The sequence below is a fragment of the Ligilactobacillus equi DSM 15833 = JCM 10991 genome (assembly GCF_000615765.1).
GTDB classification, from domain to species: domain Bacteria; phylum Bacillota; class Bacilli; order Lactobacillales; family Lactobacillaceae; genus Ligilactobacillus; species Ligilactobacillus equi.
On record NZ_BAMI01000004.1, the window covers coordinates 1 to 57,671 of the forward strand.

Annotated in this window: 48 protein-coding genes and 6 pseudogenes (1 of these 54 running past the window's edge); 40 read left to right on the top strand and 14 right to left on the bottom strand. The window is 38.8% G+C overall.

The features are described 5' to 3' along the window. Nucleotides 1–159: 159 nt before the first annotated feature. Nucleotides 160–891: an AarF/ABC1/UbiB kinase family protein gene (locus JCM10991_RS15600; protein ID WP_225349899.1), complete on the bottom strand. Its 732-nt coding sequence runs from the start codon at nucleotides 889–891 to the stop codon at nucleotides 160–162. After that, nucleotides 855–1,846, bottom strand: a pseudogene (locus JCM10991_RS15605) (ABC1 kinase family protein). Before JCM10991_RS15605 ends, JCM10991_RS15600 begins: the two are co-directional and overlap by 37 nt. A gap of 261 nt (nucleotides 1,847–2,107) precedes the next feature. On the opposite strand from JCM10991_RS15605, the gene JCM10991_RS14265 reads away from it, so the two are divergent. The 12 genes from JCM10991_RS14265 to JCM10991_RS01860 all read left to right on the top strand — a co-directional run bounded on the left by JCM10991_RS14265 (nucleotide 2,108) and on the right by JCM10991_RS01860 (nucleotide 18,427). Further along, nucleotides 2,108–2,623, top strand: coding sequence for a DUF7679 family protein (locus tag JCM10991_RS14265; RefSeq protein ID WP_025020386.1), 516 nt, complete (start codon nucleotides 2,108–2,110; stop codon nucleotides 2,621–2,623). Nucleotides 2,624–2,932: 309 nt separating this feature from the next. After that, entirely contained in the window at nucleotides 2,933–4,153 is a 1,221-nt protein-coding gene (gene secY2 / locus JCM10991_RS01810; RefSeq protein ID WP_155889550.1) for an accessory Sec system protein translocase subunit SecY2, read from the top strand. A 5-nt stretch (nucleotides 4,154–4,158) separates the two neighbouring features. Then, a complete protein-coding gene (gene asp1, locus JCM10991_RS01815; protein WP_023860336.1) occupies nucleotides 4,159–5,760 on the top strand; it encodes an accessory Sec system protein Asp1 in 1,602 nt (533 codons plus the stop codon). Beyond that, on the top strand, nucleotides 5,744–7,294 hold the full coding sequence (gene asp2, locus JCM10991_RS12160) for an accessory Sec system protein Asp2 (RefSeq protein ID WP_025020388.1): 1,551 nt from the start codon (nucleotides 5,744–5,746) through the stop codon (nucleotides 7,292–7,294). The genes asp1 and asp2 overlap by 17 nt, the downstream gene beginning before the upstream one ends. Further along, entirely contained in the window at nucleotides 7,291–8,238 is a 948-nt protein-coding gene (gene asp3, locus JCM10991_RS14270) for an accessory Sec system protein Asp3 (protein WP_025020389.1), read from the top strand. The genes asp2 and asp3 overlap by 4 nt, the downstream gene beginning before the upstream one ends. Further along, on the top strand, nucleotides 8,231–10,621 hold the full coding sequence (secA2, locus tag JCM10991_RS01830; protein WP_035187800.1) for an accessory Sec system translocase SecA2: 2,391 nt from the start codon (nucleotides 8,231–8,233) through the stop codon (nucleotides 10,619–10,621). Before asp3 ends, secA2 begins: the two co-directional genes overlap by 8 nt. Before the next feature lie 13 nt (nucleotides 10,622–10,634). Beyond that, a complete protein-coding gene (locus JCM10991_RS15080; protein ID WP_155889551.1) occupies nucleotides 10,635–10,802 on the top strand; it encodes a hypothetical protein in 168 nt (55 codons plus the stop codon). Nucleotides 10,803–10,812: 10 nt separating this feature from the next. Next, nucleotides 10,813–12,321 (top strand): accessory Sec system glycosyltransferase GtfA, encoded by a 1,509-nt coding sequence (gene gtfA, locus JCM10991_RS01840; protein ID WP_025020391.1) that lies wholly within the window; start codon nucleotides 10,813–10,815, stop codon nucleotides 12,319–12,321. A gap of 2 nt (nucleotides 12,322–12,323) precedes the next feature. Next, nucleotides 12,324–13,655: an accessory Sec system glycosylation chaperone GtfB gene (gene gtfB, locus JCM10991_RS01845; protein WP_025020392.1), complete on the top strand. Its 1,332-nt coding sequence runs from the start codon at nucleotides 12,324–12,326 to the stop codon at nucleotides 13,653–13,655. 9 nt (nucleotides 13,656–13,664) lie between these two features. Next, complete coding sequence (locus tag JCM10991_RS01850; RefSeq protein ID WP_023860342.1) at nucleotides 13,665–15,752, top strand: PilZ domain-containing protein; 2,088 nt, start codon at nucleotides 13,665–13,667, stop codon at nucleotides 15,750–15,752. A 74-nt stretch (nucleotides 15,753–15,826) separates the two neighbouring features. Beyond that, nucleotides 15,827–17,296, top strand: a complete 1,470-nt coding sequence (locus tag JCM10991_RS01855) for an amidase family protein (protein WP_025020393.1) — start codon at nucleotides 15,827–15,829, stop codon at nucleotides 17,294–17,296. Between the two features lie 18 nt (nucleotides 17,297–17,314). Continuing rightward, on the top strand, nucleotides 17,315–18,427 hold the full coding sequence (locus tag JCM10991_RS01860; protein ID WP_025020394.1) for an aminotransferase: 1,113 nt from the start codon (nucleotides 17,315–17,317) through the stop codon (nucleotides 18,425–18,427). 23 nt (nucleotides 18,428–18,450) lie between these two features. On the opposite strand, the gene JCM10991_RS01865 is transcribed toward JCM10991_RS01860, so the two are convergent. Continuing rightward, on the bottom strand, nucleotides 18,451–18,669 hold the full coding sequence (locus JCM10991_RS01865; protein ID WP_025020395.1) for a hypothetical protein: 219 nt from the start codon (nucleotides 18,667–18,669) through the stop codon (nucleotides 18,451–18,453). A gap of 116 nt (nucleotides 18,670–18,785) precedes the next feature. Between JCM10991_RS01865 and JCM10991_RS12170 the strand changes: the two are divergent. Together JCM10991_RS12170 and JCM10991_RS01875 are read left to right on the top strand one after the other, a co-directional pair. Beyond that, a pseudogene (locus JCM10991_RS12170) lies at nucleotides 18,786–20,874 on the top strand (putative ornithine decarboxylase). A 73-nt stretch (nucleotides 20,875–20,947) separates the two neighbouring features. Beyond that, entirely contained in the window at nucleotides 20,948–21,445 is a 498-nt protein-coding gene (locus JCM10991_RS01875) for a hypothetical protein (RefSeq protein WP_023860347.1), read from the top strand. A 104-nt stretch (nucleotides 21,446–21,549) separates the two neighbouring features. Here JCM10991_RS01875 and JCM10991_RS01880 read toward each other — a convergent pair whose 3' ends face one another. Further along, nucleotides 21,550–22,542: a WxL protein peptidoglycan domain-containing protein gene (locus tag JCM10991_RS01880; protein ID WP_025020396.1), complete on the bottom strand. Its 993-nt coding sequence runs from the start codon at nucleotides 22,540–22,542 to the stop codon at nucleotides 21,550–21,552. A gap of 165 nt (nucleotides 22,543–22,707) precedes the next feature. On the opposite strand from JCM10991_RS01880, the gene JCM10991_RS01885 reads away from it, so the two are divergent. The 10 genes and pseudogenes from JCM10991_RS01885 to JCM10991_RS01930 all read left to right on the top strand — a co-directional run bounded on the left by JCM10991_RS01885 (nucleotide 22,708) and on the right by JCM10991_RS01930 (nucleotide 32,618). Next, entirely contained in the window at nucleotides 22,708–25,461 is a 2,754-nt protein-coding gene (locus JCM10991_RS01885) for a sigma-54-dependent transcriptional regulator (RefSeq protein WP_025020397.1), read from the top strand. Nucleotides 25,462–25,614: 153 nt separating this feature from the next. Beyond that, nucleotides 25,615–25,998: a PTS sugar transporter subunit IIA gene (locus JCM10991_RS01890; RefSeq protein WP_023860350.1), complete on the top strand. Its 384-nt coding sequence runs from the start codon at nucleotides 25,615–25,617 to the stop codon at nucleotides 25,996–25,998. A gap of 2 nt (nucleotides 25,999–26,000) precedes the next feature. Next, nucleotides 26,001–26,498: a PTS sugar transporter subunit IIB gene (locus JCM10991_RS01895; RefSeq protein ID WP_023860351.1), complete on the top strand. Its 498-nt coding sequence runs from the start codon at nucleotides 26,001–26,003 to the stop codon at nucleotides 26,496–26,498. A gap of 41 nt (nucleotides 26,499–26,539) precedes the next feature. After that, nucleotides 26,540–27,525: pseudogene (locus JCM10991_RS12175) on the top strand (PTS sugar transporter subunit IIB). A 15-nt stretch (nucleotides 27,526–27,540) separates the two neighbouring features. Further along, nucleotides 27,541–28,350 (top strand): PTS mannose/fructose/sorbose transporter subunit IIC, encoded by an 810-nt coding sequence (locus tag JCM10991_RS01905; protein ID WP_025020398.1) that lies wholly within the window; start codon nucleotides 27,541–27,543, stop codon nucleotides 28,348–28,350. Between the two features lie 20 nt (nucleotides 28,351–28,370). Further along, entirely contained in the window at nucleotides 28,371–29,285 is a 915-nt protein-coding gene (locus tag JCM10991_RS01910) for a PTS system mannose/fructose/sorbose family transporter subunit IID (RefSeq protein ID WP_023860354.1), read from the top strand. 23 nt (nucleotides 29,286–29,308) lie between these two features. Then, nucleotides 29,309–29,698: a DUF956 family protein gene (locus JCM10991_RS01915; protein ID WP_025020399.1), complete on the top strand. Its 390-nt coding sequence runs from the start codon at nucleotides 29,309–29,311 to the stop codon at nucleotides 29,696–29,698. A 362-nt stretch (nucleotides 29,699–30,060) separates the two neighbouring features. Then, on the top strand, nucleotides 30,061–31,182 hold the full coding sequence (locus JCM10991_RS01920) for a PTS sugar transporter subunit IIC (protein WP_023860356.1): 1,122 nt from the start codon (nucleotides 30,061–30,063) through the stop codon (nucleotides 31,180–31,182). Between the two features lie 171 nt (nucleotides 31,183–31,353). Continuing rightward, nucleotides 31,354–32,049 (top strand): DUF475 domain-containing protein, encoded by a 696-nt coding sequence (locus JCM10991_RS12180; protein ID WP_035187803.1) that lies wholly within the window; start codon nucleotides 31,354–31,356, stop codon nucleotides 32,047–32,049. A gap of 47 nt (nucleotides 32,050–32,096) precedes the next feature. Then, nucleotides 32,097–32,618 (top strand): GNAT family N-acetyltransferase, encoded by a 522-nt coding sequence (locus tag JCM10991_RS01930; protein ID WP_162149484.1) that lies wholly within the window; start codon nucleotides 32,097–32,099, stop codon nucleotides 32,616–32,618. A gap of 39 nt (nucleotides 32,619–32,657) precedes the next feature. Here JCM10991_RS01930 and JCM10991_RS01935 read toward each other — a convergent pair whose 3' ends face one another. Together JCM10991_RS01935 and JCM10991_RS01940 are read right to left on the bottom strand one after the other, a co-directional pair. Continuing rightward, nucleotides 32,658–33,305, bottom strand: coding sequence for an HD domain-containing protein (locus JCM10991_RS01935; RefSeq protein ID WP_035187809.1), 648 nt, complete (start codon nucleotides 33,303–33,305; stop codon nucleotides 32,658–32,660). 5 nt (nucleotides 33,306–33,310) lie between these two features. Continuing rightward, on the bottom strand, nucleotides 33,311–35,224 hold the full coding sequence (locus JCM10991_RS01940) for a M13 family metallopeptidase (protein WP_025020402.1): 1,914 nt from the start codon (nucleotides 35,222–35,224) through the stop codon (nucleotides 33,311–33,313). Nucleotides 35,225–35,358: 134 nt separating this feature from the next. Between JCM10991_RS01940 and jag the strand changes: the two genes are divergently transcribed. The 6 genes from jag (at nucleotide 35,359) to JCM10991_RS01970 (ending at nucleotide 40,056) form a co-directional block, all read left to right on the top strand. Next, nucleotides 35,359–36,132, top strand: coding sequence for an RNA-binding cell elongation regulator Jag/EloR (gene jag / locus JCM10991_RS01945; RefSeq protein WP_081708811.1), 774 nt, complete (start codon nucleotides 35,359–35,361; stop codon nucleotides 36,130–36,132). A 147-nt stretch (nucleotides 36,133–36,279) separates the two neighbouring features. Then, complete coding sequence (locus JCM10991_RS01950; protein ID WP_025020404.1) at nucleotides 36,280–36,597, top strand: PadR family transcriptional regulator; 318 nt, start codon at nucleotides 36,280–36,282, stop codon at nucleotides 36,595–36,597. Further along, on the top strand, nucleotides 36,594–37,205 hold the full coding sequence (locus tag JCM10991_RS01955; protein WP_023860363.1) for a DUF1700 domain-containing protein: 612 nt from the start codon (nucleotides 36,594–36,596) through the stop codon (nucleotides 37,203–37,205). The genes JCM10991_RS01950 and JCM10991_RS01955 overlap by 4 nt, the downstream gene beginning before the upstream one ends. A 1-nt stretch (nucleotide 37,206) precedes the next feature. Beyond that, on the top strand, nucleotides 37,207–38,226 hold the full coding sequence (locus JCM10991_RS14275) for a DUF4097 family beta strand repeat-containing protein (RefSeq protein ID WP_025020405.1): 1,020 nt from the start codon (nucleotides 37,207–37,209) through the stop codon (nucleotides 38,224–38,226). A gap of 19 nt (nucleotides 38,227–38,245) precedes the next feature. Beyond that, nucleotides 38,246–38,506: a PspC domain-containing protein gene (locus JCM10991_RS01965; protein WP_025020406.1), complete on the top strand. Its 261-nt coding sequence runs from the start codon at nucleotides 38,246–38,248 to the stop codon at nucleotides 38,504–38,506. A gap of 134 nt (nucleotides 38,507–38,640) precedes the next feature. Further along, complete coding sequence (locus JCM10991_RS01970) at nucleotides 38,641–40,056, top strand: basic amino acid/polyamine antiporter (protein ID WP_025020407.1); 1,416 nt, start codon at nucleotides 38,641–38,643, stop codon at nucleotides 40,054–40,056. Nucleotides 40,057–40,153: 97 nt separating this feature from the next. Here JCM10991_RS01970 and JCM10991_RS01975 read toward each other — a convergent pair whose 3' ends face one another. The 7 genes from JCM10991_RS01975 to JCM10991_RS02005 all read right to left on the bottom strand — a co-directional run bounded on the left by JCM10991_RS01975 (nucleotide 40,154) and on the right by JCM10991_RS02005 (nucleotide 46,876). After that, nucleotides 40,154–40,513 carry a hypothetical protein gene (locus tag JCM10991_RS01975; protein ID WP_025020408.1) on the bottom strand — a complete coding sequence of 120 codons (360 nt, stop codon included), beginning with the start codon at nucleotides 40,511–40,513 and terminating at the stop codon, nucleotides 40,154–40,156. After that, entirely contained in the window at nucleotides 40,501–40,839 is a 339-nt protein-coding gene (locus JCM10991_RS01980) for a DUF805 domain-containing protein (protein WP_025020409.1), read from the bottom strand. The genes JCM10991_RS01975 and JCM10991_RS01980 overlap by 13 nt, the downstream gene beginning before the upstream one ends. Then, nucleotides 40,829–41,206 carry a hypothetical protein gene (locus JCM10991_RS01985; RefSeq protein WP_025020410.1) on the bottom strand — a complete coding sequence of 126 codons (378 nt, stop codon included), beginning with the start codon at nucleotides 41,204–41,206 and terminating at the stop codon, nucleotides 40,829–40,831. The genes JCM10991_RS01980 and JCM10991_RS01985 overlap by 11 nt, the downstream gene beginning before the upstream one ends. Nucleotides 41,207–41,308: 102 nt before the next feature. Further along, nucleotides 41,309–42,439, bottom strand: coding sequence for a mannitol-1-phosphate 5-dehydrogenase (locus tag JCM10991_RS01990; protein WP_025020411.1), 1,131 nt, complete (start codon nucleotides 42,437–42,439; stop codon nucleotides 41,309–41,311). Between the two features lie 2 nt (nucleotides 42,440–42,441). Beyond that, nucleotides 42,442–42,885 carry a PTS mannitol transporter subunit IIA gene (locus JCM10991_RS01995; protein ID WP_023860368.1) on the bottom strand — a complete coding sequence of 148 codons (444 nt, stop codon included), beginning with the start codon at nucleotides 42,883–42,885 and terminating at the stop codon, nucleotides 42,442–42,444. A gap of 17 nt (nucleotides 42,886–42,902) precedes the next feature. Beyond that, nucleotides 42,903–44,696: a PTS mannitol transporter subunit IICBA gene (locus tag JCM10991_RS02000; RefSeq protein WP_023860369.1), complete on the bottom strand. Its 1,794-nt coding sequence runs from the start codon at nucleotides 44,694–44,696 to the stop codon at nucleotides 42,903–42,905. Between the two features lie 125 nt (nucleotides 44,697–44,821). After that, entirely contained in the window at nucleotides 44,822–46,876 is a 2,055-nt protein-coding gene (locus tag JCM10991_RS02005; protein WP_025020412.1) for a BglG family transcription antiterminator, read from the bottom strand. A gap of 313 nt (nucleotides 46,877–47,189) precedes the next feature. On the opposite strand from JCM10991_RS02005, the pseudogene adhE reads away from it, so the two are divergent. The 4 genes and pseudogenes from adhE to JCM10991_RS15545 all read left to right on the top strand — a co-directional run bounded on the left by adhE (nucleotide 47,190) and on the right by JCM10991_RS15545 (nucleotide 52,259). Beyond that, nucleotides 47,190–49,861: pseudogene (gene adhE / locus JCM10991_RS12190) on the top strand (bifunctional acetaldehyde-CoA/alcohol dehydrogenase). A gap of 225 nt (nucleotides 49,862–50,086) precedes the next feature. Beyond that, nucleotides 50,087–51,906, top strand: a pseudogene (gene glmS / locus JCM10991_RS12195) (glutamine--fructose-6-phosphate transaminase (isomerizing)). A gap of 51 nt (nucleotides 51,907–51,957) precedes the next feature. Continuing rightward, entirely contained in the window at nucleotides 51,958–52,080 is a 123-nt protein-coding gene (locus JCM10991_RS16010; RefSeq protein WP_263640275.1) for a hypothetical protein, read from the top strand. Between the two features lie 41 nt (nucleotides 52,081–52,121). Then, complete coding sequence (locus tag JCM10991_RS15545; RefSeq protein ID WP_164478243.1) at nucleotides 52,122–52,259, top strand: hypothetical protein; 138 nt, start codon at nucleotides 52,122–52,124, stop codon at nucleotides 52,257–52,259. A gap of 196 nt (nucleotides 52,260–52,455) precedes the next feature. Here the strand turns inward: JCM10991_RS15545 and JCM10991_RS14280 are convergent, their stop codons facing one another. Continuing rightward, nucleotides 52,456–53,160: a hypothetical protein gene (locus JCM10991_RS14280; protein WP_023860373.1), complete on the bottom strand. Its 705-nt coding sequence runs from the start codon at nucleotides 53,158–53,160 to the stop codon at nucleotides 52,456–52,458. 284 nt (nucleotides 53,161–53,444) lie between these two features. Between JCM10991_RS14280 and rsmG the strand changes: the two genes are divergently transcribed. The 6 genes and pseudogenes from rsmG to JCM10991_RS02055 form a co-directional block, all read left to right on the top strand. Continuing rightward, entirely contained in the window at nucleotides 53,445–54,182 is a 738-nt protein-coding gene (gene rsmG / locus JCM10991_RS02030) for a 16S rRNA (guanine(527)-N(7))-methyltransferase RsmG (RefSeq protein ID WP_023860374.1), read from the top strand. Nucleotides 54,183–54,199: 17 nt separating this feature from the next. Next, a complete protein-coding gene (locus JCM10991_RS02035) occupies nucleotides 54,200–54,988 on the top strand; it encodes a ParB/RepB/Spo0J family partition protein (RefSeq protein ID WP_025020413.1) in 789 nt (262 codons plus the stop codon). Nucleotides 54,989–54,993: 5 nt separating this feature from the next. Further along, nucleotides 54,994–55,182 carry a DUF951 domain-containing protein gene (locus tag JCM10991_RS02040; RefSeq protein ID WP_025020414.1) on the top strand — a complete coding sequence of 63 codons (189 nt, stop codon included), beginning with the start codon at nucleotides 54,994–54,996 and terminating at the stop codon, nucleotides 55,180–55,182. A gap of 21 nt (nucleotides 55,183–55,203) precedes the next feature. Continuing rightward, nucleotides 55,204–56,303, top strand: a pseudogene (ychF, locus tag JCM10991_RS12205) (redox-regulated ATPase YchF). 11 nt (nucleotides 56,304–56,314) lie between these two features. Beyond that, complete coding sequence (locus JCM10991_RS02050) at nucleotides 56,315–57,049, top strand: DUF1129 family protein (RefSeq protein WP_023860378.1); 735 nt, start codon at nucleotides 56,315–56,317, stop codon at nucleotides 57,047–57,049. A gap of 92 nt (nucleotides 57,050–57,141) precedes the next feature. Continuing rightward, nucleotides 57,142–57,671 carry the 5' portion of a DJ-1 family glyoxalase III gene (locus JCM10991_RS02055; RefSeq protein WP_025020416.1) on the top strand. The gene runs 55 nt beyond the window's last position, so 530 of the gene's 585 nt are visible here — the first part of the coding sequence; the start codon lies at nucleotides 57,142–57,144; the stop codon falls past the right edge of the window.

A 57,671-nucleotide genomic window follows, 5' to 3' on the forward strand; every position in this document is an offset into this window, starting at 1 on the left:
CGCAACCAAGGTCGAAGGCAGATGTTTTCGGCTTTTTTATTTCGATATAAAATGGTAGTAGAAAAAGCCTTAAGGAATTAACGTTTTTGAAAATGTAAAAACGTAATTTCTTAAGGCTTTTAATTTTAATTCACAAAGTTTTTTCGCAATATCTTCTTACTACTTACGGCGTTTCCATTTACGCCAACGTCGAATCAGGCTGTCGAGAACTAGAATGCCAATTAAAATAAAGGTGAAGAAGTAACCAAAAACCCCTATTCGATAAATAGTCGGGTGATTAACACTCCCCTCGATTAGAAGAGAGGAACCAATAAAAATGGCAGCTAATACTAAAGCGACAATAATGCGATTAACAATATGATCAAGACGGTCAAAAATTTGATTTTGTCCTTTAAGTTGAATATTGAGTCTTAGTTGGCCTTGATTAATAACATCTAAACTTCTTTGGGCTTTGATACCTAAATAGGGTAGATTTTTTATTAAACGTCCCCATGCTAACCCATTTTCAGCTAAAAAGTCCCGAATTTTAAATTTATCTTGGAAATAACGGGTTGTAAATTCTTGGGCAACATCTAGCATAGAAATAGTTGGGTCCAATTGGGCAACAATCCCTTCTAAAGATCCGAAAGCTTTAACTAACATGGTAATTTCTGATTTCATCTGAAGATTATTTTTTTTGCAGAGATTAATAATGCTGTAAAGCATCGCTGGAAAATCGATTTGTTGTAAACCCATATTCAAAAGAGGAGTCAAGAAGATATTAAGGTCACTATAGAAATCATCGGTATCTAATGGTCCTGTTTGCTTGCAGACAGCAAGAATCGCATTTCCTATTTCATATATATCTTTTGTATTTAGAGCAATGATGATGCGCGCGATTCCTGCGACCATATCTGGCTAAGTCGCCCCATCATACCAAAATCAAGATAGACTAGACGGTAGTTGGAGAGGAGCTCTTCCTTTTTAAATTCAAACTCATGTTTCCCAACTTGTTTATTTAAAATTGGTCGGGTAAACTTTTTTTGATAATGAGGATTATCAGGTTTAAGTTCGTAAAATAAGATGTTTCCCGGATGGGGATCAGCATGATAGAAATTATCAAAAAAACCTGTTTGAGATAATTAGTAATTAAGGTGTGGGCCAAATAATGGCGTAATTGCTGTTGCTCTTCCGCAATTTTAGGATTTTTAGATAATGGCTGCTTAATGAGATGACTGATACTTTGTCCAGGCATAGCACTATTAACCAGGATTTTTTGTGTAGAGAGTTTCCGATAAACTTTAGGAACTTCGATAATTCCATCACCATGATTATTATGATAAAATTCTTCCCCATTTTCAATTTCAATCCGAGTATCCATTTCGTTTAAAAGTGAAGTACGGACTTCATTAAAAATTTCTTGTGGGTTAACAGCGCCGATTTCTGGTACAAAACGCAAAATTTTAAGTGCCATCCGAAAAAGTGCAAAATCCGTATGTACGAGCTGATCGACGTCAGGATGTTGTATTTTAACAACTACAGCGGTGCCATCTTGAAGGGTTGCATGGTGAGTTTGACCAATAGAACCGGAAGCAAAAGGTTCTTTTTCAAAATTGGCGAAAACTTGTGAAATACTTTTTCCCGTTTGTTCCTCAAAGGTTTGGGCCACGACGTGATAATCATCAACGGCGACTTGATCTTGGAGTTGAGCAAAAGTGGTGAGGTAAGCGGGAGAAACTAAATCGGGTCGCGTAGAAAGCAACTGCCCGACTTTAATAAAAGTTGGACCGAGTTCTTCAAAGGCTTGTTTAACCTGATTAGGATTTTTTTGATGCATAAAATTGCCTAAGACGTCATAACTTCGCATCACGCGCACAATTTGAAGCAGTCGTGTACGTCGATGAAGTTTTTCTGGTTTAGAAGTCACAGTCAATCCCCCCCGTATGAATTACTTTCTTTTAATTGTATCATTTTTAAGTGGAGAAGAAAGGCTTTGATATAATCAAAATTGAATCAGTAGCAAGTAATAAATTGAGCTGTAACCAACATAATGATAAAATAGGTATTATTAATTAATCTGAATTGTTCACAATATATGTAAATAAGTATTTGAAAAGAGGTGGTAGGTATGGCGCAAAGACAGACTTATCTTGTATGGGTACGTTTAATTAACGGTCGTACCGAGGTTTATCAATTACCTAAAGATGTAGCGACAGCAGTTAATCAATATCGAAAAGAAAATAAAAATCAGCCTTGGGCGTTCTTTTTTAAAGGAGGATTAGTTAACGTACCACTTGGACCATATATTAACTATCGAAATTTTTCTATGCAGCCTCCAATTGTTACGGGAAGAATCGAAAAAATTAAGGCATACCGGTGGTTAAAAAAACATCACCAGATTCCAAGAACTCGGAGTCAATTTATTCAAGCTACAGATTGGTATTATTATAGTCAACGTCAATTATTTTCGTTTTTAAGTCATGATTTTTCACGCATGAGTCAAAAAGAAATTTTACGCGATATTAAATTTTGGCAAGGCCATACCTATCCTAAATCTTTTTTATGGTCAACTCAAAGTCGTATTTGGTGGCAAAAAGGGTTATTTAAAATAATTAAAATTTTTAAAAATATTTTACCGGACTAAGCATGTAAAAATTATTTTAAAACTCGCTTAAAATCATGCTATAATTGGGGGTAGTTGAGGGAGATTAGACCCTTATTATGTATTATTGAACTACCAGTAGAGGTTCGGGCCAGAAAGATAATCCGTCAACTATTAGTCGGAATATGGCCTAAAAGTAGACGTTGTCCTGATTAGAAGCGCTTTAATATTTTTAAACCGTATACTAATCTAAAAATGTTTTTGAAAAATAATTAAAAATTAATGGCCAGTTTTCGTAATCACGATAACTGGCTATTCTTTATCAAAGATGGGAAGTTTAGGTGAAGATAAGTGAATAAATTGTTAAGTAAAAATCCGCTTTTAAGAAAAGGACTCTGGACTTTATTAATTCTATTAGTATTTATGATAGGACGTCAGATTCCTCTTCCTTTTGCGGCAAATGTTATTTCTAAAACCGATAAGCAAAATTTTCTAGCGATTGTGGGTGCTACAACTGGTGGGAACTTCAATCAAAGTACACTATTTTCTCTAGGATTGGGTCCCTGGATGTCTGCAATGATTATTATTAGTTTGCTCGCTATGAATAAACGTTTAGGATTTACAAACTTACCGCAAAATAAACAACAAAATTGGCAAATGGCGTTGACCATGATAATTGGTATTGTCCAAGCTTTGGTAATAGCGTTGGGGGCTAATTTAACGGAGCGTACTCCGCGAGCGTTTATTTTGACGACACTTTTTTTAGTAGCTGGTGGTTTCTTTTTAATTTGGATGGCAAGTATCAACACAGAAAAAGGGATTGGTGGGGCAAGTACCATTATTTTAACTAATATGTTGATTTCTTTTATCAGGAGTTTTAAGCCGATTTATCAAGTTATTAGCAAAAGTTCCAATGCACCATTATGGTTTAGCTTATGTGCAGTTGGTGGAATCTTAATTGTAATGTTAGCAATTATTTTTGAACGTTCAGAGTATCGAATTTCGTTGAACCGAATTATGGTAACTAATAGTTATGGAGATAAAATATATTTACCAATTAAATTAACGCCTTCCGGAGCCATGCCGATTATGTTTGGGATATCTTTAATGGTAATCCCTCAATATATTTTCTTGCTTTTAGCTACTTTATTACCCCAGGTTCCAGGTTTAACGTGGTTGGTAAACAATCTCACAATTACTAAACCTTTAGGGGTCGCAATGTATATAGCTATTTTATTTGGTTTATCACTGGGATTTAGCTATATTAATTTAGACCCTGAAACCACAGCGGAAAATTTGCAAAAGGCAGGAGATTACATTGATAATGTAGCTATTGGTCAGCCAACAGAAGATTACATTCGTTACTATTTGAAACGAATTAGCTTAGTGGGAGCTACCTACATGACAATTTTAGCTGGGTGCCCAATGATTGTAGGTGTCTTTTATCCAGATTATTCCCAGTCAATGATGTTGGTTGGAAATATTATGTTGACGGTCACTTTTGTTTTAACATTGATTGACCAGGTTAGAACGATTAATTTGCGGTCACGTTACCGTGATGTTTTGGGGTGAGAAGAATGTATTATTTTATACCATCTTGGTACAAAGAACAAAAGAGTTTTTCCGATAACGAGAAACCTTGGTATTTTGGTCAGTCTAAAATGGAATTTGATGACACAATTAACCAAGTGCGGATGTTTGCAGAAAGTCAGGAGAAAGTAAAATTAATAATTTTAAATTATTTTCCTAAATTACGACACTTTTTACACCGACAAGATATCTATGAAATTGAATATTTCAATCTTTTTGATTGGTTTCAAGGCTTTGATAGTCGGACCCCTTATCGCTATGTTAGTTTAAGTGATTTAGTTTGGCCGAAGCAAGCAGAGTTAGAATATACGATGTTTGAAGGAAAAGTGTATGTTAATCAGAAACTTTATGCACGGGTGGAATACACCCCAGAAGGAAGTATTTCTTTAGTACGCTATTTTTCTGATGATCAGTTGCAAAAAGAATATATTCTTGATGATCGGGGTTTTTTATCGAGCATTATTTATTATCAAGCAGGTCAAGCACAGGAACGTGTTTATGTTGATATTGCTGGACGATGGCGCCTAAAAGAGAATCTTATTAATCAAACTGTGACGGTTAATCAAAAACTTCTCCCAGATTTAGCGGCAATTTATCCCAACTTAGCTGCGTTAATTGAGGCAGGCTTAGGGCTTTATTTACAACAATTAAGAGCAACTGATATTTTGGTTATAGCAGCAAACCAAATTCACAATAATTTAATTCTAAATAATGCAATCCCAACTAAAAAAGTTCTCTCTTTTTTCAGAGACCGACAGCCCTATGCTGATGAGCAGGGGTTACAAATGCTTTTAGGGCAGGTTGATTTGGCAATTGTGGATACCTACGCTGCGCAAAAACGTCTTGAAGAAATTGAAAAGCCAATGTCTCAAGCTGCTAAAATTTATCAAATGCCACCATTTGATTCGCGTTTGAATTTAGGGGTAAGTCAGCGAAATGTCGAAGAAGTAGTTTACATGACGCTAGATGGTTTACCTGACATCCAACGGAAGAAAATGTTAAAGCAGGCCTTTTTGACTAATGAGGAAATTCCCAATATGAAACTAATTTTAGTTAGTGGTCATAAAGAGTGGTTAGGTGGATATCAAAGTATTATTGATCAAGTTTTAGCAGAAATAAATTTAGCGGAAGTTTATTGTAATCAAGAGCAAGTTGATAAAAGTGACCATGCTTTAATTGAACTAAATGAGGAAGAGGAAACTAGTAAAGAACGCTTTGCTAAACAAAAATTTTATCAGTTAGTAGGGTATGGAAGTGAACAAGAAATTATTACAGCTGTAAGTAAAGCACGCTTGGTCGTTGATTTGCGCCAAATTCCTAACACCTTTTTACAAATTGCGGGTATCAGTGCCGGTATTCCGCAACTTAACTTAGGAGTTAGTGATTATTTGGTAAACGAACAAAATGGTTTGCTGTTAGATTCTTTGGATGACTTAAATCGAGGCTTACACTACTACCTAGATGGTTTACAGAATTGGAATAAGGCGATGGTCTATGCTGTTAACCAGATTTCAGAATATACTAGTGGTAAAATTGTTGAACGATGGCAAAAATTAATTGGAGGAGAACTTAATGGGACAAGTGATTAAGGTTTTACAAATTGGTCAGACTGACTGGTCACAGAGTTATGCTTTACCTGATAATCTCAAATGGTTCTACAGTGACAGCCAAGATTTGACACAAAATTTGGAAACTATTCAAGCCAAAAGTAGTGGCTCACGGTTAGTTAATTTTAATGCGGTTTTACTTTTAGATAGAACAGGTATTGGAAAAGAAGACTTAATGCAATTGAGTCGTCATGTTGATGCACATGCATTCTTTTATCGGCAAGGACTTACTTTTGATACGTTGTGGCAAAATTTTATATTTGAAAAGCAAGCTCGCAGTGTGGATATTAGTCAGCCGGAAAAAATTATTGATGATTTCTCTTGGTACCTTTTCAGTAATCAGTCAGGTATTGGGATGGGAATTGAGAATTTTCAAATTGGTTTGAACTATCACAATCAATATCAGTATTTAAGTTCTAATTGGTTAGAATTGACGGTAGATAGTGCAGAAGAGTTTCAGCCATTAGGCTCTTTTCGTTATAATTTCTATTCTGATCCACAAAGACGTATGGAATTATGGCCGGAATATGAGACGGTGGGGGACTGTGAGTTAGAGTTTACAGTCCGCCTAGGGGGCCAAGTTAGCGATTTATATCGTCCAACTTATATTTTCCGTCAAGAAGCTTTACAAAAGCCTTTTATGATTCCTAAAGAAGTCCTAGAAGAGCGAGAATTTATGTCAGTAACTGTAGCCGCAAGAGGTCAAGGTAAGGTACGATTAGGGCAAGTTTATTACTATTGGTCACGTGCTAATTATGGGCAAATTTTACCTGGAGGCCAATTAATAACAGTTAAAGACAAACATCAGGAATTTTTAGCTCTATTCAATCCTGGTAATCTTAAACCGCCTTTAAATGTTTACTTTTCGGGTTATAAAACGGCTAAACAATTTGAAGGGTATTATATGATGCGTTCCTTCAAACACCCTTTTCTTTTGATTGCTGATGTCCGCGATGAAGGTGGGGCCTTTTATATTGGAAGTGAGGAATTCGAGTCGCAAATAACTAAAACAATTCAAAAGGCCTTAGATCAGCTAGGTTTTAGTGATCAAGACTTAATCTTATCGGGATTATCAATGGGAACGTATGGTGCTTTGTACTATGCAAGTCATTTCCGCCCTCGAGCAGTCGTTGTGGGTAAGCCAATTACAAATCTAGGTACAGTAGCACAAAGGATGGCCCTTCATCGTCCGGAAGAGTTTGGAACTTCATTAGACTTCCTATTAGAATTATTTCGTGATTCATCTGACCCGGTTAAGGACTTGGATAATTATTTTTGGGATAATTTTGCACAAGGCGATTTCAGTCAGACAACGTTTGCGGTCGCATATATGAAAAATGATGATTACGATATTACTGCCTATCATGACCTTTTAAAGCATCTTCACCAACAAAAGAGCAGTGCACGAATAATTGGTAAAGGCTATCTTGGTCGGCATAATGACAATAGTTTAGCAATTATTCAATGGTTTAAAGCACAGTATCGGGCTTTGATGGAAGGGGAACAAAAGCAATGACCAAAAATTTTATTAAATGGGATAATTTTGCCAATAGTTTCTTATACGGTAGTAAAGTTATGGTTAACCAAGAGGGTGAGGTAGATTTTGAAAATCGCTTTTTGCCTGCAGGTACGGTGCTTAATACTTGGCATCAAAGTTCGCCGTATCAGGCAAATCGTCAACTGGTACAATTACCATACCTTAAAAAGGGACATCGTTACCAAATAATTAGTGAGATGGAAGTTCATCCAGCTGCCGGTTTTTGTTTACGATTAAACTTTTATAATCAACAAAATGAACAATTTGATTTTCTGATGGCCGAAAAATCAGAAGCGACTTTCATCTATCCGGAAGAAGCTGCTAGTTATGAAGTTCAGTTGGTGGCAACAGGGGGCGAGAAACTCCATTTTAAACGAATTGAAATTGCTGATTTGGGTTTATCACTCGGAAAAAAGGCTTATTCATTTTCGCCGGTTTTTAATCCAAGTGAGAATCCTCAAGCTGTCAATGTTGTTTTTACAGAACCAGGTCTTAATTATCAAGCAGTTTTACCGTATGAAGGTGTTTTGGAGCATCTGCATGATGGTGTAGTGGTTGATTCGAGTCTGCAAGATGCTGATTTTTATCTTGGACGTACAGTGCGTGATAAACTAACTGAATTGGCTCAAAAGTATTCACAACTAAACTTGATTGGGTATGGACCCATTAGTAATCGTGCAGCGGCTCATTACCAGATTTTATTTGCAAACTCGCAAAAATATTTAGTTGGAACTACCCAGTTAAATAGTCGTCAGGAAGCAAAGTATCAAGAACTTAGCGAAGTTAAGTTAATTTTAGACTATCAAGCCCAAGTTAGTCCAACTAGGTTAGCGACACATGAACTAGCTTTAACAGAAAAACTTCTAGAGTCCTGGCCTTTATTATTGGAATTGCCGATGTTTAAGGAGGCAAAAAATGGCTAAAGAAAGTTTACAATCACGTTTAGTTAACGATATTGAAGTACGTAAAATTCGGCGAATTCTGAAAAAAGTAAATGCTCAAAAGGATAAAATGGCGGCGTTAGATGATCAGCAATTACAGGCCAAAACGGTCGAATTTAGGCAAAGAATTAAACAGGGCGAAAGTCTTAATCGCCTTTTACCAGAAGCTTTTGCAGCTATGCGTGAAGCTGACAAACGTATTTTAGGAATGTTTCCGTTTGATACGCAGGTAATGGGGGGGATTGTCTTACACCAAGGAAATGTTGCTGAATTAAAGACAGGAGAAGGTAAGACCTTAACAGCTACGCTACCACTTTACCTTAATGCTTTAGCAGGTAAGGGAGCCATTTTAGTAACAACTAATGAATACTTGTCACAACGGGATTTTGAAGAATTACGTCCCGTTTATGAATGGATGGGATTAACGGTTGCCTTAGGAGTACATGATAATTCAGAAGAAAAGTTGACTGCAAAAGAAAAGCGTGCAATTTACAGCGCAGACATTGTTTATACGACCAATGCAGTTTTGGGATTTGATTATTTAATTGAAAACCTTGCTTCATCCCAAGAAGAAAAATACCTTCGGCGAGAGTTTAATTACTGTATTGTCGATGAGTGTGACCAAGTTCTTTTAGATGTAGCGCAAATGCCATTAGTAATTGCCGGGGCACCACGGGTACAGTCCAATCTCTATGGAATCTGTGACACATTCGTTACGCTACTAGAAAAAGATAAGCACTATGAGCTTGATGAAGAAGAAAGAAACGTTTGGTTAACACCCGCAGGAATTGAAAAAGCACAAAAGTATTTTAAAGTAGCGAATATTTTTGCCCCAGAAAACGGAGAATTGATACGCCACGTAACTTTAGCTTTACGTGTGCATAATTTATTTGAATTAGGTAAAGATTATGTAGTTCAAGATGATGAGATTGTACTGTTAGATGCGAAAAATGGTCGGCTTATGAAAGGAAATAAATTGCAATCTGGTTTACACCAAGCAATTGAAGCCCGTGAACACATAAAAATCACTCCTGATATGCGTGCGATGGCGTCTATCACTTACCAAAATTTCTTCCGAATGTTCAATAAATTAGCAGGAATGACAGGAACGGCTAAGAGTGCGGAACAAGAATTTATTGATATTTATTATATGAAGGTTGTTCAAGTTCCAACTAATCGGCCAATTCAACGGATTGATCTGCCCGATCAAGTTTATATAACGTTACCCGAAAAATTAGTAGCATCCTTCCAATTAGTAAAGAAACTTCACCAAAAGGGACAGCCGGTTTTGTTAATCACGGCTTCAGTCGAGATTTCTGAAATCTACTCGGAAATGTTGTTGCAAGAGGGAATTGCTCATAGTGTTTTGAATGCGAATAACGCTGCTCGAGAAGCTGAAATTATTAAAGAAGCAGGGCAATTAGGAGCAGTGACCGTAGCGACAACCATGGCTGGACGGGGAACGGATATTAAATTACCTAAAGAAGTTAAAAAATTAGGTGGTCTAGCGGTAATTGGCACAGAAAAACTTCAAAGCCAGCGAGAAGACTTACAATTGCGAGGTCGGGCAGGACGCCAAGGAGATCCGGGTCTGAGTCAGTTCTTTGTTTCCTTAGAGGATGAAGTGGTCATTAAGTATGGCTCAAAATGGATTCATGAATACTATGAGGAGCATCGTGCTTTTGATTGGGATGAACCCCGTCAATTAACGAAACGAAAAATTCTCAAGGCTATTCAAGGTGCCCAAGAAGCTTGCGATAGTGAAGGGGTTAAGTCGCGGAAGAGTTCTCTAGAATTTGATGAGAGTTCTCAAATCCAACGACGTTTAGTTTATCGGCAACGAGATGCTCTAATAGAGCAGGCGGAGAATTTAGATTTCGATATTATGGGCTTAATTCGTCAGGATATTCAAGAGTTTCTAAAAAATAAACCAGATGCTTATGAAATTGAACGGTATATTTTTGATAATCTTAGCTATGATTTCGATATCAATCGTCTAGACAAAATTACTGTAAAGGATCGAGCCCAAGTCGAAGCTTTCTTACTTCAAATTGCCCAAGAGCAACTTGAATTGAAAAGCCAGCAACTTGAAGATGAAGTTGAAGTTAAAAATTTTTATCGACTGGCGATTTTAAAGGCGATTGATACTTGTTGGGTTGAAGAGGTTGATAATCTGCAACAGCTCCGTACGGTTGTTGATAGCCGGCAAATGGCACAAAGAAATCCAATATATGAGTATCACAAGGAAGCTATTATATCATATAATAAAATGAGAATTGATATTCGACATTTAATTGTACAAAATCTTTTGTTAAGTCGAGTAGTATATAATCCTAAAAAGGGAAATTCAATTTATTTTGCGTAGGGTGGTGTTAATAGTGGCGAAAAATGATTTACTACAAAAAAATATCGAAGAACGTCTTGAAAAAAATCGTTACGTTTATAGGAAACCAAAAAAGAAAAAAAACTTCCAATTATGGATGAGTATGCTAGTTGCAATTATTGTAATTATGGGGATGGTTTTTTCTTTAATGCAAGTATTGTAGGGGGAATAAGATGACAGTATACAATTTTAATTTAGGGATTGGTTGGGCATCGAGTGGTGTCGAATACGCTCAAGCTTATCGAGCAGAGGCCTTCAGACAAGAAGGAATTCCTGCACGCTTTATTTACACCGATTTGATTTTATATGAAAATTTAATTCATATGACAGAAAATATTGGTATTAAGGCCGAAGAAGTAATTTGGCTATATACTTGGTTTACAGATTTAAAACCAAGTCCAACGACATTTACATTAGAGGACTTACTTGCGACTTTAGCAGATAAACCAGTCCGACAAACTCGCGATGGTAAAGTAGTCCGCCTTTATTTTGAAGATAGTAAACGTTATGCAACGGTTTATTTAAAAAACGAGACTGAAGATTATGTCGAAAGGGTGGAGTATGTCGATAATAACTTATTGATTCGTAAGGACTACTACACATATACACGAGCTTTTTCTGAATATTATGCACCTAAAGATAATGCTGCTCATGCTTACCAACGCCGGTTTTATAACGAAGATGGCTCAATGGCTTATGAAGAAATTTGCGACGAAAAAGGAGATTCGACTTTTATCTTTAAAGATAAAATAATCTATTCAAAAGAAGAACTCATTACTCTTTTTGTCCAAAGTTTGAATTTAACGGCTGATGATATTGTTATTTTGGACCGCGAAACGGGTCAAGGGCAACAAGTCTTTGAACAACACCGACCTGCAAAATTAGGTGTAGTTATTCATGCTGAACATTATAGCGAAAATCATGTCAGTGATGACTATATTTTGTGGAATAATTACTATGATTATCAATTTACAAATAGCGATGAAGTAGACTTCTTTATTGCAGCAACACCGGTGCAGCAAAAAATTGTGCAAGAGCAATTGAAAAAGTATAATGGTCGAGATGCTAAAATCTACAACATTGCCGTAGGGAATCTAGATCAACTTCGTCGGCCTCAAAAGAAACGTAAGCCATATTCATTAGTGAGTGTTTCTCGGTTAGCTTCAGAAAAGCATCTTAATTGGGTGGTAGAAGCTGTCGTTAAAGCTAAAAAGACTTTACCAGAATTAACCTTAGATATCTATGGTAAAGGTGGTGAAGAAGAGACACTCAAGAAATTGATTACGCAGTTGGGAGCCCAAGATTATATTCACCTTAAAGGTCACCAAGACGTCACCGAAATTTACACTCAATACCAAGCTTACATTTCAGGCTCAACTAGTGAAGGTTTTGGTTTAAGTTTGTTGGAGGCCATTGGTTCGGGATTACCAATCATTGGTTTTGACGTGCCTTATGGGAACCAAACCTTTGTTGATGAAGGGGAAAATGGTTATTTAGTAGAAAGTAATGCTAATACTCAAAGTAAGCAACGCGTACAGGATTTAAGTGAACGGATTGTTACGCTCTTTACTAAAGATGATATAGCAGCCTTTCAGGAGCACTCCTATCAAAAAGCGAGTGAGTATCTAACCGCTAATATTAGTCGTAAATGGAAACAATTGGTAGAAGAGCAGGTGAAATAGAAATGTTAATGTTATTTAATAGTTACGACCAAAAGTCCAAAGATTTATATCAATCTTTTCAATTAGCCCAAATTGACGTACCAGTAGTGGTCTTACATGATAATGGTTTTTTACCTGCTGGGATTACCTCACCAATTAGTTTTTATCGTGCTAAGGCGGGAGTTAAGAATCAAGGTAAGGCACGTTATTTTAACCAGATTGATACCCCACGTTTTTGGGAAATTAGGGGAACGATGCGGTCTGGAGAAGTTTTTAACCATGAACAAAAAGTTGCCCAAATTAATTATGCCACTGTCAAACAAAATCGTTTGGTGGAAAGTGTTGATTGGTATGATAAAAAAGGCACTATCCGTTTGAGCGAGCATTACAATCAATATGGTCAAAAGTGGGCTCGAACGGTCTATGATGCCCAAGGTAAGGCTTTTAGTAAGACTTGGTTTGATGATAACGATAGAGAAATTCTTGTACAAAATTACTTCACTGATGACTTTATTTTAACTTTAGCGGGAAAAAATTATTTCTTTAAATCTGCGCTAGAATTTTACACGTACTTCATCAAGGATGCCGGCTATAATTTGGATCGCTTATTGATTAATTCTTTAGGCGTACCGTTTTTCCTAAGTTCAGCTTTACCAACCGAAGGGCGAGACATCTTATTTTGGCAAGAGGGAGTTCGTCAGGAACTACCAGGTAATATGACGAGTATTTTAAATGACGCGAACTCACGAATTAAACAAATTATCGTTCCGGATCAAGCAAGCTACACTTGGCTTTGTCAAGCACGTCCGGATAAACAAGCAACTTTCAAACAGTTGCCATACCTTTATCCGCAAAATCGTAAGAACCAAGCGCGTAAGACAGCCTTTATTTTAACCAATAGTGACCAAATTGAAAAAATTGAAGCTTTAGTGCAAGCTTTACCGGAAATTGAATTTAATATTGCTGCTCTAACAGAAATGTCACCAAAATTATTAGCGATTAACAAATACGACAATGTAGTTCTTTATCCTAACGCGAACCAAGCTCGTTTGGATAACTTGTGGGGCTATGCTGACATTTATCTTGACATTAATCACCATGATGAGGTTAAACAAGCTGTTAGAAAAGCTTACGAAAATAATATGTTGATTTTTGCTTTTGAAGAAACCGTTCATGATCGGCAATTTATTATGGCTGATAATCTTTATGCGACAAAAGATGCAGTACAACTAGTCTTGAAACTTAAGAAATTAATCGCTAAAAAAGCGACCTTCATCCAAGCTGTTAAAACACAAAACCAAGCTATGGGTCTTGCTACAAAGAAAGATTACCAAGATTTGGTTAACGAAAAGTAAGGTGATTTAATGGACCAAAGTATTTGGTTAGCTCTCTTTGTGAGTGGCTTAATTATTTTAACCTATTTGGTAAGTAATTTTTGGCGACCATTTCGGTGGGTGCTTAAAATTTTAGCAATGTTAACCTACTTAGCTTTCATTGGTTGGTTAGGCTGGGAAGTTTGGCAGGTTTCAGGTGTAGGGGCACGTTTATGTTTACTTGCATTGTTAGCATGTTTATTAGGTAAATTTACGCATATTATTAGTTATCTCGGAATGGTTAGCCAAAGTGAAACAAAAACAGATTATACATTCAGTGATGTAAAGTCTGCTGAGTATCAGTCTCTAAACGTTGTTATTCGGATTAATGATGAAGAGTATGAAGTTCTTCAGCGGACGGTTGTCGCAGCTTTAAATATTTATCACCCCCGACCTGAACAGGTGCAATACTTTATTTTAGATGAAAAAGGACGCCCTGAAATTAAAGATTTAGCTCAAGAATTGAAATTTCACTACTTAGATAATACCCTTAGCGGTCAAGAATTTTTAGCCCAATTACCTGGAAAGTTAACTTTAATGTTAGCTGGTGACTCGGTCAGTCAAAAGACGATACTAAGTGAAGTTTTACCAGAATTAAGGGATAGTCGCGTAGGTTTTGTAGTCTTAAATAAGGATAATTATAATGACTATGTATATAGCTTAACTACTTTGGGTGCTCCTAGTGAGCTTATGCAAATTCAGCGTCAACGGTTTAATGCGGTTTTTAGTGATGGCTATGATGCTTTGTATGTAACGGAAGCGTTACGCCAAAGTGCTTTTGATTGGCATCAACGTGATTTAAGAGTGGGGATTAATTTACAAGCAGCCGGTTACCAAGGTAATTTTTTGGCCAGAAAACTGTTAAATGGCTTAGCAGCCGAATCGCTAGTAACGTTGGCGCAAAGAATACAGTATGAAGCTTTTCGGGATAGTTATGCGCGGAGACATCTTTCTAAAGGAACTTACAGTCAGTTAAATCGTAAACAAAAAAAAGCGTATGGGCAATTGCAGAACTTTTGGAGTTTTGCCTGGCAACGTTTGACTTTCTTACTATTACCAGTAGTGATTACTTTTTTAGGTATTACTATTCCGGTTAATTATAATTGGCTGGTAGCCTTTGGTTTACCTGCGTTGGTAGCCACCGGCTTGGTACTTTTAGCTTATGGCCGGTCGTTTCAAAGTTTTTATAGTGACAGTATTTATGAAACGGCACTTAGTCCTCAAGTTTTTTGGGCAAAAATTAAAGTATATTTAGCGAAAAAAGCGGCATCGTATCAAACTTTGCATAAGGATTTGAACATGAAAAGTCGTCTGCAGTGGCGAAAAGTGTGGTTCCAAATAGTAATGCTAGTCCTTATGATTTTTGCCCTGGTTATACTTAATTTTCATGTAAGTATGCGTTTGTCTTCTGTTCAGTCTTGGTTTTTATTAGTTTGGTTGCTCTATAACCTAATTTTGTTAGGCTTAACCCTCTTTTTATTCATTGAACAACCGCGTTATCGGCGAGCAGAACGATTTAAGAGTGATAAAAAGTGTCAAGTTCGTTTTTTTGATGGGACAGTTGCTGGTCGGATTTTAAATTGGAATGAAACGGGAGCCCGCATTCGTTTTGAAGATAGTCGCCAAAAACAAGAAACGCGTAGTCGTTATTCTCATGGGAATGGTTGGCTAATGGTAGATGGATTAAATTTAGCTTTTGAAACGATGTGGTTAGATAACCGGACTTTAGGGTTGCGTTTTAGTGATATTGACTTAAACCAATACCGTTATTTAGTTGAAATGACGTATGCTCAACCGATGACAATGGTTAAGGAGACACAACAGCAAGAACCTAACCGTAAGGATTTGCGGATTGCGCAATATCAAGAAGTTTCCTACCGCATAAGTCAAATTCCATTCACAGCGGTGATGCTTGATATATCTAATCATGGCTGTCGCTTACGTCTAGAAAAAAGACAGATGCTACAAGCTAAGAGTTTGATTGAAGTCAAGGTAGATAAGACCTGGCGTTTAGGTGAAATTCGTTGGCTTCAAAGTGATGATAACTATCAGTTTGTTGGTATCAAATTTGTTGACTAAGAACATCTCTCCATTTTGGAGAGGTGTTTTTGGCATGTTATAATAAAGTTAAATTTGAAGGGTGGGGTTAGATGATTAAAGATGCAAGTTATTACGCAGATTTATTACGAAGTCAAGAACTATCGTTTGAAGAATTACTACAAGAATTTCAAATGAGAGTAGCTAATCTAAATCCGCATTTAAATGCTGTGGTAGACTGGAGTAGTCAAATTGGCCGGGAAAATTACGCACAGTTAAATGATCGTTTCGAGCGTCCTTTTTACGGATTGCCGGTTTTAGTTAAAGCTTTGGGTCAAGATAGTCGCGGCTTAGATAATGCTAACGGATCACGATTACTTAAAGGCAGTCGCGCTCAAAATGATAACAATTTTATTCGGATGGTTAAAGAGGCGGGGCTTGTTCCCGTTGGTGTTAGTAATGCTCCCGAGTTCGGTTTTAAAAATATTACCGATTCTGTCCTTTATGGTCATGCTAAAAATCCTTGGAATCAAGCCTATAGTCCGGGAGGTTCTAGTGGTGGAGCAGCCGCTAGTGTCGCTTCGGGGATGTTCCCTTTGGCTTTAGCGAGTGATGGTGGTGGTTCAATTCGGATTCCTGCTTCCTTTTGCGGATTAATTGGTCTCAAACCAACTCGTGGTACAATGCCAGTGGGGCCTGGAAGTTGGCGTTCTTGGCAGGGAGCGTCGATTAATTTTGCGTTAACAGTTTCCATGCGGGATACACGTCAACTTTTTTATGCCCTGCGTCGCCCGGAAAATATCGCCCCCTATCAAGCTCCGCAAACGGAATGGATACATGTATTAGAAGATAGTTATGAAAAACGCCCACTTAAGGTAGCTTTTTCAACACAGTCACCAGTGGGAAGCCAAGTATCAAGCACGGCTGTACAAGCGGTTAAAGAGGCAGTAGATTTTTTGGAAGCGCAAGGATTTTTAGTAGAAGAAAAGACACCTAAACTTGATGGGCGCCAATTAATTCGCGGATATTATGCGATGAATGGGGCTGAAACAGCTGCTATGTTTGCCGACCTCGAGGAACGAGGTTCTAAAATTCAACCTTCTCAAGTTGAAGCTTTGACCTGGGGGTTAGCTAGGTATGGTGACCAAATTTTAGCTAGAGAATATACTCAAATTCTTAACTCGTGGGATATTGCAACGGCGACAATGGAGGATTTCTTAACGGAATATGACTTGTATTTGACACCCACAACAGCCAAAACGGCTCCTAGGTTAGAGGAGTTGTCGATGGAGACCGATGCTGCGCTCCTTTATGCGATTCAGGATTTGGATGTCAAGGAAAGAGGACGCCTAATTGAGAACGTTTTTGAGAAGTCTTTGTCATTTAGTCCGTTCACCCAGTTAGCAAATTTAACTGGCCAACCAGCCCTTTCATTGCCCACACATCTAAGTCAAGCGCAATTACCTCTTGGAGTTCAGTTTATGGCAGCTAAGGGCCGAGAAGACTTATTATTTGAGGTAGGGCATCTTTTTGAAAGTGCAGGACAGTTTGAATTACCACCAGTTTATCAAAATAACAAATTTTAGGAAAAGTAGGGATAGGTTATGGAATTACCAGAGTTTAAAGTTGAGGCGTGGCTTAATAAATGGGAAAAAAGTGCCCAATACGATATTTCGCAAAGTTCAATTGCGGCATTAACTTTAGAGGAATTAATGACGCTGGCAGGAACAACTAGCGAAGAATTTTTTGGTCACCTAGCGCAAACCCCACTAGACTACGGCTGGATTGAAGGTTCTCCGGAGTTTAAGCAAGCGGTTAGTCAACTTTATCAAAATGTTGCGCCGGATAATGTTTTACAAATGAATGGTGCAACTGGCGGGAATTTTTTAGCGCTCTTGGCTTTAGTTGAGCCAGGAGATGAGATAGTGTCCATGCGACCAAGTTATCAGCAATTATATGATTTCCCTAAATCTTTAGGTGCTGAAGTCAAGTTTATTGAGTTGCAAGAAGAAAATGCTTGGGAGTTTGAAGTATCTAAGTTAGCACAAGTAATTACTTCAAAAACCAAAGTGATTACCTTGAACAATGCTAATAATCCTACGGGGACGTATCTCAATCGTCAGCAGTTGGAAGAAGTTGTGGCTTTGGCTAAAAAAGTTGATGCATATGTATTAGTAGATGAAGTTTATCAGCCTTTAGAAGCCACGGATTACTGTCCAGTGGTTGATTTGTATGACAAGGGAATTTCCATTAATTCTTTATCTAAAACTTATTCGTTGCCAGGTTTACGAATTGGTTGGTCAGCCTCTAGTCGTGAAATTGCTGATTTATTTCGTAAGTATCGCGATTACACTACCATCTGCGGTGGGGTAATCAATGATGCTTTAGCAGTTTTAGCGCTTCAATGCAAAGATAAAATTTTGGCTCGTAATCGTCAAATTATGGCTCAAAATATGGCAACTGTACAAGAATGGCTCGAAACTCAACCAAGGGTAAGTCTTGTTGGTGGTCAAGGAGTTTCTACCTCTTTTATTAAAATTGAGATGATACAAAGTGATACAGAATTTTGTCGTCAGTTACTCCAAGAAAAAGGAGTACTCTTAGTACCCGGAAGTGCCTTTGATAAACCAGGTTACGCACGTTTAGGTTATTGCTGTCAGCCTGAAGTTTTAAAAGAAGGACTCAAGCGTTTAGGGGAATTTTTGGCGGGTAAATAAAAAGACAGGGGCCACCCCTGTCTTTAAAGTGCCAAGAACATACGTATTGTCCCGGTGGTCAAAATAATACCAACCACCAGAAGAATTACGCAAATAAGTGTTTGGGTAATGGTTACACCTTTAGAAAAATTCACTGCTTGTTTTTGGACTTTTTGGTAATAACGATATAAATCAAAGGCGCGGTAAAGACCGTCACCTAAGAAAATTAAGGCAATAATCCCTAAAAAGATAACCCGTGACATGCTTAGTTCCTTTGCTTTTTCTTTAAATCATACCACCAAAAGAAAGACCTTCGCAAGTTCGTGTGTAGGGATGAAGATGTTAAGTAAGTTTATAAATTTAGATGAGGAGTTAAATGATGCATTATTTAAAAATTGCGGCCCCCAAAGCTTTGTGGTCGTGTGTACCTAAAGACTGGCAAGTGGTTGAATTAACAGCTAACCTAAATCCAGCAACTTTAGCGGCTGTAGTCGTAGATGCAAGTGAAGAAAGTCAGCTTCTAGGGCAAAAATTTTCCGCACAGCTACAACTACCCTTACCCGTTTTAACTACGACAGATACTATTAGGATCGCTCAGGAGGCTCATACATATGAGCAACAAGTTCAACCGCCATTTATTCGCGATTTAATTAACTTCGCTAATCAAAAACCAGTTTCCTTTACGACGCCAGGACACCATAATGGCCAATACTATGACCGACACCCGGCAGGTGATTTACCACCAGTTTATGGGAGATAATCTTTTGCGGGCTGATACAAGTGATACTGTACCTGAGTTAGGAGATACGATGACCCATGCCGGAACCCCCTTATTGGCCCAACAAGAGGCTGCTCGTGCATTTAATGCTGATAAGGTTTATTTCTGTACTAATGGGACAACGAGTGCCAATACAATTTGTGCTAATGCCCTATTGGGGGAAGGTGACTTAGTTTTATTTGACCGTAATAATCATAAATCTCTTTATAATAGTGCCCTAGTAATGACAGGGGCGAAGCCTGTTTATTTGCCAACCGATCGTAACGCCCAAGGTTTAATTGGTCCTATCGTTGATGCAGCTTTGGACGAAACTTATATTCGTCAAGAAATTGCCAAGGTTGATCCTGAACGAGCTCAAGCTAAGCGTCCTTTTAGATTAGCGGCTCTACAGCTTGAAACTTTTGATGGCGTCTTTTATGATGCGCGTTACTTAATTGAAAAACTTGGTCATCTTTGTGATTATATTTTGTTTGATTGCGCTTGGGGAGGATATGAACAATTTGTTGAAATTTTGAAAGACCTTTCTCCGCTGCAAATAAATTATGGTCCCGATGATCCGGGAATTTTGGTCACACAATCAATTCACAAACAACAAGCTGGGATGGGGCAAGCTTCGCAAATTTTGAAAAAGGATCATCATATTAAGGGACAGGCTCGCTATGTTGATCATAAACATTTTAACCACACTTATTTAAAATATGTAACTACGAGTTATTCTTACCCAATATACTCTTCATTAGTGATGAATGCTGCCTTGGCCAATTCACCAGCTAATTCAAGTTGGTGGGAAGAAACTCTCGCTTTAGGAATTGATTTTCGTAAGCAATTATTGGCGCAAAGTGAGCTTTTCAAGCCACTGGTTCCTGTAAAAGTCGGGCAACATTTATGGCAAGATATCCCCACCTCTGAGTTAGCTCATAACTTAGCATCTTGGCGCCTTGATCCTAAGGAAAAATGGCATGGCTTTGAGTTAGCCGGAGCCAAGGAAGTGGTCTTGAGTCCGTTGAAAATTACAATTTCTTCGCTTGGTGTGGATAATATTAGCCAAAGTTATCAAGATAAGGGAATTCCTGGGCAAGTTGTGGGAACTTACCTCCGTTCACAGGGAATTATCCCAGTAAAATCTGATTTATATTCAACTTTGTACCTGTTGACTCCTGGAGAAGGACCACAAGAAATGCAGCGTCTCTTAAAGGCCCTGTTAGATTTTGAAACAGCTTATAAACAAAATAAACCTTTAGCCGAAGTGATGCCGAAACTTTATGAAGAATATAAGACGCGTTATTATGGTTATGGTTTGGCTGACTTATGTCAGGAAATCCATAATTATTATCGCGAACATGAGATTTTTAAATTACAAAAGGCACTCTTCTTAAAACAAACTTTCCAAGACTATTCGCATTTACCTAAAGAAGCTGACGTGGCTTTCCTTAAAAATCAAAGTGAGCTTGTAAGTCTTGATCAGGTTTTGGGACGGGTTGCGCTTGAAGGAGCTCTACCTTATCCACCGGGAGTCTTCATCGTTGCCCCTGGGGAAAAATGGCAGGAAATTGACATCGATTATTTTAAAATTTTAATTGGGGCTCAAGAAAAATTCCCAGGTTTTGATCCTGAAATTCAAGGTGTTTACCAGGAAGTGGATGAGCAAGGCCAAAAAAAGATTATGGCAGAAGTTTGGTTAAAAAATTAAAGTAAGTATTGAAAGCATGTTATAATAATTATGAAAACGTTTTTCTTGAATTACGTGGAAAGGGTGAGGAAAAATGTCATTTAGAGAAATTCATTATACATTTGGTCCAGAAACAACTTTAAGGGAAATTCAAAAGAAATATTCAGAAAGACAAATGATATTATATCGGTCAGTTAGTACGGAAAGTCGTTTTATGTTGCTAGATGTATCAGGTAAGGAATCGATTTTCAAGGGTGGTTTGTCTTACCAAGTTTATCAAAAGTTTAATTTTACTACTTCCAACTGGGATGCACTTTTAGAAATGCGTTACTTAACTTTGGATAATGAGGAACAAAAGGTTTTCCATTCTATTGTTGATAGTTGGGACAGGAAGGATGCCCGCCCATTCGGTCTAGATTCAACAATTATTACTAAATCCGAAAAACATAATTTTGAATATATGATGCTGAATTTTTGGGAAGGTGAAGAAGATTTCATGGACTGGGATAACGCGACAGATAATGCCCTAGCTAAATTTGGGCATGCTGGCAACAAAGGTGCCTTAGTCACAGTTTACAAAAAAGTCGGTTAGATACAAATTATTGAAAAAGTAGCTCTCAAAGTGAAGTGAGCTACTTTTTGTTAAACCTATTTTTGTAATCAAAGAGGAATCGGCGTTATGCGAAGCTTGGCATTTTAGCGTTGAGTTCGTCTATAGGGCCGATAGTAAGTTAAAAATATTATGATAATTATTGCCATGAGTGATAATTTCCAAAGCAGGTTATCATTATTTTGGATAGTGGCTGTTTGGTTTATTTTAGTGGCTTGAGTTTTAGAAATTTTTAGGGGAGTTGAGTACCTCCAAGTCCGATTCTTAGTAATTACTTTAAATTCAAGTTGGTAGTTACCAGGTTTGACTTTTTGGTTATTTAAGTTAAGAAAATAATCAAAAGTCGATTTAGGAGCAATAGTCCGATTTTTTCGTGTTTGCTGATAAAGAACGTTACCGTTTTGTGAAAGACTAGTAGTCAAGGTTGCTCCGCTGAGTTTTTCAACAGTCACATTTTGTAAGGTTAACTTGATGGCGGGTGAATCATTCTTGGAGTGGTTTACAGTAAGAGTTGTATTCTTAACGCTTAAATTTGCAGTCGTGGCTTTGGACTTTTGGTTACGGACATTAATTCTTAAGGTGACCTTGTGAATTTTGTCAGCAGCATTCTTTTTATCTGCTGTTTTAATATTTTGAAAGTATAGAGCCCCAATTAAAATTCCTTGATAATTCTTATTGGGCATAGTGATATAGTATTTAACAATTTTAGTTTGTGAAGGCAAGAGCGTAATAGTTTTGGGTCCTGTCAGGACTTCCCCTAGTTTAATCGTGGGGTTAGTTTTTTTAGAAACATCGTTTAAGTTATATGCTATCCTGGCTAGATTGTTGGTGTAGCCGGTGCGGGGCGCGACACTCAAGGTTTGTTTATCATTAGTTAGGTTACGGATGGTAACATTAATAGTTTGTTTTTGATTTTTTTGAAGTAAGATATTAAGCGAGTTAGCTTTGTTATGGTATGAATTGCTAGGCATGGGAGTCCTAACCGTAAAAGCTGTTGAGTTTGCCGCAACTTGAGGAGGAAAAAAGAGTAGCCAAAGACTACCAACTACCATACAAAATAGATAAAAGAACTTTTTCATTGAAAAACACCTCGTGAATATGATTAAATTAACTGTTCAACTTATTATAAGCTAAAAATCATGTAAAGACATGACTAATTATTCGAATTGCGAAGAATGTTAAGGTATAATCAGAAGTGAGCAAAATTTGGAGAAATTAGCCGAAGTAATAGGAGACGAAAAATAATGAAGCGAAAAGAAAGAGTATTAGCCTATTTACAAGCCCATCGAGAAAGTTTGACAACTAGTCAAATTGCGGAGGCTTTAACCTTAGCGCGCCCTAATGTGAGTAAGGTTTTAAATGATTTAGTTCGTGAAAAAATCATTGCTAAAAGTAGTGGGCGACCTGTGAAATACTTTTTAAAAGAAAATGATATTCCAACAATATCTAAAGCTAAATCTCAATCCATTACATACAAACATTTTACGGTTTCAAATAATGATATTTTTTCAGAAATGATTGGCTCTAAAGGCAGTCTAAAGACTCAAGTTGATCAGGCAAAGGCAGCTTTATTATATCCACCGAAAGGCTTGAATGTCTTATTAACAGGACCAACTGGTTCGGGGAAAACTTACTTTGCTAATACCATGGCTCAATTTGCGCGTAATCAAGAAGTAATTGCAGCTGATAAGCCATTGGTAACCTTTAACTGTGCTGATTATGCCCATAATCCTCAATTATTAATGGCTCATTTATTTGGTTACATTAAAGGGGCTTTTACTGGAGCAGAAGAAAATCATGCGGGTTTGATTCAAGAAGCTGAAGGAGGGATTCTTTTTTTAGACGAAGTTCACCGCCTACCTCCGGAAGGGCAAGAAATGATTTTCTATCTAATGGATCATGGAACTTACAGTCGTTTAGGTGAAACTAACAAGGATCACCAAGCCGATGTACGCATTGTTTGTGCGACTACTGAAGATCCTAAAAGTTCTTTATTAGCAACTTTTGTACGAAGAATCCCCATTATTATTACGATGCCATCTTTTGAACAAAGACCTGTTAGTGAAAGATTACAGCTAATGAAATATTTATTTTCACTAGAAGCGAGTCGGATTCATAAAACCTTGCGTGTCGATGAAAATGTGGTTCAAGCTTTATTGGGGAGTGTAACTTTTGGAAATGTGGGACAACTTAAGTCTAATCTCCAGCTAGTATGTGCTCAAGGTTTCTTAGATAATATTAATCAAGGTGGACGTGACATTCATCTAACTTTTGAACAGTTACCACCGCAAATTAAAGCAGGATTGTCGCATTTAGCTGATAATCGAGAAGAATTGGGAAAATTAGCGCAATTACTCCAGCCAGTAATGGAAATTGATCCGCAAATAAAAACGACTAAACTCACATCAACAGATAGCTATGAACCGCCTTATAATTTGTATGAAATTATTGGCGATAAAGCTAAGATTTTAAAGGATGAGGGGCTTGATCAAAAAGCAATTAATGATTTCATTCTAACTGATATTAACGTACATTTAAAAAGTTTTTACCACAAGGCAGAGGACTCGCAAGCCGAAGAACATCTTAATGAATTGGTTGATGAAGAAATTATTCAGCTAACAAAGGAAATTATGGTGGAACTCAAGCAAGAAAATTATACCTTGAATAATAATTTTCTTTATGCTTTGAGTTTACATATTTCTTCTTTTATCAAGCGCGCCCAAAATGGCCAAGCCGAAAGACAAAGTCGTCAAGACTTAGAATCTTTGGTAGCTATTTATCCAAAAGAACAAGAAGTTGCTCAAAAAATTGCTCGGAGAATTATGCAACAGTATCAAATTCCTGTGCCTGGATCAGAAGTATCCTATCTAGTCTTACTACTAGTTTCACTAAAGACAACGGAAAAAAAGGGGCAAATTGGGGTGGTTGTGGCAGCTCATGGAACTGCTACGGCAAGTTCTATGGTAGAAGTTGTAACCCGCTTATTACAAGTGCGAAATCTACGTGCTTTTGATATGGACTTGGATATGAGTCCTAAGACTGCTTTTCAAGAAATTGCCAAGTTGATAACCGAAGTTGATCAGGGTAATGGAGTTATTTTGTTAGTTGATATGGGTTCTTTGAGTACTTTTAGTGATGATTTGAGTCGACGCACAGGTGTCGAAGTCAAGACCCTCGATCTTGTCACCACGGCTTTAGTCTTAGAAGCTGCCCGCAAAACTTCCTTGGTTGATGCTCCGCTAGAAGCGGTATATGGAGAGCTTCAAGAGTTTCGTGGCTATTCACGGCCTAAAATGACAGTAGCTTCACAAAATGACCAACGTCCGAAAGTTATTTTGGCAACTTGTGCGACAGGGGTAGGGACTGCTGAGAAAATCAAGGGGATGTTAGAGGAAATCTTAATTGATAACTTAATTGATGACGTTCAGGTTGTAACGAGTTCAATTCTCGATTTACCCGAAAAGTTACCCCAACTAACAAGTCAGTATCAGATTGTTGCAACTACGGGAATTGTTCGGCCAGAAATCGAAGTTCCCTTTATGTCATTAGAAGAACTGATGCGTGGTAATGGAGAGAATTTCATTCAAATGTTAATGGGGCAAGAACAAGTAGCCTTTCCAATGGAAAAAAATCATGAATTAACACGAGATGCTGCGATTCTTTATTTGACGAAGACGGTGACTTTTTTAAATCCAGTTAAGGTGGGTAAGTTATTTTGGGATTTTTGTGATTATCTAGAAGATAAAGGGCAACATCAAATTTCAAATGCAACGCGAACCAATTTAATTATACATTTAGGGGGGGCGTGTGAACGGTCGCTATTAGGGAATGAATTAACCGTACCGGAAGTAGATTTACGTCAATGTCAGCAAGAACCAAGTTATCAGCTAGTAGCTGCAGCGAGTCAGCTTTTTGCAGAAGAGTTGAGAATATCCTTGTCTGAAGTTGAATTGTATTATTTAACCCAGATATATGATACACAAGTTTTGAAAAAGTAATACAAAGAGTAATGATACACTACTTTTAGTGTATCATTATTTTGTTTGTTTAAAATAAAAGCTACCATTGTAGGAATTATGACTGATACACAAAAGTTGGCACGGGATTTGCTATATAAAAAGTGTAAAGTGTTTTTTTAGGGAGGTTGACCAATGTTTGCCATTGTTATCGCTTGTCATGGACGTTTAGCTCATGAATTAATGCAATCATCTTTTATTATTTTTGGTGAGCAAGACGACGTTTATGCGCTTGATTACTTAGCGGACGAAGATGCAACTCACTTAGAAAAAAAGTTTACCACTGTTTTAAACAAACTTTCGCTCCAACAAGAAGTCCTTTTCTTAACAGATTTATACGGTGGACAGCCTTTTATGACCGCCCAAAAGTTTGTCAAACAAAAACCGAGTCAGTATCAATTGTTAGCGGGCGTGAACTTAGCTATGTTGCTTGAAAGTTATGGCAATCGCCAAGACATTGAGACTGAGTATCTCTTGACGATTGGTCGCGAAGCGATTGAAGCATATGAGGAGGCATAAATATGTTTGACATTTCAGTTTTCAGAATTGATAGCCGACTTTTACACGGACAGGTTGTGACTTCTTGGGCTCGTAATAGTAAGGTTGAAAGAATTATCGTCGTTTCGGATACTGTCGCACATGATAGTTTTCGGAAAACTTTAATTTTAAATGCCGCTCCTGCGGGGGTGAAGGCGAATGTTATTCCTGTAGAACGTGCGATTCGTTTAAATCAGGATCCAAGATTTGCCGGTATGCGAGTTATGATACTGGTGGAAACACCCCAAGATGCCAAGCGTTTAGTTGAAGGAGGTTTTAGCCTTTCAGAAGTTAACGTGGGTTCACTTTCATATCAGCACGGTAAGAAAATGGTAACTGATACCATTGCAGTTGACGAGGGGGATATTGAAGTTTTGACCTGGTTGCATAAAAAAAACATCAGCTTCGATATCCGAAAAGTTGTTAGCGATTCCAAAAAAGATTTGTGGAAAGTCTTGTTAGAACAGAAGTTAGTTTCCTAAAACAGTGTGTTTGTTGTTAGATTTATAAAGGAGGAAGACTCATGGTAGGAATTATCCTTGCGAGCCATGGTGGTTTTGCCGAAGGTATTTACCAATCAGGTGAAATGATTTTCGGTCAACAAGAAAATGTTGCCGCTGTGGTTTTAAAGCCCAATGAAGGTCCAGATGATGTGAGAGCCAAGATGGAAGAAGCCATCAAAGGTTTTGACTCTGATGACCAAGTGTTATTCTTAGTTGACTTATGGGGAGGGACACCTTTCAACCAAGCCAACAACCTTTTTGAAGCCCACAAAGATAAATGGGCCATTGTTGCCGGTATGAATTTACCAATGGTAATCGAAGCCTATGCTTCACGTTTCTCAATGGAATCCGCTCAAGAAATTGCGGAACATATTATTGAAACTGCTAAAGATGGAGTGAAGGTGAAGCCAGAGGACTTACAACCTAAGGAGCTCCTAAAGCCGAGACTCAAGCTAACCAACCAACTGGTGAGATTCCAGAAGGGACAGTTATCGGAGATGGTAAGATTAAAATTGGTTTAGCACGAATCGATACGCGTCTTTTACACGGTCAGGTTGCGACTGGTTGGACAAAAGCGGTTAACCCAGACCGGATTATTGTTGTTTCAGATAACGTTTCAAAAGATGCTTTACGTAAGAGCATGATTATTGAAGCTGCTCCTCCAGGAGTTAAAGCTCACGTAGTACCAATTGATAAGATGATTCAAGTCGCTAAAGACCCACGTTTCGGTGGGACAAAGGCTTTAGTCTTGTTTGAAACTCCAGAAGATGCTTTACGTGCTATTGAAGGTGGCGTAGACATTAAGGAATTGAATGTTGGTTCGATGGCCCACTCTAAGGGGAAGGTCGCTGTTAATAAGGTACTTTCCTTAGGTAAAGAAGACGTTGAAACTTTCGACAAGCTTAAGAGTTTAGGGGTAACTTTCGATGTACGTAAGGTGCCGTCAGATAGCAAAGACAATATGGACAATATTGTTAACAAAGCGCGTCAAGAACTGGGAATGTAAGAAAGGAGATAAATCATGTCTGTTATTTCAATGATTTTAGTTGTCCTCGTAGCGTTTCTAGCTGGGATGGAAGGTATCTTGGATGAATTCCAATTCCACCAACCATTAGTAGCTTGTACGTTAATTGGACTTGTAACCGGTAATTTAACTGCCGGGATTGTTTTAGGTGGTTCATTACAAATGATCGCCATGGGTTGGGCTAACATCGGGGCCGCTGTTTCTCCTGATGCTGCTTTAGCTTCAGTTGCATCTGCTATTATTTTAGTTTTAGGTGGTCAAGGTACTAAGGGTGTTGGTTCTGCCATTGCTATTGCGATTCCTTTGGCTGTTGCAGGTTTATTCTTAACAATGTTAGTGCGGACAATTGAAGTTCCTATTGTACACATTATGGATGCAGCCGCTGAAAAAGGTGACTACCGGAAAATTGAATTATGGCAAATTATCTCTATTTGCTTACAAGGTTTGCGAATTGCCATTCCTGCAGCTGCCTTGCTCTTTATTCCATCATCAGCCGTACGTGCCTTCCTCCAATCAATGCCAGCTTGGTTAACAGATGGTATGACCATTGGTGGGGGTATGGTTGTGGCCGTTGGTTACGCCATGGTTATTAACATGATGGCTAACCGTGAAGTTTGGCCATTCTTCATTATTGGTTTTGCGATTGCCGCTTTATCAGAATTAACCTTGATTGCTATTGGTGCAATTGCCGTTGCTATTACTTTAATGTACTTAACCCTTGAAGGTAAAGGTGGTTCAGGTAACGGTAAAGGTGGTTCCAGCTCAAATACTGGTGATCCACTGGGTGACATTTTGGATGACTACTAAAATAAAGGGAGGAATTAATCATGACTGATAACAAAGTTACTTTATCTAAAAAGGATCGTTTAGCAGTTGCATGGCGTTCAACCTTTATTCAAGGGTCATGGAACTATGAACGTATGCAAAACGGTGGATGGTGTTACGCAATGATTCCAGCCATCAAGAAATTATACAAAACTAAAGAAGACCGGGCGGCTGCCTTAACTCGTCACTTGGAATTCTTTAACACTCACCCATATGTGGCTTCGCCTATCTTAGGGGTTACTTTGGCCCTTGAAGAAGAAAGAGCTAATGGTGCACCAGTTGATGATGTTGCCATTTCTGGGGTTAAAGTTGGTATGATGGGACCTCTAGCCGGGGTTGGTGACCCAGTCTTCTGGTTTACGATTCGTCCTATGTTAGGTGCTTTAGGTGCTTCACTTGCCTTGGGTGGTTCCATTTTAGGCCCTATTTTGTTCTTTGTATTATGGAATATTATTCGTTGGTCCTTTATGTGGTACACACAAGAATTTGGTTACAAAGCCGGTTCAAAGATTACCGAAGACTTATCTGGTGGTCTTTTACAAATGGTTACTCGTGGAGCTTCCATGATGGGGATGTTTGTTTTAGGTTCTCTGATTGAACGCTGGGTAACAGTGAAGTTTACAGCTGTTGTTTCAAAGACAACTTACTCAAAAGGTGCATACATCGATTGGGATAAAATTGCTTCAAGTCCAATGGGTATCAAGGAAGCCTTGACACAACAAGCAAGTGGTATGGCTTTAGACAAGGTTAAAGTTACTACCTTACAAGATAACTTAGACCAATTGATTCCTGGTTTGGCTGCCCTTCTTCTTACTTTCCTTTGCATGTGGTTATTAAAGAAGAAAGTTTCTCCAATCATCATTATCTTAGGTATCTTTGTTGTTGGGGTTGTCTTCCACGTTATTGGTTTAATGTAATTTTTTAGAAAAGAGGAGAGAAAATGGTACAGTCAATTAATACAAAGGTCGATTTGGTGGTTGCTGGGACCTCTTATCTAGGTTTAGGTAAGTATGGCAAAATTATGATTGGTGATAAGGGCTTTGAGTTCTATAATGATCGTGACCCACAAGATTATGTCCAAATTCCTTGGGACGAAGTTGACTGTGTCATTGCTGAAGTCTTATTTAAAGGCAAGTGGATTCCGCGTTTTGCGCTACGTACGAAAAAGAATGGTACATTTAGCTTCGCGACGCGCAACCCTAAGCGAACTTTACGTGCAGTGCGTGAGTATGTAGGAGCGGAAAACATTGTTAGCTCGCTTTCCTTTTTTCAAGTTTTGCGTCGTAATCTTAAGCGCCGTTTTGGTCGCAAAAAATCAAAAGCCGAATAATGTAATATTTTAAGAAGCAGGTGTCGTTTTTGATACCTGCTTTTTGGTTATCAAGAAAAAATAAAAAAATCTGAAAAAAAACTTGAAAAATTAAAAAAAGATGTTAAGATTAAAAACATGAAAGAAAAATAAGAATCTTTTTAAGAAAGGGGGGTATTCATTATGTTACAAGCAATTATTAACCTAAACATTGTAGTCATTATTAGTCTTATTAGCTTTAGAACATATGAATACTCCAGGTTAGATTGTCAAATAGGGAATCAAATTGATAATTAAACATGCGACTAATTGAGAAGTACCAGCCTGGAGTTTAAAATTCCAGGTTTTTTGATTAGATTTTTTTCATTTTAATTAAAAGGGAGATGGATGAGATGGAACAAACAATGAGTCGAAATATGGTTGATACAAAAGAAGCTAAGAAAACAGTTAAGGAATATGCCTACAATATTTCTGCAGCTATTGCTAATTCAATTTTAGTAACTTTAGGGATGGGGTTATTGATGCAAACCATTGCGGGCTTTGTAAATTGGCAACCTCTTTATGAAGCTGGTACCTTGGCTCAAGCATTATTAGCACCTGCTTTAGGGGTGGCGGTGGCTTCACAATTAGAAGTTACAACGTTAGTTACTTTTTCATCAATGATTTCTGCAACTGTTGCGGCTAATGCCGTTTCTTTTGTGGAAGCTGCCGGAAAAGCGACTGCTATCCAATCGGTTGGTGGGGCCTCACACGCCCTTGTCGTTGGTAACCCAGTTTTTTCAACTGGTCAACCGGTATCAGCGGTGGCAGCAGCCTTAGTAGCAACCTTGTTAGGAAAGTGGATGTCTGGTAAGACACCATTGGATATGGTTTTAGTACCTTTGACTGTAACCTTTGTGGGAACTTTTGTAGGCTTTGGTTTAGCTGCTGTTGTGACGCCGGCCTTGACTGCAATGAGTGCCTGGATTGCCGAGTCAATTAAAGTGAATACAATTTTTGGTTCAATGTGTATTTCAGCTGTATGGGCGTTGTTCTTGATGACCCCGGCATCTTCGGCGGCTTTAGCCGTAGCTTTAACCTTAGATCCAATTTCCGCAGCGGCTGCAGCCATTGGAACAACAGCTCAATTCGTAGGCTTTACAGCTATGTCATATAGACAAAATACTATTGGTGCTAATATTGCTCAATTTGTTGTAACACCGAAACTTCAATTTGCTAACTTGATTATCAATCCATGGCAATTATTGCCTCCAATGGTAGCTGCAATCGTTTGTGCTCCATTAGCGACTGTTATTTCGGGGCTGCGTGCTTCTTATACTGTTGGTGGTTTAGGTATGAACTCTTTTATTGCTCCAATCTACTTCTGGGGACAAGGTAGTGGTCAATTTATTGCCTATATGTTATGGGGAGTGGTTGCTCCAGCGGTAATTTCTGTAGCATTATTCCAAGTAATGAAAAAAGCGGGGATGGTACGTGATAACGAATTGAAGTTGAATATCATCTAAAATCCTTTGTAAATAATCTGTAAAAGTGAGTTGAATGACTCGCTTTTTTTATTTTGCTTGTGGTAAACTAATTTTTGAAAGTGACTGGGCAAAGTGCCTGGCGATCTGGTGATAGTTTTTGTAAATAAAAATATTAAATCCATACAGGATTGAAAGGAAGTAATTTTATTAGTGTCACTCTTACAAAACTTATATAGCCCTTTTTTTGATGTAGAAAATTGGCGCACTGTAATTACCTCAGGTCAAGATTGGTTAATTATCTTGTCTTTGGTGCTAATTGAATGTCTCTTATCCGTGGATAATGCGATTGTTTTAGCAGCCCAAACACAAAAACTACCTACCAAAGCGGAACAAGAAAAATCTTTGTTCTACGGTATCTGGGGAGCCTACATTTTCCGTTTCCTTTTAATTGGGGTAGGTGTTTACCTTATCAATTTCTGGGAAATTAAGGTATTGGGAGCGGGATATCTAATGTATCTTTCCATTAACCACTTTTATCATATGTTACGTCCTGCGCATAAACAGAAGCAAAAGAAAGAAAAAAAGCGAATTTTACCGCTCTTTTGGTCGGTTGTCGTGTCGATTGAAATGATGGACATCGTCTTTTCAATCGATTCTGTCCTAGCTTCTTTAGCGATCTCACCAAATCCGGTAATTGTCTTAATTGGTGGTTTGATTGGGATTTTAGCGATGCGGGGAATTGCAGAAGTTATCATGAAATTAATGGACTTAGTACCTGAATTAGAAGTTACAGCTTACATTTTAATTGCTTTAATTGCTATTAAGCTCTTCTTAACGATTCCAATGATTGATATTGAAATTCCAGCTGCACTCTTTGGGGTAGTTGTCTTAGGGGCCTTAGCTTGACGGTCTTTGTTCACCACTTCCGCCAACGAAAGTAGGTCAGGATGTTATTGGATAGATTACAATTTTTCTTAGGGTCGAGTTTAAAAGTTAAGCAATTGTCTCCTCGAGCTGCCGAAACGGTATGGCAGTTACAAAGCCAAGACCATACTTACCATCAAACCTTCCAAGCTAAGGTGCCGACGCTTGCGGAAATTGCTGCGGAAATGACCTTGTTGCCGGAGGGCGCTAGGCAGGCGCAAAAGTTTTATCTTGGTTTTTATCAAGATGGAAATTTAGTGGCGGTGATGGATTTGGTCCTTAACTATCCGCAAGTTAATCAAGTGTGGTTGGGACTTTTAATGGTTGCAAAAAAACAACAAGGGCATGGCTGGGGGCAAAAACTCATGCTTGCTTTGTTTTCGACTTTGAAACGAGAAGGTTATCAAGTTCTACAACTCGCTAATGCACAGAGTCTGGACCAAGCCCAATCCTTCTTTAGGAAGATTGGTTTTACTAAGGGGGCCGAGTTTGTAGCTCCCACGAAATTAGGCCATGAGATTATGGTAGACCTTTTAATTAAAGAACTTTAAACAAAAAGCACGATTTCATCAATCGTGCTTTTTTGTTATTTAGTGTTCGGCTCGCCATTCAGCTTTAAATTCATCTAAGAAGTCTAGCATTACGTTTTGCCGGTGAGTGGCAATATCTTTAGCTGCGGACGTATTAAGTTGATCTTTAATTTTAAGCAACTTTTCATAGAAATGATTAATAATGGTTTCGTCGGCTAAATTACGGTAATCTTCGTAGGAAAGATTTTCTCGTGGTGGTTGCTTGGGGTCATAAATGGTTTCACCATGGCGTCCTCCATAGTAAATAGCACGAGTGATTCCAATTGCTCCAATGGCGTCGAGCCAATCAGCATCTTGGACAATTTGGCCGGATAAACTGAGCTTAACTTCTCGGTCAGTCAATGTTTTAGCAAAAGACATATTGTCGATAGTATAAAGTAAATCATCAACTATAGTGGCTTCTAAGTCTAAGCCTCGTAGAAAGTCACGTACTTCAATCAGCGCTTCTTTAGAATTAGCAACAATTTTTTCATCAATGACATCGTGAAGGTAGGCAGCAGCTTGGACTTGGAAGAGATCAGCGCCCTCTTTTTGCGCAAGATATTTAGCAGTTCGAGCAACTCTTTCTAGGTGATCGAAAGCATGGCCACTTTTATCGGCTCCTAATTTTTGGCGAGCAAAGTCGCGAATTAAAGTTAAATTACTCATGGCATTTACCAAATATTAACCCGGTCTTTAGGATCTAGCCACATACCATCTCCCTCATGGACATCAAAGGTAGTGTAGAAATCGTCTAAATTTTTGGGTTGCATATTAGCTCGGAGGACATGTGGTCCGTGAACATCGATAGATAAGAGGAGTTTTTGTCTTTCAAGAGAAGATTTCATTCCCCAGATACGAGCCCAGTTTTCGAAGAATTCTTTGAGGTTAGCCCCATCTTCGCCTTTAGCAGCTTCTAAGGCGCAAGACAGACCACCGGCATCGGCAATATTTTCAGAAACAACGAGTTTACCATTAACCTTGCCGACTTCGGTTTCTAGACCATCGAACTGTTTAATCATAGCCTGAGCTAACTCTTGGAAGTGGGCGAGGTCTTCTTTAGTCCACCAGTTGTTAAGATTTCCGAATTCATCGAATTGTGCTCCGTTATTATCAAAGGCATGTGAAATTTCGTGCGCAATGACAGCTCCAATGCCACCATAATTAGCGGAACTTGATTGTTTGAGGCTGTAGAAAGGTGCTTGTAAAATGGCCGCTGGAAAGACAATCACATTAAAAGAAGGATTGTAGTAAGCGTTGACCATATGGGCAGGCATGCCCCAACGTGTACGGTCGACCTCTTTGCCGAAACGTTGGAAGTGTTCAGTAAGGGCGATTTTGGTAAAATTAAGATCGTTTTCTAAGAGGCTTAGATTTTCGTTGACCACAAATTTGGTATAAAGTGGGTGGAGTTTTTCTGGATAACCAACATTAATGCCTAAAGTGCTGAGCTTAACCACGGCTTTTTGCTTAGTAGCAGGGCTGAGCCAGTCATTTGCTAAGAGGCGTTTTTTGTAGACACTAATCATTTTTTCAACCATGTGGTGAACGTCAGCTTTGGCTTCGGGTCCAAAGTACTTATGGGCATAATAAAGTCCAACTACTTGGTCAAATTGATTGCTTGCTAGGTAGTAAGCAGCTTTTTGGGGGTTCATGGCTTCCTTAGAACCGGAAAGGGCACGGGAGTAAAGGCCTGCGGTTACGCGGGCTTGATCAGTTAAATAAGGACTAACTGCCAATAAGCTCTTGATTTCAAGCCATGCCTTGAAGTTAGCAAAGTTTTCCGGCGTCAAAAGTTCATCGAGATGTTGGTAATATTCTGGTTCAGTAACAATTACTTTCTTAGGTAAAGATCCTAGGAGCTTTTCGATTATGGCTTTAAAATCTAAAACTTGGGAGAACTCAGCAAAATCTGTTAAAGAATAAGGATTATAAGCTTTCGTGTAATCAGCTCTTTGGGTACTATCTTTTTGGTGTGGTGCTAATTGCCGGTCAAAGTCAAGGGCCTTTTTTAGTAAGTCTTGTCCAGCTTGGGCGTCATATTCTGCTAAATCTAAAAGTTTAGTGACCATCTGGCGATAAACTTCTAAAAGGGCCTCAGCTTGTTCGTGATTGGCTTGATAATAAGTCTTATCTGGTAAAATTAAGGGCGCAACATCTGCATAGAGGGCATAGTTCTGGGTATTCTTCATATCAGGGTCAAGGCTTAAAGGAATAATCGAGGTATAGCCACTTAGGATTAAATCAGGTAACTTATCCTGGTAATCAGTCCAATCTTTGAGGTTGCGAACCTTATCTAAAAAAGCTTGGGCAGGTTTAAAACCATCGGCTTCGCGCTTGTCAAAGTTATTAGCTAAGCGATAATATTTCATGAATTGGGCGAAGTAAGGATCGGTAGTTGTTTGCTTTCCTAGGTCAAAATCTGCGAAGTCGTTCATTAAAATTTTTTCAATTTGGTCGGCTAAATCGGCAAATCCCCCGGTTGATGACTTATCAGCGGGAATTTGGGCAGTTTTTAACCAAGCCCCATTCACGGCTAAATAAAGATCATCTTTTTCTAAAGCTTCATTGACTGGAAATTTTGGCATCAAATCATCCTTTCTAAATGTAAGTATGGCCTCATTATACCACCAACCAAATAAAAATCGGGAATTAAAGGTTTTATGAAAGCCTAAAAGGTTATAGAATATGTTATAATTTTAACGCTGAGAAAAAATTTAAGGTGGTGAATGAATTGCGTTACACAGCTAAGAATGTGCAAGCCGCAATTGCTCGTGGATTAGAAGATTTAAAAGTTAAACGACAAGAAGTAAAAGTTGAAGTAATTCAAAGTGAAAGCAGCGGCTTTTTAGGCCTTTTTAAAAAAGAAGCGGTAGTTGAATTAAATCTACTTGAGCCCACATCGAATGGGGATAATACTCGAACAGAAGAGATAACTACAACTATAGAAAATGAAACATCTGAACTTCATGTTTCAGAGACTCTTCCCCCCACTATGGAGGAGATTCGTCTTTCAAAACGGAAACAAAGGGAGGCACAACTCCAAGATGCCTTATTATTAGTGGGAGATTACCTCGCTGAAGTAACTCAAAAGATGGGCATTAAGACTGAAATTGACTTAGAGGTTAGTCGTAGTGAAGCCAAGTATACTTTTCGTACTAATCAAGCGGGACTTTTAATCGGTAAACGAGGAAAAATTTTAAATGCTCTTCAAGCTCTTGCTCAAGATTACTTAGAACAAGAAGTCCGTACTCATTTGCGGATCATGTTAAATGTAGGAGATTACCGGCAACATCGTCAAGAAACTTTGACCTACCTAGCTCAAAATACAGCCCATGAGGTTTTATACCGAAATCAAGCTATAAGTTTGGATCCGATGCCTGCTTTTGAGAGAAAAATAATTCATGCTGCTTTAGCTAAAAACCAGGAAGTAAAAACCAATTCTCATGGAAAAGAACCACATCGTTACGTAACAATTGCGCCATGTAAAGAATAATATTATCAAGATACCGGGAGCCATTGGCGTTCCCGGTATTTTAGTGTAGTGTTTATGCAAAACGAAGTCTAAATAAAAAAATATTGCAGAAACTATATTATATGTCGTATAATATAATTGAAGATATGATAAGGAGGTAAAATGAAAATGAAGATTCAAGTAAGTGCAGACCTGCTCGATGGGATGGTTTTAGCGCTATTAGACCGCCAAGATTATTATGGCTATGCTCTAACACAAGATATGCAAAAAGCTATTTCAGTTTCGGAATCTACGATGTATCCCGTTTTACGACGCCTTAAGAAAAATGAATTTTTAACCACATATGATCAGCCTTACGAGGGACGTAACCGTCGTTATTACCAAATTACTCCAGCTGGTCAAGAGCATTTAGCTGATATTATTGATATGTGGGATCAATTTAAAGAAAGTTTAGATCAAGTGTTTAAGGGGGGGCAAGTACAATGATGATGGGAAAAGCACGTTATTTAGTGGAGTTAGAAAAGTGTTTAGTCAGCTTAAATTCTGAAGAGCGTGATGATGTACTTGAATATTATAGTGAGTTAATTGCTGATGCTGGTTTAACTGATGAAGCAGAAATAAGCGCGCGCTTCGGTGAGCCACAGATTTTAGCTGAAAAAATTATGACAGACTATGATGTAAATAATCCCTCAAAGACTTCAACTCGCTCAGAAATCACTACTAAAATTGGTAAACATCGTTTATTAAAATGGACATTAATCGTCTTAGCTATTATAGTTTGTTCACCGGCAATTGTTGGTATTATTGGTGGGGGAGTAGGGCTTTTCTTTGGGGTAACAATCGCTATTTTAGGTATTTTATTAGCGTTGATAATTGCTGTTGTAGTAACTTTTTATATTGGTGTAAGTCTTTTGTTTAGTCAAACAGCAGTAGGAACTTTTTACTTAGGTCTAGCTTTCTTGTGTTTAGGATTTTTCATTCTTGCTAGTTATGGCTTGAAGTGGTTAGTCAGCTTATTAAGTCGAGGTTGGCGTCGTTTCCGTCGCAAACGTTATTTGCGACAACAAGCTCAGAAAGTGAAGGGGGGCAAGTAAGATGAAAAAGTCAGTAGTTGCTGCTTTAGGCCTATTAGTAATTGGCACATGTTTACTTGTGAACGGCTTGGTTTCAGGGGGAAATAAGCCCGTAGAAGTAACTAATTACAAAGTAAAGGTGCGAGAAAATAATCAAAAATCAGGTCAGCGTATTTTAACACAAAAAGAGTTTCAAAAACTAGAGATAAATGTAGATGCTAGGATCCAAATTAAACAAGGAAATCAGTATAAAATAGAAAGTTATGGCTTTGCTAAGGGAGATCTTACTCACCAAGTCGACAATGGTACATTGCAGATTAATCAAAATAAAAAAGACCTCTTTAGTCATTGGCTAGTAGACATTAATCATGGAATTACGAGTGATTACGCACATGATATAGATGATAAACAAGTAACTGTGACGGTTCCCAAAAATGTAAAATTGGATAGTTTAAAGATTGGTTACATTGGTTACAGCGAAAAATTAAGTATTCAAGAAATTAGTAGCCGAAAAGTTGCTTTACGTAGTGGCTCTGTCGAGTTAGATAAAGTTAATTTTGAACAAGGAAAAATTAGGACTACAGTGGGGAATTTAGATATTCATAATTCTAATTTAAACCAAGTAGACTTGGAAGTACTTGATAGTGATTTAGATTTGTATCAGACAAAATTAGCTGACAGTAAAATTAATATAAGTGATGGTGACATGTTAGTTAAGGATTGTGATTTGAAAAATATGGATGTCAAGTTGAATGATGGTGATGCGACGTTGAGTCGGGTAAAAGTCACTGCTGGTCACTTAACCACGAGTGATGGTGATGTAATGGCAGATAATTTACACGTAACTGGTGTCTACCGAATACACAGTATAGATGGAGATTTAACCAGTCGCCAGACTAAAGCCGATGGTTATCAAGCGCGCAGTATAGATGGTGATGTTTTCTTATTTGGAAAACCTAGTTCAAGTAAACAAGTCCAAAATGTTCAAGCAGCTAATCGACTTGAATTAGTTGCTGATTCAGGCGATATTCATGTCAATTAAAATTAAGGAGGAAAAAACTATGGCTAAAAAGAAATTGATGAAGTCTAATGATCGCATTGTTTCCGGGGTATTTGGTGGGATTGCCGAGTACTTTGGCTGGGAAAAAACCTTAACTCGTTTAGTGGGGGCGGTACTAATAATTTTTCCAGGGAATGTTTTTTTAGGAATTTTACTTTATGTAGTTGCTGCCATGGTTATGCCTGATAAGGCAGGTTACGATGACAATCGTGAAGAAGACGAAACGATTATTGAAGGTGAATTTAAACCTAAAGGTAAGTAAATAATATGGTAATGAGAATCCTGGCAAGAGGATTCTTTTTTGCTTAGATTTGAATAAATATTCTTGTATTTTATAGCTATCTCCCGTAAAATTACTATTTGTATCAAGTAATTTAGATTTAGGAAGTTTAGAAAATGAATAATAATCAAGAAAAGGGCATTAGTAAATTGGGCTTGATTGCTCTAATTATTTCTTCTTCGATTGGTGCTGGAGCCTTTGGAATTACCAGTGATTTGGCGCGTGTCGCTAGTGGAGGTCCAGCTCTGATTGCTTGGGGGATTGTCGGTTTAGGTGTTTTCTTTTTTGTGATGTCATTGTTAAATTTATCGCGAAAGCGGGATGATTTGAATGCCGGACTTTTTGTTTTTGCCCAAGCTGGTTTTGGACGTTTAGCAGGTTTTATCAGTGGTTGGAGCTATTGGTTAGCTGCTGGAATTGGTAATATTGCTTTGGCCACCATGATGATGAGTGCTTTAGGAAAATTTTTTCCACTTTTCGGTAATGGTCAAAATGTTGCTTCGGTTCTGGGAGCGATAGTTTGCATTTGGTTACTAACTGTATTAGTTAACCGAGGGGTAGAAAGTGCCTCTCTGATTAATACAGTGGTCATGATTTGTAAGTTAATTCCGTTATTCGTCTTTGTGGTAGCAATGGTTTTGGCTTTCAAATTGGAGATGTTTCACCAAAATTTTTGGCTAAAGGTGACTACGAATCTAAAAACTCAAGAAGGTAGTCTATTTGATCAGGTACGTGGGAGTATTATGGTTATGATGTGGCTTTTTGTTGGGGTGGAAGGAGCCACTGTTTTAGCTAATCGAGCTAAACGCCGGAATGACGCTTATCAGGCTACTTACCTTGGCCTGTTGGCATTGTTGGTAATTTACATGTTAGTTTCAATCTTGCCTTACGGAGTACTTAGTCAAGCACAGCTAGCTCAAGGAGGGCAGCCTGCCTTAGCGGACGTGTTGCAAGCTGTTGTTGGTAAATGGGGGGCTAATCTTATCAATTTAGGCTTGATCATTTCGGTTGGTGGAGCGTGGTTATCTTGGACCTTATTACCTGCAGAAGTGGCCACGTTAATGACACAAAATCGCTTGTTACCTCAATATTGGGGTAAACTTAATAATTACGCAGCGCCAACCTTTTCTTTGGTAATTGCAGGGATTATGCAGACAGTATTTGTCTTATCTATGTTATTTACCAGTCAGGCTTACACCTTTGCTTACACCTTGTGTACGTCAGCTTATATGCTATGTTATCTTTTGGTTACGTTATACCAGGTGAAGTACTCATGGCAAAATCGCGAGTGGGGCCAAACGGTGATTGGAGTTGGGGCCAGTATTTTTCAATTAACGGCCATTTTACTGGCTGGTCTCCAAGAGTTATGGTTGATTACCATTGCTTTTATACCTGGTTTTTATTTCTTTGACCAGGTTTGTCGGCAAGAAAATCGTTCTTTAACCAAATTGGAAAAAGGTTGGATGGCGATAATATCTTGTTTGGCTTTGATTGCTTTAATTGGTCTTTGCGTGGGGATAATTACTATCTAAATTAAAAGCCTTTCCTCAATGTAAAACCGCTAGAAATCATCATGTAATAAGTGCTGTTGATGGTTTCTAGCGGTTTTATTATGCTATTTTTAGTTATTTAGCTATCACTATCAGTTGTACTTGAAGAATTTTCTTCAGACATAGTTATTTGTGCGTTGCTTGGAGTGGTGATTACCAAAGAATCAGTGTTAATTACTTTGTTATCAAGTTCACTTTCCTTAGTACGTAAGAAGAACTTCATAAAACCGTTACTCTCAGGACTGATGGTGAGTTGATTACTTGGAAGTAAAGTTAAGATTAAGAGGGCAATACTGATGAGATGGTTAATCAATGCTATGCCCAAAATGCCGACCGAGTATAGGGGTGAGTTAAAATCGGTGTCGAAATTATCGAAAACATTGACAATTTCGACAAAAATTGAAATATTTAGAATAATTTGTGCGCCTAAAAATACCAAGAAACCACGCCCCCGTAGCCAACATCGCGGTAGCGCCGAATTGTTAGTGCCAAAGAGGGTAAAAATAAAACTAGCCAAGTTAAAAGTATAACTGCGAGAAAAACCATTATTGCTATATCAGTTTCGTAATCGTCATTTATTGAATCGCTTATAGCTACTTGACTGAAAATAATTACGATAAAAACCAAACCCGATAAGAAAAAAGTTAATTGCATCCACCAGTAACCTGCTCGTGTTGTTCGACCTTGGAAATCGACGTAACCTTTCCAGTAATCAATAAAAGCTTGTTTGAAGGAAACTTTTTCAGTTTTGTTATTAGTTTTCATAATGAGCTTCACCCTCATCGCTGACGCTAATTTTTAAGAAGATAATGGCTAAAAGACAAAATGTTGCGGGAATGATTAAGAAAAGCATGAAAATCAGTGGTGAAGCAAATGCGATGATGCTGAGGACTAAACCCACATTGTTTTTGAAAAAGTGCTTAAAGACAAGGTAACTTGCAAGCACAATCCCGACAACCGACACCATACTGAGTAAAGACCAGTAGAAAATCCCAGAGAGGGTGTCCAAATCACTGGAGAAAAGTGGTGCATGGTTGGTAATTTTAGCCGCAAAGTTGTAGAACCCTAATAAATAGATAACTAATTGGAATGTAGTTAAAGCATACATCCAGTTAAGAATTTTTTCTTTCATAATTTTTTCCTCCTGTATTCATATTCTAACCTATCTTTTCTATGACAACAAGCTTAGATAGTAAGCACACAAAAAGACGCCCCGTAAGGCGCCTTAGAGAAATTATTTAACAACTTTTGTAATTTCATCAACTAAGGTTAAGCCGGTAACTTCTTTAACCACATCAGCTAGAGGTTGTTCCTTGAGCATGGCTTGAAGCTTTTGACTTTCTTCGTCTTCTGGTTGGTCGAATTTGAAAATCATCCCAACTGTTTCGAGTAAGGCTTGGTAGGAAAGGCCTAGACCCTTAGCTTCACGAATAGGACGAATGAAGCGTTCGTTGTAACCTAATTTCCGAATTGGTGTCCGACCAACGCGAGCGATGTCATCGGAGATGTAGGCGTTTTGGAAACGAGAAATAATCTTAGCTTGGTAAGCTTCGTGTTCTGCTCGGTCAAAGCCCCACTTAGCGATTAACAAGTCACCTGTTTCCTTTAAGACCCGCTTTAATTGGTTAAGCACTTTTTCGTCTTGAATAGCTTCGTCAATAGTCTTGTAACCTAAAGTTTGACCCGTGTAAGCGACGGTAGCGTGTCCAGTGTTAACTGAGAAAAGTTTACGTTCAATGAATGGTTCCAAGTCGCTAGCGTAGTGTACGCCTTCTAATTTAAGGTCTGGATTAGCCATTTGACTTTCATCAACAACCCATTCTTTGAATGGTTCCACGGAAACAAAGAGGGGGTCATCATGTTTTTGTAAAGGTACGATACGGTCAACAGCTGCGTTAGGGAAACCGATGTATTGATCAGCAAAGTCTTTAGCTTCACCTTCCAAGTGCTTGTAAACTTCTTCTTTAAGGTGTTGACTACCACCAATCATGTTTTCGCAGGCAATTACATCAAGCGTTTGAGTTTTACCTGCAGCTTGACGCAACTTGATACCATCTGCGATTAATGGGGCAATGAATTGTAAAATTTTAGGACCGATAGCAGTTGTTACTAAGTCAGTATCTTTGATAGCTTGGGCGACCTTTTCAGGGTCCTTGCCATTGTTAATTCCGTCAACATTAGCAACATGAATTTTTTCTTGGCCATCGGCAGCTAATTCAATTGTGTATTCACCGCGTTGATTTAATGCATCGATGATTGTTTCATTAACATCAACAAAGTCGATTGCAAAGTCATTTGCGGCTAGGGTTTCTCCAATAAAACCACGACCAATGTTACCTGCACCAAAGTGAACTGCTTTTCTCATGTTTATTCAACCTCTTTCAATAAGTTAATAATTTCTTCTTCTGATTGGGCATCAGCCAATTTTGCCACATTATTAATATCACTACAGAAAAGGGCAATTTGGGAGAGAATGCTCAAGTGTTCATTGTTCAAACCAGCGATACCAAAGACTACCGTTACCACACTAGCTTCATCGGAGTCGTCAGCGCTAAAGTCCACCCCCATTGGAACTTGGACAATAGAAATTCCGGTTTTTTTGATAAACTTTTTTCCTTCATCGGTACCGTGAGGAATAGCGACAAAGTTCCCCATGTAAGTGGAAACGTCGGAATTGCGGGCAATCATGGAGTCAATGTACTCAGGTTCCACGCAACCAGCATCAACTAAGAGCTGACCAGCCATGCGAATAGCTTGGGTTTTAGTGGCTGCTTGGGCATTTAACGTAATCATATCTTTTTGTAATTCCATTTCATTTCACCGCTTTCCTAGTTTAATTTGTCAACCAAAGCTGGGTATTGGTCAGAAGTTAATAAATTGTCAACGACTAAGACTTGTAAATTAGTGTAGCGTAAACGCAAGTTCTTAGCAGCTTCTGGTGTGGCCACAACTAAGTAACTAGCATCGTCTTGGATATCGTCAATAGCAGTGGCGGTAACTTTGGTAGTTTTTTGTGCTTTATGCATTAAAGCTTGTAGTGAAGCAACGGCCATGGTAGCTGTTCCGACGTGTTGGTCGTGACGAACATAAGTTACTTCTTTAACTTTACTTACATCGATATTATCAACATTGTCAGTTGAATTTTGGTTCTTTGGTTGTTCTTCAGTAGCTGATTGACTATCAATTTGAGTTAAGGCCTTCAAGTTAGCCACAATTTCATCATAACGTGGACTAGATAAGAAGTTATCGACGGCAACGTGCATAGCACTTGGCGTCCGTTCAGCAGCCCGTTCAGCTAATTCTTCTTGAGTAATGACTAAAAGGCCTTGTTCGTCTTGCAATTTGTTAACGGCTGTATTTGTGACAGATATATTTTCAATGCCGGCCTTTTTAACTTTATCGCGTAAGAGAGAAGCCCCCATTGCAGAAGATCCCATCCCAGCGTCGCAAGCGAAAATAATCTTTTTAACATCACGGTAGCTTTCTACGGAAGTTTGGGCTGCTTGAGCTGACATAACGCTTTGACCTTTAGATTCAGCTTTCATTTCTTGCATTTGGGCTTGCTTTTCAGCGAAAGAGTCGTCGTCTTCAGACTTATCGGCTTTCAAAATAATAGCAGCGATTGCAAAAGAAACTACAGCTGCAACTAAAACCCCAGCGATAACACCAAAGTAAGCACCTTTGGCGGTCATCAAAAGAATAGCAATGATAGAACCAGGTGAAGCAGCAGCTTTAAGACCACCACCTAATAATTGGAAGGTGAAAGTTCCACTGACCCCACCAGCAATGGCAGCTAAGATCAAGGCTGGTTTCATCAAAACGTATGGGAAGTAAATTTCGTGAATCCCACCGAAGAATTGGATAATGGCTGCCCCAGGAGCAGAAGCCTTGGATGAACCTTTACCAAAGAACATGTAAGCTAATAAAATCCCTAAACCAGGACCAGGGTTAGATTCGAGTAAGAATAAAACAGACTTGCCAGCAGTGGCAGCTTGTTGTACCCCTAAAGGAACTAAAATCCCGTTCCCAATAGCATTGTTCAAGAATAAAATCTTGGCTGGTTCGATGAAGATATTAGCTAAAGGTAACATGTGAATGGAGATAATCCAGTCAACCCCTTTAGCCATGAAGTTACTTCCGGCGGTAACCAATGGGTTAACGATGTAAGTTCCTAAGATGGCTAGTAACATCCCAATAATTCCGGCGGAGAAATTGTTGTAAATCATTTCGAAACCGGAACGAATCTTTTCTTGGAAGAGTTGGTCGAATTTCTTCATACACCAACCACCAAGAGGTCCCATAATCATAGCTCCTAAGAACATTGGAATGTCGGCTCCGACAATAACCCCCATCACAGCAATGGCCCCGACAACGGCCCCACGTTCTTCGTAGACTAACCGGCCCCCGCAGTAGGCAATTAATAATGGCAATAGGTAATTAAGCATAGGGGTGATTAATTCGGCAATTTTCGCAACAGGTATCCAGCCGCTCTTCATGAATAAGGCAGTGATTAACCCCCAGGCGATAATCGCTGCGATGTTTGGCATAACCATACTAGAAAGGTTAGTACCAAGCTTTTGAATCTTCGCTTTAAATGAAGATTTTGACTTTGTGTTATCCATCGTCTTTTTCCTCCTTTTATTATCTACAAGTATATGTTAGCGCATTCATTAAACGGTTACAATAAAATGAAAATGGCACTTTGGCACAGTAAATTGTGCCAAAATAAAAAAACTAGGATAAAATCCTAGCTTTGGTGATCTTTAATAATTTTTTGCGAGTATTCAATGAACCTTTGAGCTAAATTGTCTTGAATTTCATGAAGGTTCCCCTGTTCAAAAAGACGTAAATTATCTTGGTTAAGAATAATGTTACTAGAAATTAAGGACATAAGTTTACTTTGATTTTCATCCATGTCGGTGGGACCTAGCATTAATAGGAAACGACTGACCTGAGTTGATTCTTGGTCCATGGTTATCATGGTGAGAGGTTCTTTAAGATCAAAGATACTGAAATAACAGTGTCTAATGTGAGGATTACTGGTGTGCAGTAGAGCAATCCGAGAATTAGGAAGGGCAATTGGCGCCAATTGACTACGCTTAAAGAGGGCCTGTCCAATCTCATCTACTTGAGTCGTAATAAGTGTAGGAATTTGTTGGCTAATTAAGGCAATGCTAGCTTTTAAATCGAGATCCTGGTTGTTGAGCTGACTCAAGCTAGTCAAAGCTAAGAGATCCTTGGCTCGGTCGAAGAAATTGGTTTCTTTAGCAAGAAGTTCAAAAGCGGTGTGTTGCACAATAGGAGTAATCTCGGCTTTTTTTTGCGGTTGTAACTCTGCCAGAGCCGAGCGAATCATTTGTCTTTCTTGGCGAGTAATCAAAGGGCTAACCAAGAGATATTCGTGCTTAAAACCTGGTAATTTAAGGGTCGAGAGAATAATATCATACTCATCTAGGTTAGTCGTAGCTAGATTTGAAACCCTTAGGGGGGTAATCTTTTTAAATTCACCAAATTCTTTTTCTAATTGACTTATGAGCATGGCTGACGCACTAATACCATTTTCACAAATGACCAGGGCACTGAGACTATTTTGGTTCAAGCGTTGAAATTCATTAGCAAAATATAGGAGTAGGAGCTGAAATTCAGGTTGTGAAAGCTGGATTTGTCCAAAATGTTTCTGCCAGGCAAATTGAATGGCAGAGAAAAGTTTCGGGTAGTCAGTTTCAAGTGCCGTTAAGGTTTCGATATTAGCGTTGGGGAGTTGTTGGATATTCTTCTGGCTAATATTGAAGATATGTTTGGTCAAACGTCGCAAAAAACTAGGGCTATTTTGAAAGTCACGTCCAAACCTTTCCGAAACTTCTCGGATAAAACTTTGCACTTGAACGGTAATAGTAAAAGATTGATCACGATCCAGACTGAATTGCAAAGGAATATAATCTGTGGCCTGGATTTGTTGGGCCAAGAAAATAATGTCTTGGAAGGTGATGTTAGCCTGGTATTTAGCAGGTAAAGTCTTAACAATTTCCGCAACTTTGGCTTGGTAGGCGAGAACATGGTTATCGGCAGGTTGTGCCTTGAGATGATGACCGCGCCCCCCGCAAGAAATGGCTAAACTAAATAAAATGATGAGTTGAATCATTTGTTGGTCTGAATTAAGGGCTACGGAATCAAGGATAGGTTTTAGTGCGTGTCGGCAGAGGAGAAGTAAATTTTTATCTAATAAACTTAAAAAGAAGTTATCACTAGTTGTTTGGTTAGAATCTAGATACTTCATAAACGTGTATTCATTGATTTCCGAAAGCAAGATTCCGCAAAGCAAAAGTCGCTTTTGGCTTTCATCGCCTTGAACTTGAATACCGTACCCTTTTTTACGAATTAAGGTTAATTCATAATTAGCTAATTGCTTTTCAACCTCATCTAAAGTACGTTGCACGGAACCTTCGCTAATTTGCAGTTCGAGGGCGATACTGGCAATTTTTAACGGTTCGTCCCTTTGTAGTAAAATTGCTCCGATAGCATTATGCCGTTGACTGCTAGTGATGGTTGGCTTGGTAGTGGATTGTAATTGAGCTTGTAATTTAGTCAAGGAAGTTGGGTCACCAGTAATTTGATAGTGGCGGTGTTTATTTTCCAGGCTAAGGCCTTGGTTTTGTAAGAAAAATTTTAAATCCGCCAATTCACGATAAAGGGTCCGTCGACTGATATCGGTTAACTTTTCTAAATCATGTGAGCCAATACCGTTGGTAGCTGTCATAATAGCGTGTAAAATTTCTTGTTGTCTTTGGGTTAACAAAACCATAGCTAAAAGCTCCTTTCTTATTCACTAATATTATACCAAGAAAGCGATTAAATAACAGAAAATGACGGAAAAATTTGGTGAATAAAATCACAAAAATAATATTTTTTGTAAACGGAAACATCATTCTGGGAAGGGTACTTTTGAACTGAATAACATTCACATATATAAATCTTCTTAAATTTCATTGAACTTTTTTCACAAAAAGAGGTTGATTTTTTTGAAAAAGGGGCTTATTATCATAAGTGAAGAAAATCACAAGTGAGTTTCAAGAAAGTAAATCTCTGTTTGGTAATAATTTTAGGAGGAAACCCTGATGGTTAAAGAAGAAAGCAAGAACACTGAATTAACAGCACAAGAACAAGCACAAGCCTACACAGGTCAATTGGTTGATAAAGCATTGGTGGCTGAAGAAACTTTTGCAACTTTTTCACAAGAACAAGTTGATAAAATTGTTGCAGCTATGGCCCTAGCTGGTTCGGAAGCAGCTTTGGAATTAGCTCACGAAGCCGTTGATGAAACAGGCCGTGGAGTTGTGGAAGATAAAGATACTAAGAACCGTTTTGCGACTGAAAATATCTACAACCTAATTAAAGACCAAAAGACTGTGGGAATTATTGGTGAGGATAAAGTTAATGGCCAAGTAAAAATTGCGGCACCTTTAGGGGTTTTGGCAGGGATTGTGCCAACAACGAACCCAACTTCAACCACGATGTTTAAAATTTTGGTAGCCTTAAAGGCTCGTAATGCGATTGTCTTCTCCTTCCACCCTAAGGCTACTAAGTGTTCTGCGCATGCTGCACAAATTTTATATGATGCAGCAATTAAGGCCGGGGCACCAGAAAATATTATTCAATGGATTGATAAGCCATCGCTTGAAAATACTAGCGCCTTGATTCAAAATCCTAAGATTGCTGCAATTTTAGCGACTGGTGGTCCTGGCATGGTAAATGCGGCCTTGAAGTCTGGGAATCCATCTATGGGGGTTGGAGCCGGTAATGGGGCCGTCTATGTGGATCACACCGCTTACCTTGACCGTGCGGTTGAAGACCTCTTATTATCCAAGCGTTTTGACAATGGGATGATTTGTGCAACTGAAAACTCTGCAGTGGTTGAAGCGCCAATCTACGATGAATGGTTAGCTAAAATGCAAGCGAAAGGTGCTTACTTAGTACCAAAAGCTGATTACCAAAAATTAGCTGATTTTGTCTTCAATGATAAGCATGGCGTTAATGGCCCGGTAGCCGGGATGTCTGCTAGTTGGATTTGCCAACATGCTGGTGTCGAATTACCAGCCGGGAAAGATGTTTTATTATTTGAATTAGACCCTAAAAATATTGGTGAAAAGTTATCTTCTGAAAAGTTGTCTCCGCTCTTGTCAGTTTATAAAGCAAAGGATCGTCAAGATGGAATTAAGATTGTGTCTGCCTTGCTAGCTTACCAAGGTGCCGGTCACAATGCTGCTATTCAAATTGGTTCTCAAGTTGATCCATTTATCAGTGAATTTGGTGATAAAGTTAAAGCGGCGCGGGTCTTAGTAAACCAACCAGACTCCATCGGGGGGATTGGTGATATTTACACTGATGCTTTGAAAGCTAGTTTGACTTTAGGAACTGGTTCATGGGGCAAGAACTCCTTGTCACACAACCTATCAACGGAGGATTTGATGAACGTGAAAACAGTTGCCAAGCGGCGTAACCGCCCACAATGGGTACGTTTGCCAGAAAAAATTTACTACGAAAAGAATGCGATTACTTACTTGCAAGATGAAACTGAAGATATTAACCGTGCTTTAATTGTTGCTGATCCTGGAATGGTTCAATTTGGTTTTGTCGACACTGTGACTGCTCAATTGGCGCTACGGGAAAATAAAGTTGTAACTTCCGTTTATGGTACAGTACGTCCTGACCCAACTTTAGGTCAATCAATTGAAATTGCACAACAAATGAAGCAATTTAAACCAGATACCGTAATTGCTTTAGGTGGGGGTTCTGCTCTCGATGCGGCTAAGATTGCGCGTTATATCTACGAATATTCTCTTGATCAAGCAGAAGGCTTCTTGGATTCATATGAAGAAGTAAGTGAACTCTTTACCCGCTTGCAACAAAAATTCATTGATATTAGAAAGCGGATTGTGAAGTTCCACCACGCAACTCAGACACGTCTCTTTGCAATTCCAACCACTTCTGGGACAGGATCTGAAGTGACACCATATGCCGTAATTACTGATGATAAGACTCATGTGAAGTACCCATTGACTGACTACGAATTAACACCACAAGTAGCTATTGTTGATCCTGAATTTGTGATGACTGTACCTAAGCGAACTGTTGCGCTTTCTGGTTTAGATACTTTATCTCACGCTTTAGAATCTTATGTTTCAGTGATGGCATCTGATTTAACTCGTCCATGGTCTTTACAAGCAATCAAGTTAGTCTTTGAAAACTTGGAAGCATCCTATAAGTATGACCCACAAAACCCTACTTTAGAAGGGGAACAAGCTCGCGAAAACATGCACTATGCTGCTACTTTAGGTGGGATGCTTTTGCCAATGCTTTCTTAGGAATTAACCACTCCGTAGCTCACAAGTTAGGTGGGGAATTCGGCCTACCACATGGTTTGGCAATCTCAATTTCAATGCAACCTGTTATCCGCTTTAATGGGGTTGATGGACAAGTTAAGCGTTCGGTTTTCCCACGTTACGAAGTTTACCGGGCTCAAAAGGACTACGCCGACATTGCTCGTGCCCTAGGTTTAACAGGAAAGAACGACGCGGAATTAGTAGATGCGTTGTGCAAGAAGATCCAATCCTTAATGGAAGCTTTAGATGTGCAAACTAAGCTTTCTGAAAATGGGGTATCAAAGGCAGACTTCGATGGTGCTTTGGATAAGTTAGTGGACTTGGTTTACAATGATCAATGTACCCCAGCTAACCCACGGCAACCACGTTTGACTGAGATTCGTCAACTATTAATCGATCTATTCTAAATAGCTAAAATGGTGAGTAGTTCTCGTAAAAAGAGGGCACTCACAATTTTTTGTGCTTGGACTTAATTTTTAAAAATAGATATAGACCAATTTTAAATGAAGTTACTTGACATGGTATATTTAGGGGTGTATATTAGCGTTGTTATCGGATTTTGATTCGATAAGATTTAATAGACCAATTTTGAAAATGAAACAAAAACTTAAGAAAAAAGGATGGACAACATTATGTGTGGAATTGTTGGGGTAACTGGTCGCCAAGATGCGACGGAAATCTTATTACACGGCTTAGAAAAATTAGAATATCGTGGTTATGACTCAGCCGGAATCTTCGTCTCTGCTGAGGATGGTCAAAACTACTTAGTAAAAGAAAAAGGTCGGATTGCTGATTTACGCCAAGAAGTTGGTGATGATGTGCATGGTTCAACAGGGATTGGGCACACTCGTTGGGCGACTCATGGGGTACCAAGTCGTGATAACGCTCACCCTCACGTTTCTGAAGATGGTCGTTTTTACTTGGTTCACAATGGTGTGATTGGTAACTTTGCGCAATTGAAGGCTGAATACTTAGCTGATGTGAACTTCAAGTCAGAAACTGATACCGAAGTTATTGTACAATTAATCGCTCACTTCGCTAAGGAAGGGATGGACGCCAAGGCTGCCTTTAAGAAGGTATTATCTTTAGTCGACACTTCATCTTCCTATGCCTTCTTATTAATGGATAGTCAAGCTAAGGACCACACTTTATACGTGGCTAAGCGCAAGAGTCCACTTTTAATTGGGTTGGTAAAGATTTTAACGTGGTATGTTCTGATGCGATGGCCATGTTAAATGTAACCCACGACTTCTTGGAAATCGCTGATGGTGAAGTCGTAACTATTACGCCAGCTTCAGTTGATATCGAAGATGCTGAAGGTAACAAGGTTGAACGTGCCCCATTCCATGTAGACACGGATGCTTCTGCCGCTGAAAAAGGTGCTTACGAATTTTACATGCTAAAAGAAATTGACGAACAACCTGCGGTTATGCGGACTTTGGAACAAAAGTACTTCGATGAAGCTGGTAACATTTTAATTGACCAGGATTTACGTGATGCCATCAACGCCGCTGACCGTCTCTACATTGTGGCGGCTGGGACTTCTTACCATGCTGGTTTAGTAGGTAAGGAACTTTTCGAAAAGATAGCCGGTGTGCCAACTGAAGTGCACGTAGCTTCTGAATTTGCTTACAATATGCCATTGTTGTCTGCAAAGCCATTCTTTATCTTCTTAACGCAAAGTGGGGAAACGGCCGACAGTCGTGAAGTATTGGTAAATGTTAACAAGTTAGGCTACCCAAGCTTGACCATTACGAACGTACCAAACTCTACCCTTTCACGGGAAGCTTCCTACACCTTACTCTTACATGCTGGTCCTGAAATTGCTGTGGCTTCAACTAAAGCCTACACAGGTCAAATTGCAGTTGAAGCAATCTTAGCTAAAGCCATGGGTCAAGATAAGGACTTAGAAGTAGCAAAGAACTTTGACTTGACAGGTGAATTGACCAAGGTTGCTAATGGGATGCAAGCTTTAGTTGATGAAAAGGGTCAAGTAGAAAAACTAGCTGCTGATGTTTTAGGCACAACTCGTAACGCCTTTTACATTGGTCGAGGAATCGACTATGATGTTGCTTTAGAAGCAGCCTTAAAACTGAAGGAAGTTTCTTATGTGCAAACAGAAGGTTTCGCATCTGGTGAATTAAAGCACGGTACGATTGCCTTGATTGAAAAAGGAACTCCTGTGATTGCGATTATCACAGATCCTAAGACAGCAGCTCATACCCGCTCTAATGTGCAAGAAGTGGTGGCTCGTGGAGCTAACGTCATCAGCATTGCAGCTGAAGGTTTAGCTACTGATAAGGATCAAATTGTCTTGCCAGAAGTACACCCATTATTGACGCCACTTGTTTCTGTGGTTTCAGGTCAATTATTAGCTTACTACACAAGTAAACAACGCGGTTATGATGTGGATAAGCCTCGTAATCTGGCTAAGAGTGTGACCGTTGAATAAAGAAGAATGAAACCGAAAGTATCCGCTCCGTTTGTGAGGGGGTACTTTTTTATGGTTTATTCTGGGGATTATCATTATCCGCTGGATTGTGGCTATAATGGTTGTGAAAATAATTCTGACCCTCAGCTAAGAAATTTACTGAAAAGTCTTGAAAAAATTGCAGTTTTTGTATAAAATTAATAAATGCATGGATTAAATAGAAGGGAGGCATAACAATGTCACAAAACACACACGTTGGTGTCGGTAACGACCGTCGCCCAGTTAACTCAAGTAACGTTAAGAAGCGTCGTGCACAACACAAAGCAGTGCTTGATTTCTTGAAGGAACGCGATGCAGCTGACCAAGCTAAATAATTAGGTCCACTTGGTGTCAACCACGTGGAGCTCGATTTTAGGCCGTAAAGGATTCTAACTCGAGTGGGAATCTGACCTAAGATTAAGTTCAATTAATTGAATAAAGAATTGCTCCACATGGGCCCACTATGGTGCACATGTGGTGTTTTTTTGTGCGAAAAAGCTCGAGGGGTACCCCCGAGCTCTAGTCTAATTATTATTTTTTCTTAAAAGCACTTTGGCAAAAAGCTTTGAATTTGGATATGAGATAAGGTGTTAAAGCGACTTGCGATGCACAAATTTCATCAAGTTGGTAGACAGTAACATCAGTCTTTTGTGCTAGTAAGTTAGTCGTGTCTTTGGGATAAGCGCTTGATTTCTGAACCAAAAACAAGTCAGGAACCTTGCGGATATCGAGATTTTCAAAAAGTTTGGTACCTTGAAGATCATCCCAGCCACCAAAGAAGGCTCCGCCACGATAATGGAGGGGACTGACCCGCACGTCTTCTTGACTAAAGACTTGGTGATTAGTGCTTAAAAGAGCCATTAAGACGGCTGAATTAGCTTGGAAATCAAGTCCCACTAAAAGATAACGGAAGGGATCTAAACCGTACTGGTAGGCGTGTAACAGTAGCCAGCGGGTAGCGGTTTTAATCTTGTAGTTAGCTTGTAAATCATGTTCACTGACTTCTAAATAAGCTAAAGCATAGCCAGCTTGTACCAAAGAGTTAAAAGCATCGAAAGGCCAAGCTTCTTGGTTACAGCTCCGCACGAGGAGAATGAAAGGCTGATGTTTTTTCTGGTTAGTGGTCAGAGTCTGTAAATGGAGGATTTGGTCAGGGGAATTCCCGTAATTTAAATTCAGATAAGTTTCAATGGTTGGTAAAAAATTTGAGTCGGTAATTGTGTGAACTTTGAGCATTGTCTTTACTTTCTATTTTGTTTTTTTTATTGTAATATGAAAAGAGCCGGTCCGCCCGGCTCTTTTTGTGGAAGTGACTTTAGGGGAGATTATAGGATAAGGAAACGTTTTCCTTATCTTCACTTTTATTGTAGCATTTTTGTGGTAAAAATCAAGGAAAAACCTAAGTATGATAGAGTTGCTGGCCTTGTAATTCCCGGCTATTTCCCGTAAACTATAAATGATTGTAAAAATCTGCTATGGCAGAGAAAATGTTGAAAATGAATGATAATCGAGGATAAAAAATGACACCAGAACAGTTTCGTCAGGTTTTAGCTGCTCAAGGTTTGGAGCTGAGCGACCACCAAATGGAGCAATTTGCCCAATATTTTGAGTTTTTAGTCGAAACCAACAAAAATTTAAACTTAACGGCAATTACTGCTGAAAACGATGTATACCTAAAACACTTCTACGACTCTTTATTACCGGCCTTAACAATTAAAGATTTACAGACAGAAAAATTAACTTTGTGTGATGTGGGCGCTGGTGCGGGCTTTCCTTCTATTCCTATGAAAATTGCTTATCCCAATTTAGAAGTTACGATTGTGGACTCTTTGAACAAGCGGATTAATTTCTTAAAGGAATTAGCAGCTAAGTTAGGTTTGGATGGGGTGACTTTCTATCACGCTCGTGCTGAAGAATTCGCCGGTAAGCGATCTGAATTCCGGGAAAGTTTCGATGTCGTAACGGCGCGGGCCGTGGCGCGGATGTCTGTTTTAAGTGAATTGTGCTTGCCTTTAGTCAAGCCTAATGGTCGTTTCATTGCTTTAAAGGCCCAAAAGACCCAAGAAGAAATGGATAATGCCCAAGTGGCTATTAAAACCTTAGGAGGGAAGGTCAGTGCCGACTTTGAATCAACCTTACCTGAAACGGGGGATGAAAGGCATATCGTGGTCATTGACAAGGTCGCTGTTACTCCTAAGAAGTACCCACGCAAGGCTGGTACGCCGGCTAAGCAACCTTTAGGTGAAGTTAGCAAGTGAATGAGGGGGAGTTGACTATGTCCGAAGAAGTCCATAAACTGGCACTTGAAGATATCCGTCCTAACCCTTATCAACCCCGCAAAGTTTTTAGTTCTGAAGCATTGGAGGAATTAGCTCAGTCTATTGCCCAAAATGGGGTTTTTCAACCTATTTTAGTGCGCAAGTCCCAAATTTTTGGTTATGAATTAATTGCTGGGGAAAGAAGGTTACGAGCTAGTGAATTAGCGGGTAAAACGACTATTCCGGCCATTATTCGCTCTATGGATGATCAAGAGATGATGGAAGTCGCTATCTTGGAAAATTTACAACGCGAAAACCTTAGTCCTTTAGAAGAAGCCCAGTCCTATCAAGAATTAATTGAGCGTTTGAATTTAACCCAAGAGCAATTGGCGCAAAAATTAGGGAAATCTCGGCCCTATATTGCCAACTACTTACGACTTTTGGGGTTACCGTCTAAAACCAAGCGACTTTTGCATGAGGGTAAGTTATCTTATGCACAGGCGCGAACTTTATTAAAGGTTAGTGATGCTCAAAAAATTGATCACTTGGCCCAAGAAATTGTCAATCGTGGGTTGACTGTTAAGCAAATTGACCAAGTAGTTAAAATGCCACCAGATGTCAAAAAGACAAAAGCACAATCAAATTCAAAGACTGATTCTTATCAAGCAGAGGCGGTACGGATTTTAGAAGAAAAATTAGGGACGAAAGTTAAACTAATACCACAAAAAAAGGGTGGTAAAATAGAAATTAGTTATGCTTCAGTCGCTGATTTTAATCGTTTATTAGAATTATTGGAAGGAAGGTAAGCAAGATGGATTACGATTTACATGATATTATTGAAACTAAGAAGCCTCACCCTTGTGGGACCAATCGCTGGCAAATTATTCGGATGGGGATGGATATCAAGATTAAGTGTACTGGTTGTGACCGTATTTTGATGATGCCCCGGCGGGATTTTAATAAGCGGATTAAGAAAGTACTTGAAAAAGCAGAAAATTAAACAAAGAAAAGGAAGAAGATTATGGCATTAACAGCTGGAATTGTTGGCTTACCTAACGTAGGTAAATCAACATTATTTAACGCAATTACCAAGGCAGGGGCCGAAATGGCTAATTACCCCTTTGCGACTATTGAACCAAATGTAGGATGGTAGAAGTTCCTGATAAGCGGTTAGCACGGATTGATGAATTAATCCCGGCTAAAAAATTAGTTCACACCACTTTTGAATTTACGGATATTGCTGGAATTGTGAAGGGTGCAAGCAAGGGGGAAGGTTTAGGAAACAAGTTCCTGGAAAATATTCGTCAAGTAGATGCAATTGTACACGTGGTACGGTCCTTTGATGATGAAAATATTACCCACGTGGCTAACAAGGTGGCGCCTTTAGAAGATATTGATACCATCAACTTGGAATTAATCTTGGCCGACTTAGACTCGGTAAACAAGCGTTACGAACGGGTTAAGAAGGTGGCGCGGACTAAGGATAAGGCTGCAGTTGCTGAATTTAATGTATTGGAAAAAATTAAGCCCGTTCTAGAAGCTGGTAAATCGGTTCGCTCTATTGAATTTACTCCGGAAGAAACTAAGATTGTTAAAGGTTTATTCTTATTAACTTCCAAACCAGTTTTATATGTAGCTAATATTTCCGAAGACGATATGGCTAACCCAGAACAAAGTAAGTACTACCAGGAAGTAAAGCAATTTGCTGAAAGTGAAGGTGCTCAAGCTTTAGCCATTTCTGCACGGACAGAAGAAGAAATTGCCGAATTAGATGATGAAGAACGCCAATTCTTCTTGGAAGACTTGGGTGTAGAAGAGTCAGGTTTAGACCGCTTGATCCGGGCTTCTTACAAGTTATTAGGTTTAGCAACTTTCTTCACGGCTGGTGGTAAAGAAACGCGAGCTTGGACTTTTAAGCAAGGTATGAAGGCCCCACAAGTTGCGGGGGTTATCCACTCTGATTTCGAACGTGGTTTCATCCGGGCCGAAACCATGTCCTTTGATGATTTGGATAAATATGGTAGCATCCAAGCCGTGCGTGAAGCCGGACGCTTACGTCTTGAAGGTAAGGACTATGAAGTTCAAGATGGTGACATTATTGAATTTAGATTTAACGTATAGGAGCGATTGTGATGGAAGATAAGAAACCAAGAAATGAAGCTGCCGGTCAAAAACAAGCTGAAGTTCGCAAAGAAGAAGTGGCTCAATATACTGTTCAAAAGCAAGCTAAAACCAGTGAATTAACTAACAAGAATGCCGACTACATGTTCCACTTCCAAAAAGCTTTGGCTAAGACGGATTTGCCTAGTGAACGTCAAGCAGAAATTGTGGCAGAAATGACGGCTGAACTAAAAGAAAAACAAAAAAACGGGGTCGTAGCCAATAAGCTTTACGGACCCGTGACTGAAAAAGTCAAAGAATTAGTAGAAGCTCCCGCTAAAGCTGAAGCCAACAAGCCCCAACCATTCTGGATGACAGCACTAGATAATGGTTTGATTATGTTGATTTTATTCTGTGTAATGTACGCTCTGTTAGGTTTCTTCGACCAAAAGAGTATCAATACTCAAGCTAATGGTTGGTTAACGTTATTGGTAACTTCCGTAGTGGCCGGGACTGGTTTGGCTTACTTCTACACGGCTTTATCACCAGAAAAGATGGCAGCATCTAAGCACAAGTGGTTGAAGATGTTTGGGGCCACCGGAGCTTTGATTATCGTGTGGTTAGTGGCTTACTACTTAGTCATGTTAGTTCCAACAGAATTTAACCGTACTTTAAGTCCGATTGCTTACACCATTTTAGCTATTATTGGTTTCGGGGTTCGTTACTACCTCAAGCAGAAACTTGGTTTTAAGCGGGTAACATTCTAGATTTAAAGAAGTCTGTTTCAGTTTGAAGCAGGCTTTTTGCTTTTTTTTCGGTAAATCATTGTATAATAGAAAAAAAGAAAGAAGGTTTTAGAATGGCAAAGAAAATCGCAGTCGTATGTGCAAATGGTTGTGAAGAAATCGAAGCATTGACCCCAGTAGATGTTTTGCGTCGATTGGGTCAAGAGGTTGATATTGTAGGACTAAGCGGTCAAGAAATAACAGGGAGTCACCAAATTAAATTTAAAGCAGATAGACTTTTAGATGCGAGTCTCTTAGATTACGATATGGTTGTTTTACCTGGGGGGTTGCCTGGGGCGGATTACCTACGCGATAGTGAACTATTAGGTGATTTATTAAAGCAACGTCACCAAGCTGGAAAATGGAATGCGGCGATGTGTGCCGGTCCCAAAGCCTTAGCGAAAAATGGTTTGTTGGATGATACGGACTACACAGCTTATCCTGAAATTGATCAAGAAGTGGCTAATCAAGTCAAAGAAGCACGTTTCCATGATGATCAATTAGTGATTGTGGATCAAAAACAAAAGGTGATAACTAGTAGAGGCCCGGCGACAGCTTTGGCTTACGCTTATCAAATTGCACAAGTGCTTGGAATTGAAACCCA

What these genes read in the sequence shown, in the direction of transcription:
- JCM10991_RS15600 (WP_225349899.1), bottom strand. Translation starts at nt 891, where the DNA reads ATGGTCGCAGGAATCGCGCGCATCATCATTGCTCTAAATACAAAAGAT.
- JCM10991_RS14265 (WP_025020386.1), top strand. Translation starts at nt 2,108, where the DNA reads ATGGCGCAAAGACAGACTTATCTTGTATGGGTACGTTTAATTAACGGT.
- asp1 (WP_023860336.1), top strand. Translation starts at nt 4,159, where the DNA reads ATGTATTATTTTATACCATCTTGGTACAAAGAACAAAAGAGTTTTTCC.
- asp2 (WP_025020388.1), top strand. Translation starts at nt 5,744, where the DNA reads ATGGGACAAGTGATTAAGGTTTTACAAATTGGTCAGACTGACTGGTCA.
- asp3 (WP_025020389.1), top strand. Translation starts at nt 7,291, where the DNA reads ATGACCAAAAATTTTATTAAATGGGATAATTTTGCCAATAGTTTCTTA.
- secA2 (WP_035187800.1), top strand. Translation starts at nt 8,231, where the DNA reads ATGGCTAAAGAAAGTTTACAATCACGTTTAGTTAACGATATTGAAGTA.
- gtfA (WP_025020391.1), top strand. Translation starts at nt 10,813, where the DNA reads ATGACAGTATACAATTTTAATTTAGGGATTGGTTGGGCATCGAGTGGT.
- gtfB (WP_025020392.1), top strand. Translation starts at nt 12,324, where the DNA reads ATGTTAATGTTATTTAATAGTTACGACCAAAAGTCCAAAGATTTATAT.
- JCM10991_RS01850 (WP_023860342.1), top strand. Translation starts at nt 13,665, where the DNA reads ATGGACCAAAGTATTTGGTTAGCTCTCTTTGTGAGTGGCTTAATTATT.
- JCM10991_RS01860 (WP_025020394.1), top strand. Translation starts at nt 17,315, where the DNA reads ATGGAATTACCAGAGTTTAAAGTTGAGGCGTGGCTTAATAAATGGGAA.
- JCM10991_RS01865 (WP_025020395.1), bottom strand. Translation starts at nt 18,669, where the DNA reads ATGTCACGGGTTATCTTTTTAGGGATTATTGCCTTAATTTTCTTAGGT.
- JCM10991_RS01875 (WP_023860347.1), top strand. Translation starts at nt 20,948, where the DNA reads ATGTCATTTAGAGAAATTCATTATACATTTGGTCCAGAAACAACTTTA.
- JCM10991_RS01880 (WP_025020396.1), bottom strand. Translation starts at nt 22,542, where the DNA reads ATGAAAAAGTTCTTTTATCTATTTTGTATGGTAGTTGGTAGTCTTTGG.
- JCM10991_RS01885 (WP_025020397.1), top strand. Translation starts at nt 22,708, where the DNA reads ATGAAGCGAAAAGAAAGAGTATTAGCCTATTTACAAGCCCATCGAGAA.
- JCM10991_RS01890 (WP_023860350.1), top strand. Translation starts at nt 25,615, where the DNA reads ATGTTTGCCATTGTTATCGCTTGTCATGGACGTTTAGCTCATGAATTA.
- JCM10991_RS01895 (WP_023860351.1), top strand. Translation starts at nt 26,001, where the DNA reads ATGTTTGACATTTCAGTTTTCAGAATTGATAGCCGACTTTTACACGGA.
- JCM10991_RS01905 (WP_025020398.1), top strand. Translation starts at nt 27,541, where the DNA reads ATGTCTGTTATTTCAATGATTTTAGTTGTCCTCGTAGCGTTTCTAGCT.
- JCM10991_RS01910 (WP_023860354.1), top strand. Translation starts at nt 28,371, where the DNA reads ATGACTGATAACAAAGTTACTTTATCTAAAAAGGATCGTTTAGCAGTT.
- JCM10991_RS01915 (WP_025020399.1), top strand. Translation starts at nt 29,309, where the DNA reads ATGGTACAGTCAATTAATACAAAGGTCGATTTGGTGGTTGCTGGGACC.
- JCM10991_RS01920 (WP_023860356.1), top strand. Translation starts at nt 30,061, where the DNA reads ATGGATGAGATGGAACAAACAATGAGTCGAAATATGGTTGATACAAAA.
- JCM10991_RS01935 (WP_035187809.1), bottom strand. Translation starts at nt 33,305, where the DNA reads ATGAGTAATTTAACTTTAATTCGCGACTTTGCTCGCCAAAAATTAGGA.
- JCM10991_RS01940 (WP_025020402.1), bottom strand. Translation starts at nt 35,224, where the DNA reads ATGCCAAAATTTCCAGTCAATGAAGCTTTAGAAAAAGATGATCTTTAT.
- JCM10991_RS01950 (WP_025020404.1), top strand. Translation starts at nt 36,280, where the DNA reads ATGAAGATTCAAGTAAGTGCAGACCTGCTCGATGGGATGGTTTTAGCG.
- JCM10991_RS01955 (WP_023860363.1), top strand. Translation starts at nt 36,594, where the DNA reads ATGATGATGGGAAAAGCACGTTATTTAGTGGAGTTAGAAAAGTGTTTA.
- JCM10991_RS14275 (WP_025020405.1), top strand. Translation starts at nt 37,207, where the DNA reads ATGAAAAAGTCAGTAGTTGCTGCTTTAGGCCTATTAGTAATTGGCACA.
- JCM10991_RS01965 (WP_025020406.1), top strand. Translation starts at nt 38,246, where the DNA reads ATGGCTAAAAAGAAATTGATGAAGTCTAATGATCGCATTGTTTCCGGG.
- JCM10991_RS01970 (WP_025020407.1), top strand. Translation starts at nt 38,641, where the DNA reads ATGAATAATAATCAAGAAAAGGGCATTAGTAAATTGGGCTTGATTGCT.
- JCM10991_RS01980 (WP_025020409.1), bottom strand. Translation starts at nt 40,839, where the DNA reads ATGAAAACTAATAACAAAACTGAAAAAGTTTCCTTCAAACAAGCTTTT.
- JCM10991_RS01985 (WP_025020410.1), bottom strand. Translation starts at nt 41,206, where the DNA reads ATGAAAGAAAAAATTCTTAACTGGATGTATGCTTTAACTACATTCCAA.
- JCM10991_RS01990 (WP_025020411.1), bottom strand. Translation starts at nt 42,439, where the DNA reads ATGAGAAAAGCAGTTCACTTTGGTGCAGGTAACATTGGTCGTGGTTTT.
- JCM10991_RS01995 (WP_023860368.1), bottom strand. Translation starts at nt 42,885, where the DNA reads ATGGAATTACAAAAAGATATGATTACGTTAAATGCCCAAGCAGCCACT.
- JCM10991_RS02000 (WP_023860369.1), bottom strand. Translation starts at nt 44,696, where the DNA reads ATGGATAACACAAAGTCAAAATCTTCATTTAAAGCGAAGATTCAAAAG.
- JCM10991_RS02005 (WP_025020412.1), bottom strand. Translation starts at nt 46,876, where the DNA reads ATGGTTTTGTTAACCCAAAGACAACAAGAAATTTTACACGCTATTATG.
- JCM10991_RS16010 (WP_263640275.1), top strand. Translation starts at nt 51,958, where the DNA reads ATGGTTTATTCTGGGGATTATCATTATCCGCTGGATTGTGGCTATAAT.
- JCM10991_RS15545 (WP_164478243.1), top strand. Translation starts at nt 52,122, where the DNA reads ATGTCACAAAACACACACGTTGGTGTCGGTAACGACCGTCGCCCAGTT.
- JCM10991_RS14280 (WP_023860373.1), bottom strand. Translation starts at nt 53,160, where the DNA reads ATGCTCAAAGTTCACACAATTACCGACTCAAATTTTTTACCAACCATT.
- rsmG (WP_023860374.1), top strand. Translation starts at nt 53,445, where the DNA reads ATGACACCAGAACAGTTTCGTCAGGTTTTAGCTGCTCAAGGTTTGGAG.
- JCM10991_RS02035 (WP_025020413.1), top strand. Translation starts at nt 54,200, where the DNA reads ATGTCCGAAGAAGTCCATAAACTGGCACTTGAAGATATCCGTCCTAAC.
- JCM10991_RS02040 (WP_025020414.1), top strand. Translation starts at nt 54,994, where the DNA reads ATGGATTACGATTTACATGATATTATTGAAACTAAGAAGCCTCACCCT.
- JCM10991_RS02050 (WP_023860378.1), top strand. Translation starts at nt 56,315, where the DNA reads ATGGAAGATAAGAAACCAAGAAATGAAGCTGCCGGTCAAAAACAAGCT.